The organism is Cobetia sp. MC34, assembly GCF_018340035.1.
Classification (GTDB): domain Bacteria; phylum Pseudomonadota; class Gammaproteobacteria; order Pseudomonadales; family Halomonadaceae; genus Cobetia; species Cobetia amphilecti.
Genome location: NZ_JADPPY010000010.1, coordinates 1 through 56,489, shown reverse-complemented (window position 1 = coordinate 56,489; position 56,489 = coordinate 1). Strand labels below are relative to the sequence as shown.

The window sequence follows — 56,489 nt, the reverse complement described above, 5'->3', positions numbered from 1 at the left end:
GCGCCAGCCTGGCCTCCATCATCGTTCACGCCGCAAGCGCCAGAGGCACCAGTCGCTACAGGGTGGGCAGACGGCGGGCACGCACCACGGCAATCAGCACGGGCGCGCCCATCAGGGTCGTCAGCACCCCCAGCGGCAGCTCCGAGGGCGGCACGACCAGCCGCGACACCACATCGGCGCTCAGCAGCATGGTCACGCCCAGCGGCAGGCACAGCCACAGCGTGCGCCGCACATCGGCGCCGCACAGCGCTCGCGCCACATAGGGCACGGCGAGGCCGACGAAGGCCACCGGTCCTGCCAGGGCCGTCGCGGCACCGACCAGCAGCGCCACCACCAGGATCGCGACCTTGCGTACGCGCTTGGGGTGATGGCCCAGGCCACTGGCGACCTGCTCACCCAGCACCATCGCGGAGAGCGGCCGCGCCAGCCACAGCGTCAACAGCACCGCGAGCAGGATACTGGGCAGGCTGCTGTAAAGCGCCTCCAGCGAGCGCCCGGCCAGACTGCCGATCACCCAGAAGCGGATCTCGTCGGCCGCGCGCTGGTCGATAAGCAAGGCCAGAGACGTCAGCGCCACCAGCAGGCTCGACAGCGCCGCGCCGGCCAGCACCAGGCGCACCGGGTCCTGACGTGCGCCGCTCATCCGCACGGTGCTCATCACGAACAGGCAGCCCAGCAGCGCACCGCTCTGCGCTACCATCACGTGCATGCCGGTCGCTTCCATCCCCAGCAACAAGGCCACGGCCACGGCAAAGGAGGCCCCGGCACTCACGCCCAGCAAGCCCGGCTCCGCCAGCGGGTTACGTGCCACCACCTGCATCAGGGCGCCGCCACAGGCGAGCATCATGCCGACCACCATGCCGATCAGGGTACGCGGCGCGCGCAGCTCAAGCACCACGAAGCGCGCCTGATCACTGCCCTGTCCGGCCAGTACCTGCAGCGCCTGCCAGGGACCGACATCGCCAGCCCCCCACAGCAGGCTGGCCAGACAGGTCAGCAGGGCACTCAGGCAGGCCAGCGGCATCACCTGACGCAACGCAAGACGCCCGGAGACCTTGTGGGTCATCCGGGCGGCATGTGCGCGTGGCCTGCGGACCTGTGGAGAGGTCTCTTCAGCCTGCATACCACCTCCCGCGTCGCGATTGCGGGAGGTCCCCTGCCTGCGCAGGGGTCAAACGTCGTGCACCGACATGACTGCGACTAGCCATCATCGCGCGCCCGGTCGATATCCTTCAGCAGGGCTTCCGCGGCCAACGGTCCGCTGGCGCTGGTCCACAGCTGGCCATTCACGCCGACCAGGCTGTCGCGGTCCGCTGTCTCGAGACGCTGGAAGGCCGGTTCTGCCGCCAGGGCGTCAACCGCCGCATCAGAGGAATCGTCCATGGTGGCGAGGAAGATGGTCTGCGCATCGATGCGTGCCATGTTCTCGTCGCTGAGCGGATCGGAATGCGGGCGACCCGGCTTGACCAGATCACCGCCGACCAGCTCATAGCCGCTGGCTGCCATCAGGCCGGTCGCGAACAGCTGGTCGGACATCGCCATCAGGCCGCCCGGCATGCGACGCACCAGGCTGGCGGTTTCCGGGGTGGTCATCTCGGCCTTCAGACGCGCGGCGTGAGCGTCGATGGCGGCCAGACGTGTCTCGAGTTCCGCTTCGGCCGTCTCGCCCAGCGCCTCGGCATAGACACGACTCTGCTCCTTCCAGCCCTGCTGGCTCAGCGCCGAAGCGCTCGGCACGACGGTCGGCGCCAGACGCGACATCAGCTGGTACTGGGTCTTGTCGAGGCCCGGCGGCGCGAGGATCAGGTCCGGCTTGAGCGCGACGATCGCCTCGAGATTGAACTCACGCGGCGTGCCGATGATCTTGATGTCCGGCACCTGCGACTGGATATAGCTCGCCACGCCATCACCGCCACGCGTGGTCACGGTGCCCAGCGGCGTCACCTGACTGGCGACGGCCACATCCAGCGCGCCTTCGTACAGGGTGACGACACGCTGCGGCGAGCCCTCGATGTCCAGCTCACCGTAGGCCGTCTCGACACTGCGTGCCTCGGCAGACAGGGAAGCCCCCATCAGCGCTACCGCCAAGGTCGCCATCAGGCCCTGTTTGAACCATGCAGGCCGGGTCATGCCACGAGCAGTAAAAGCAGTCGACGAGACGGTCATGCAGTACTCCGAAATGAAGGAAATGATCTCGCACTCAAGCGAAGGCAGGCGTGATCCTGCGCAGGACGATACCGCAAGGCGGCCCCTGTGCGCATGACTATCACACCTGAACAACGAATAATAATCAATCGCAACAATACCGACTCATCCTGTGACTCACCACACCAGTTCATGCAACGCGACATTGCAACATCCTGCGTGGCAGCAGGTCTCGCCTCTCCTCCGAGCAGCGCCTGAAGACCTTGAAGGTTGGCGGCGCCTGCCGCAGGCTGTGCGCAAGAATGTCTCTGGCGGAGTCCCTGCAGGGGTTGGGATAGCACCAAGTGCCCCGATAACTGAGGGATGGACTCTCGCTCGGCGTGCGCGCAGGACGCGCGTGACGCCCCTTCAACATCTACCTGACAGATCCTCGCGTTATTGATGGGACGCTTGCGAGCCTCTGATGCACCTGCGGAGCCTGCTCTCACTCTCTACCCCGACGCCTCACACACTCACCGACATGGAGAAGCCATCTGTGGCGATTCCGACACCCCCGCACTCCCCTCCCGCCCTTGCTGCCTCGCGCCAACCGGACTCATGGCGACCTGCCTGGCTGATGTCCGCCCTGATGATGCTGTTGATGGTGTTGAGCCTCGGGTTCAGCAGCCTGTCCCATGCCGCCCCGGCCGAGGACGGCAGCGGCGATGGCGCGACATCCTCCTATGAGAGCCTGGCCACGCTGCTGGAAGACCCCAGTCAGCGCGAGGCCCTGATCGAAGGCCTGCGACAGCTGGACAGCAAGGCGAGTGAACAAGCTGTCGAGGTGGCGGGGGAAGACGTCACCCTGAGCGAGGACTCGCCGTCACTGTCGCGTCAGCTGGCGGCCATCAGCCAGGACCTGGTCGCGGATCTCTCCGCCACGCTGGACCGCATGCTGGGCACCCTTGATGGCCTGGCCAACGAGGACGCCGACGAGATCGACTGGAGTCGCTTCACCAGCGAGGCCGTAAGCCTCGGGCTGGTCGTCATCTCGACCATCGCGCTGTTCCTCGTGCTGCGCAGACTCGCTAAGCCGCTGTTCTCGCGCGTCAGCCAGTGGTCACTGGATGGCCAGCACCGCAGCCCGCTGCTGCGCACCCTGCTGGCGGTACTGGTCGCGGCGGTGGTGGACATCGCGGTCATCGGTCTCGCCTTCCTCGGCGGCTATCTGCTCGCCATCTTCGCCTATGGCGAACAGGGCGTGATCGGTCAGCGCGAGTCGATGTTCCTGAACGCCTATCTGGTCATCGAGCTGTTCAAGGCCTTGATGCGCATGCTGTTCTCCTCCGGTTACAAGGGGCTGCGTCTGCTGCCGATGCCGGATGACGTGGCGCGTTACTGGAACCGCTCCCTGGCCATGCTGGCCGGCTTCATCGGCTACGGCATCCTGGTCGTGGTGCCGATGATCAACAACAACCTGGCGCCGGCCGTAGGCAGCTTCGTCAATCTGCTGATCATGGCCATCACCCTCGTCTGGGCCATCGTGGTGATCTCGCGCAATCGCATCATTCTGCGTGACCGCCTGCTCACTCAAGCCCGCGAGGCGAACAACGCGATCATCGCCGTGTGTCTGCGCATTCTGGCGCGCACCTGGCATCTGATCGCGCTGGCCTACTTCGCCACCCTGTTCATCATCTCGCAGACGACGCCTGAAGAGGCGCTGCCGTTCATGATGGGGGCGACGCTCAAGACGCTGCTCGCCATCGGCGGCGGGGCTCTGCTGTCACGCGTGGTGACGCAGCTGATCGGCAAGCGCATCCAGATCTCCGACAAGCTGCGCGGTCAGCTGCCGCTGCTCGAGAAGCGCCTCAACTCCTACATTCCCACCGCGCTGCGCATCATGCGCGCCATCATCCTGATCGTGGTGGTCGGCATGGTGCTGAATGCCTGGCACATCGTGGCGCTCGGCGAGTGGCTGGCAACCGATGCCGGTGCCCTGCTGCTGTCGCGCATCTTCCATGTGCTGTTCATTCTCGCCTTCGCCATCGCGGTCTGGGTCGGCATCGCCAGCCTGATCGAGCACAAGCTCAATCCGGACACCGGCAAGGGCAAGCCGTCCTCGCGGGTAGAAACCCTGCTGGCGCTGTTCCGCAATGCCATCGCCATCGCGATGATCGTCTTCACCGCGATGATCGTGCTGTCCGAGATCGGCATCGACATCGCGCCGCTGCTGGCCGGTGCCGGGGTACTGGGTCTGGCGATCGGCTTCGGCGCCCAGAAGATGGTGCAGGACATCATCACCGGGGTGTTCATCCAGCTGGAGAACGCCATCAACACCGGCGATGTGGTCTCTGCCGGTGGCGTGACCGGTACCGCAGAACGCCTGACCATCCGCTCGGTGGGCATCCGCGACCTGTCCGGCACCTTCCATATCGTGCCGTTCTCGTCGGTGGACACCGTCTCCAACTACATGCGTGACTTTGCCTACCATGTCGGCGAATACGGCATCTCCTATCGCGAGAATGTCGACCACGCCATCGTGCACCTGCGTGCGGCCTTCGATGAGCTCGAGGCAGGCAGCTATGGTCCGGAGATTCTCGAGCCGGTCACCATCGCCGGCGTCTCGGCCCTGGCCGACAGCTCGGTCAATATCCGCGTGATGATCAAGACCAGCCCGGGCAACCAGTGGGCCATCGGCCGCGAGTACAACAAGCTCGTGAAGCAGCACTTCGACGCCGCTGGCATCGAGATCCCGTTCCCGCACATGACCATGTACTTCGGTCAGGACAAGGACGGTGGCGCGCCGCCGGCCAACGTGCGCACCATGCAGGCGCCGTTCGTGATCGATGGCTCGGCCGCCGGTCAGCCGAAGACTCCCGAGCAGCGCGAGGCAGCCGCCAAGGTCGCCAAGCGTCGCGAGGAGAATCCGCTGACGCGTCATGCCACCGAAGACGGCGAAGTCGTGGATGCCGAGGAACAGCGCATCCGTCAGACCACCCAACCGGATGCCGACGGCGACTGATCAAGCGCCTGCACTATCCCGACACGGCTGCCTGCGCAGGCAGCCGTCCTGAAACGAAAACGCCCCCGAGCCACTGGCTCGGGGGCGTTTTCATGTGCGGGCTTAAAACGCTGCCTCACATCTCATGCACGAGGCTGGCTCAGGAGCCGGTGCCCCACATGCTGGACAGCGAGCTCAGCAGCGTCGAGCTGACGCCTTCGCCACCCATGTAGCTGAGCAGCACCGGCGCGAACTGGGAGACCATGCTGCTGTCCATGCCCAGCGCGGAGAAGGCGCTGTCCAGAGACGCGCTGTCATCGACATTGCCGACGGTGCTGGCCAATGCCGTGGCATTGTCGTTGCCGCTCAGGCTCGCCAGGCTGGAGAGCGTGGACAGCGAGCTGCTGCTGGTCAGGCTGGACAGCTGCGGCACGTCAGTGGACAGCTCGGAGGTCGCGCTGGTGCCAAGCTGGGACTGGGCCAGGGCCAGCATGGCAGCAGAGCCACCCAGCGCCTGAGTGGAGGACACACCCAGCTGGGAGGTCAGGCTGGACATCAGGTCGGCCGCCGGCAGGGACTGGCCTGTCTGGCTGCTCAGCATGCTGCTGGCGAGGCTCATCATGGAGCTGGACGAGCTGGAGGAGCTGGCGGCGTTGCTGGAAGAGCTGTTACCGGTAGCGGCACAACCGGCCAGTGACACGGCCAGTACAGAGGCGCCCATCAGGGCCAGGGACTTATGCAACATGCAGACTCCATCATCGCTTGGGGAAACGGACCGGACTCGGCCCGTAGATGCACCACGTGCATGGGCGCATCCGACACGCAGAATCATCGCACGGAGGAATCGCTTCCAGCCAGCGCCACACACTCACGCTCTGGCCGTGCAGGCCCGGACGCATCGTTGCCGGATCAGCAACGAGAAATCCGGCACCGGCCATGCCCACGCCAGCATGCACCCACCGACATCTCACGGCGGCGTGCTGACAGGGCGAAAGCCTGGGCGAGAATGCCCACAGCGCCCGCCATACGGGCAAAAAGAAGGGCATCCCGCCACACAGCGTGTGAACGTGGATACCCCGGAGAGAAACCTGCATCACCGGCCGACAGCGCGACCGGTGCAATTGGGCAATACCTTTCATCAAACAAGGAAACATCGTGCAAGCCGCCGAGTGTCTTGTCCGCCAGCCCTCATGACGCCTGCCATGCCCTGGTTGGCACCAGGCGGCTGGCACTCGACGGTTGACTGACACTCGGCGGCCGCTCCTCAGGCGTTGTCCTTGCTCGGCTGCGGCAGGGCCGGCAGTGAGCGATCCAGCAGCTCGACGCTCTGACGGTAGTAGAGCTGACTCTTGTTGTGCTCGCCCAGGTTGGCGAACAGACGCGCGAGTTCAGCACACACCGTACCGCTCGGACGCTGGCGCTGGCTAGCCTCGAAGTACTCCTGAGCCTTGCCCCAGCTGGCGTTGCGCAGTGCCAGACGCCCCAGCGACAGCAGCAGGTCCGGATCATTCGGACGCTCCTGCAGCCACTTCTCGGCATACACCAGCTGACGCGGTGCATCCACGTCCAGCAGGCCGTAACGCAGCACCAGACGCGAATCCCAGCACTCCTTGAGGGAGTGACGCAGCAGACGCTCGGCCAGACCTTCCTGACCACCGGCGATCAGCGCCTCGGCGTAGAGCGCGACCAGATTCACGTCGGTACGCAGGTGGTCCGGCATGTCGGCCCACAGGTTGCGCACACGCTCGATGTCTTCCGGATTGCGCGCGGCCTGCTGGATCAGCGCCACATAGGCACGCTGTTCCAGCTCCTTCTTCTCCTCGGGGGAGATGAGGTCCTGCTTGTCGAGACGCGGCATCAGACGACGCAGACCATCCCAGTCATTGACCGCCAGATAGGCCTGCTTGAGCAGCTTGAGCACCTGCGGGTGCTCGCCCAGCTGCTTGTCGAGACGCGTCAGGGTCGCCAGCGCCTGTTCATGCTGCTGGCGGTCCAGCATCAGCTGTGCCTGCACCAGACCCACGGCACTCTCGGAGCCCTGGGTGGACTCGTGCGCCCGCTTGAGCAGCGTATCCGCCTGCTCGAAACGTCCCTGATAGTGCGCGGCCAGGGCGGCGGACAGGTAGTTGACCAGCGGCGTGCTGGAATCTTCCGCCGAGTGGGTCAGCGACTTCTCGGCCCGCTTCCAGCGGCCTTCGGCCAGCGCCACCAGACCCCGTACGGTCTTGCGCGTGGCATTGCGGTGACGGGTACGGCTGTTCCACACCTTGAGGCGGGAGAACGGATGCGCGAAGCGCGACAGCAGGCGCAGGCCGAAGTGCAGCACCACGAAGCCCGCGAACAGCAGGATCAAGCCGAACCAGAAGGAGGTCTGGACCGAGGTATCGCCGACGCGAATCAGCCAGTAGCCCGGGAAGGCCTGCATCAGTTGCCCGAACAGGGCACCGATGGCCAGCCCGATGATGATCAGCAGTATCAGGACTCTCATGCGTTGCCACCCCCTTGCTGGGCGCGACGCTCGATCAGCTCACGCAGCTTGCTCAGAGAGGCGGAGATGTCAGGCAGCTCAGGACGGATGGTCTTGCTCTTGAGCTCTTCCAGCTTGGCGACAGCATTCTGCACGCCATCGGTCTTGGTGTCGTAGTAGCCATTGACCAGCGTGATGGCCTTGTCGATGGCGGCCTGGTAGAGCTTCGGCTCTTCCTTGAGCAGCGCCAGCTGCGCCTGCTCCAGCACCAGACGCACGTTCTGACGCAGGTAGGATTCCTGCTCCGGCGTGATCAGGGCTTCCAGTGCCTCGTCATGACGACGCACGGTGACCAGGTCCTTCAGCTCGTTGCCGAAGCGGGCCAGCTGCTGCTGCCAACCGCCTGTCGGCGCTGCGTCGTTCTCGACCTTGGCGGCGATCTCGGCCACGTCCTGCTTGAGCGGCAGACGCGCCAGCTGTTCCTGCTCGGCGAGCAGCGCCAGATAGATACCGCTGCGATCGACGCGCGGCACGCTGTCCAGGCTGGCCAGTTCGGACTGGATGGCCTTGCGCACCGGCAGCAGCGCCGGGTTGTTGGCAGCCGCGATACGCGCATCCGCGTTCTCGAGCAGCGCATCGGCACCGTTCACGTCGCGCTCCAGCTGCAGACGCTGGTTGGCGAGGCGCAGCAGGTACTCGGCTTCCGCATAGTGCCAGTCACGCGCGTCGGTCTGCTGGGACTTGCTGAGCTCCTCGAGCACCTTGTTGAGGGCCTGCTCGGTGTCCTGGCTCTCGCTGGACAGACGCTTGTCGAGCTCGCTGACGCGGGATTCGTTCTTCTCCAGCGTGCTCGACAGGCCATCGATCTTGCTGGAGACCTGGCCGACCTGCTGGGTCACGCTCTCGCTGACCTGCTTGTCGAGGCCCTGCGCATCCGGCAGCGCATTCAGACGCTGCCAGCCGAACCACGCCAGCACCGCGACCACGATGGCCAGCAAGATGACGAGAATCAGCGCGATGCTGCCGGCCTTGCTCTTCTTACCCTGCGGCTCGCCGGGCGGCGGCGTGCCGGGTGCCGTCGTGCCACCCAGGCCTGCACCACCCGCGCTGGCCGTCTTGCCAGCCGGCGTGGAGGGCTTGCCGGGAGTCGCCTTGCTGGAAGAGGCCTTGCCAGCACTCGGCTTGGCGGCAGACGCCTCCTTGGCGGGTTCGCTACGCTCCGGAAGCGGCGATTTTGCGCCGGAAGGCGTCGATGCGTTGTCGTCTGAAGTCTGGCTCACGGGCGTGGACTCACTGGCAGTGGAGGATGAGGTTGAAGAGGAGGAGCTGCCCTGCCCCTTGCCACGCCCACGACGATTGCGCCCACCTCGCGAGCGGCGCTCGCGCGGGGCATCAGCCGTGTCGGATGACGAGGAAGAGGACGAACGGGAGGCCTCGGCGCCAGGGCGGCCAGAGGCAGTGTCATCGGCGGAAACGCCGGAAGCGGAAGAAGCATCTGATGCGCGAGCGGCAGCATCCTTGTCGCCCGACTTGCCGGGCGTCATGCCGGCAGAGCCGTTATCTTCCTGATCGTGTTCTCGGTTGCTCATCTACGCTTGCCCTTTTCCGGATTCTTGGGAATCGATGGCCTCACGCGGACCAGGCGCAGTGGCGCCGGTCACTGCATGGCGAGTCTTGCTGATGGGGGCGCAGGCGCGAAGTACTGCCTGCGTCAGGGCCCCGGGTGAAGCGTCCTCGGCGACCGTCACGCGCTCGAAACCATGAGCGTGTGCCAGTGTAGCCAAACGGTGGCTCGACACGATTAGCGGTTGGTGCAAGGCCTGCGGCGTCACCGATGCCATCACCGTCTCGAGCAGTTCATTGCTGGTCACCACCATTGCATCATACGCGCCCGCCGCCAGACGGCCAGCCTGTTGCGGCGACAAAGCCAACGGAAGGCGTCGATAAAGTGCCAGACGCGTGACCTGAGCACCCCGTGCCACCAGCGTCTCTTCCAGCAGCGGACGCCCGCCTTCACCAGCCACCAGCAACCAGCGCTGACCCGCAAGCGCCCTGAGCGATGGCAGCGACAGCAAGGCTTCGCTGGTGGTGCCGACCGGCGCATCGCGCTCGGCATGCTCACCGCGCGTGGCGCGCGGCGGGACACGCACCGGCACCCCCAGCCGCGAATGCAGCACTTCGGCCGTGGCCGCGCCGACAGCATAGAAGCTGACGCCTTCGGGCAGCTGTGGCCACCACTCCTCCAGCCAATCGGCCAGATAGCCGGCGGCCTGGGGCGAGATCACGATCACGCCGCGATACAGATCGACATCGATGATCGCCTGGCGTGCAGCGGGTTCCAGCGGCAAGGCCTCGAGCGCCATCAGCTTGAGGCATTCCACCTCGCAGCCCGCCTCGCTCAGCATCGCATCGAGAACCGCTCCGCGCGAGCCCGGCCGCGTCGTCAACACCTCAAGACGCGACGCCTTTGCCATCGCTGACACCTCAGCCACGAGCGTCGCCGTAGACCGCCGCCAGAATCTCGCCGGCACCCTGGGAGAGCAGGTCTTCGGCGACGGCGACGCCCAGCGCTTCCGGCGCATCGGACGGACCACGCGCTTCGGCGCGCAGGATGACCGTCCCGTCGGGATTGCCGACCAGCGCGCGCAGCCACAGCTGGCTGCCGCCTTCCTCGAGCACGGCATAGCCGCCGATCGGCACCTGACAGCCACCTTCCAGGTGCGTGTTCATGGCGCGCTCGGCCAGCACGCAACGGCTGGAGTCTTCATGGGCCAGCGGCTCGAGCAGCGCAAGAATCTCCTCGTCCTGCAGGTTGCACTCGATGCCGAGCGCGCCCTGACCACAGGCTGGCAGGCAGGTCTCGGCATCCATCTCGGCGGTGATGCGCGCATCCAGCTCGAGGCGCTGCAGACCGGAGGTGGCCAGGATGATGGCGTCGAACTCGCCGGCATCCAGCTTGCCGAGACGCGTCTGGACATTGCCGCGCAGACTCAGCACTTCCAGGTCCGGGCGTGCCGCCTTGGCCTGCAGACCACGACGCAGGCTGGAGGTGCCCAGGCGCGCGCCCTGCGGCAGGGCATCGAAGTTGGCACAGGTGTTGGACACGAAGGCGTCGGTCGGGGCGTGACGCTCGAGAATCACCGCCAGTCCCAACGACTCCGGGAAGTGCATCGGCACGTCCTTCATGGAGTGCACGGCGATATCGGCGCGACCGTCGAGCATCGCCTCTTCCAGCTCCTTCACGAACAGCCCCTTGCCGCCGATCTTGGCCAGCGGGGTATCGAGAATCTTGTCACCACGCGTCGACATCGGCACCAGCTCGACGCTCAAGCCAGGATGCAGGGCCTCGAGTCGTACCTTGACGTGTTCGGCCTGCCACAGGGCGAGCAGGCTCTTGCGGGTCGCGATACGCAGAATCTCACGGCGGGGCACGGCATTCTCCTTGCTGGCGCGCAATGCACGCCATCTGATTCGAAGTTGTTGAGCAAACCTGACTGACGAACAGCGCTGCCCTCTGATGACACTTATCATAAAGCCAGTCACCTCAGGGGGAAAATCCGTGGCACGCTTTCCTGCGATCCGCCGGACTGGCCGCGGCCCCTCGCCCACGCGCAGGAGTCTGGTACACTCCAAGGTCAACGATACCGGCTGCGCGACCGTGCACCGGACGCCGAACTCTGGACACGTCACCACAATTCGAGATCCCGATGAGCGAATCTACCAATCAGTCCTGGGGCGGCCGCTTCAGCGAGCCGACCGATGCCTTCGTGGCACGTTTCACCGCCTCCGTCGATTTTGATCAGCGCATGGCGCAGCACGACATCCAGGGCTCCATCGCCCACGCCACCATGCTGGCCGGTGTCGGCGTGCTGAGCGAAGAAGAACGCGACGTCATCATCGCGGGACTGAAGGAAATCAGTGAAGAGATCGCGCGGGGCGAATTCGAGTGGTCCGTGGCACTGGAAGACGTGCACATGAACATCGAGGCACGCCTGACCGCCAAGATCGGCATCACCGGCAAGAAGCTGCACACCGGCCGTTCACGCAACGACCAGGTCGCCACCGACATCCGCCTCTATCTGCGTGACGAGATCGACGCCATCGACGCTGAACTGACTCGTCTGCGCGAAGGCATGCTGGGGCTGGCCGAGCAGGAAGCCGACACCATCATGCCGGGCTTCACTCACCTGCAGAGCGCCCAGCCGGTCACCTTCGGCCACCACCTGCTGGCCTGGCAGGAAATGGTCGCCCGCGACCAGGACCGCCTGCGTGACTGCCGCGTGCGCATGAACGTGCTGCCGCTGGGCGCCGCGGCGCTGGCCGGCACCACCTTCCCCATCGACCGCCACGTCACCAGCGAGCTGCTCGGCTTCGACCGTCCGACCGAGAACAGCCTCGATTCGGTCAGCGACCGTGACTTCGCCATCGAATTCACCAGCTTCGCCAGCCTGCTGATGATGCACCTGTCACGCATGAGCGAAGAGCTGGTGCTGTGGACCAGCGCCCAGTTCGACTTCATCGACCTGCCTGACCGCTTCTGCACCGGCTCCTCCATCATGCCGCAGAAGAAGAATCCGGACGTGCCGGAGCTGGTGCGCGGCAAGACCGGCCGTGTCTATGGCCACCTGATGAGCCTGCTGACACTGATGAAGTCCCAGCCGCTGGCGTACAACAAGGACAACCAGGAAGACAAGGAGCCGCTGTTCGATACCATCGATACCGTGCGCGGCAGCCTGCGTGCCTTCGCCGACATGATTCCGGCGATCCGCGCCAAGTCCGACAACATGTACGCCTCGGCCAGCAAGGGCTTCGCCACCGCGACCGACCTGGCGGATTACCTGGTGCGCAAGGGTGTCGCCTTCCGTGATGCCCACGAGATCGTCGGCAAGTCCGTCGCCTTCGGCATCGAGCAGCAGCGCGACCTGTCCGAAATGACCCTGGCAGAGCTCCAGCAGTTCTCCGACACCATCGAACAGGACGTCTTCGACGTGCTGACGCTGGAAGGCTCCGTCGCGGCGCGCAATCACATCGGTGGCACCGCGCCGAACCAGGTCCGCGCTGCCGTGCAGCGTGCGCGTGACGCCCTGGCCTCGCGCGCCTGATCATCCTCTTTCGGGCCTGGTCGCCACCCATGGCAACCGGGCCCGCATCGCTCTATCGCTTGCTGCCAGGAGGCCGCCCGATGCGTCATCTGATGAGCCAGTCCGCCCGTCATACCCTTCGCACCCTCGCGGCGCTGCTGCTGGGTGCTGGCCTGCTGGCCGGCTGCGGCCAGAAAGGCCCGCTCTATCTGCCGGCGGACGCCGATGCCGGTGGTCAGCGTGCCGAAGCTCCCGCGCCGGCAGCTGACGCCTCCGAGACAGAGAGCACCGCCGCTGCCGAGACTTCCGGCAGCGACGCCTGAGCCCCCTTATTCATCTCCGGCGGGTGATGCCCGCCGGCGCGACATCTTGCAGGCCGGATCATGGATCACTTCGTTTATCAGGATGGCGTGCTGCACGCCGAAGACGTCTCGCTCGCCACGCTGGCCGAGCAGTTCGGCACGCCGTGCTACGTCTACAGCCGTGCCACGCTCGAGCGCCACTTCAAGGCCTATCAGGATGCGCTGGGCGACCACCCGCATCTCATCTGCTATGCCGTGAAGGCCAATTCCAACCTGGCGGTGCTCAATGTGCTGGCACGTCTGGGCGCCGGCTTCGACATCGTCTCCGCCGGTGAGCTGGAGCGCGTCATCAAGGCCGGCGGCGACCCCGCCAAGGTGGTGTTCTCCGGCGTCGCCAAGCAGGCAGGCGAGATGGAGCGTGCACTGGAGCTGGGCATCAAGTGCTTCAACGTCGAGTCGCTGCCGGAGCTTGAACGCCTCAACGCCGTCGCGGGCCGTCTCGGACGCGTCGCACCGGTGTCGCTGCGCATCAATCCCGACGTCGATGCCGGCACTCACCCGTACATCTCCACTGGCCTCAAGGCCAACAAGTTCGGCATTCCGGTCGAACAGGCGCTGGAGGTCTACGAGATCGCCAACGCCATGGAGCACGTGCAGGTGGTCGGTGCCGACTGCCATATCGGCTCCCAGCTGACCGAGCTGGCGCCCTTCCTCGATTCCCTCGAACGCCTGCTGGTCCTGCTGGGTCGCCTGCGGGAACGCGGCATCGTCATCGAGCACCTCGATCTCGGCGGCGGCCTCGGTGTGCCCTACCAGAACGAGACTCCGCCGGAGCCCTTCGCCTACGCCAGCGCCCTGCTGGAGCGTCTGGCCCGCTATGAGCACGGCAGCGAGATGACATTGCTGTTCGAACCGGGCCGCTCCATCGCCGCCAACGCCGGCGTACTGCTGACCCGTGTCGAGTACCTCAAGCCCGGTGAAGAGAAGAACTTCGCCATCATCGATGCCGGCATGAATGACCTGATCCGTCCGTCGCTGTACCAGGCGTGGCAGAACATCGTCACCGTCGACACGCGCGAGACGCGCAAGTCCGCCAGCTACGATGTGGTCGGCCCGGTCTGCGAGACCGGTGACTTCCTCGGCAAGGACCGCGAACTGGCCATCGCGCCGGGCGACCTGCTCGCCGTGCGCTCTTCCGGTGCCTACGGCTTCGTGATGGCCTCGAGCTACAACAGCCGCTGCCGTCCTGCCGAGGTGATGGTCGATGGTCCCGAGATGCACCTGGTGCGTCGTCGCGAGCGCCTCGAAGAACTGTGGACCGGTGAGCAACTGCTGCCGGAAGGTGATGCCTGATGCTGGTGAACTTCACCAAGATGCACGGACTGGGCAATGACTTCATGGTCATTGACCTGATCTCGCAGCGCAGTCGCCTGCGCGATGCCGATATCCGCCGTCTGGCGGACCGCAACTTCGGCATCGGCTTCGACCAGCTGCTGGTGGTCGAGCCGCCCCGCGACCCGGACATGGACTTCCGCTATCGCATCTACAATGCCGATGGCAGTGAAGTCGAGAACTGCGGCAACGGGGCGCGCTGCTTCGCGCGCTTCGTGCGTGAACAGCGCCTGACCACCAAGCGCGAGATTCGCGTCGAGACGGCCGGCGGCCCGCTGACCCTGGTCGTGGCCGAGGATGGCCGTGTGAGCGTCGACATGGGCGCGCCGCGCTTCGCCCCCGCCGCGCTGCCCTTCGAGGCCGAGGCCGACCTGCCGGTGCACACCCTGGATGTCGACGGCGAGACGCTGGAAATCGGCGTCGTCTCGATGGGCAACCCCCACGCAGTGCTGCTGGTCGACAGTGTCGCACAGGCCCCGGTGCTGACGCTGGGCCCGCGGATCGAGGCGCATCCGCGCTTCGCCAAGCGCGTCAATGCCGGCTTCCTCGAGGTCGTCTCGCCGCATGAAGCGCGCCTGCGTGTCTTCGAGCGCGGTGTCGGCGAGACGCTGGCCTGTGGCACCGGCGCCTGTGCGGCGGTCGCGTCCGGCATTCGCCGTGGCCTGCTGGCAAGCCCGGTCAATGTCACGCTGCCCGGCGGTACCCTGAGCATCGAATGGGGTGGCGACGGCCAGCCGGTATTCATGACCGGCCCCGCCGAGACCGTCTTCGAAGGCCGCATCATCCTGTAGAGCGCCAGCCCCAGCCGAGGGATGCTGCCGGAAACATGGCCGACGGCGTCCCGCTGCCAACCGTCCGCAAGGAGTCCCACATGGCCGAGTCACCCGTGTCACGTCGCCCGCGCACGCTGGACCCGGATCGGGTCGCCGAATGGCTGGCCACGCATCCCGATTTCTTCGAGGGGCGTGAAGGGTTGCTGCAACGCATGCGGGTGCCACACCCGGAAGCGCGCGGCGGCAGCATCTCGTTGCTGGAGCGGCTGGTACATGACCTGCGCGGGCGGACCGATCAGGCAGAAGAGCGCCTCGAGGAGCTGTTGACCGCCGCACGCGACAACGAGAGTCGCTATCAGCGCCTGCGTCAGCTGGTGCTGGATCTGCTCGATGCCGAGTCCGATGATGCGCTGGCCGAAACGCTGGCCACGCGTCTCAGCGAGCTGTTCGACATCGCGGCCGTCTGTCTGTGGCAGCGCGACGCCGGTGCCTCGGCACAGCCACCGCGCCAGGCGCTCGACGATGCGCGCGGCGAGCAGTTCGAGCGTCTGCTCGAGGGTCGCGCCAGTCGCTGCCTGGCCATGCCGCGCACGCGCTGGGAAGCCCTGCTGCCCGACCATCAGTGGCCACTCGGCGCCGACTGCGCAGACCTCGTCGATGCCAGCCAGGCCGATGCCACGCGCGGCTCCGCCGTCATCGTGCGCCTGACCCGTGGCGAGTGCCTGGGCTATCTGGTGGTGGCGAGTGCCGATGCCGAGCAGTTCCGGGCCGGTCTCGACACCCTGTTTCCCGAATACCTCGGTGACGTGCTGGCCCGCTGCCTGGGCCGCGATGTCCCGGGCCAGGCACCACTGCGCTCCTCGAGCCGTGACGACCAGGCCAGTCGATGAGTCGCCTCGAGCCGGCCCACGGCGCCTCGGTCATCGACACATCCACCGATGGCACCTCAGCGAGCAACGCCGAGCGTGTTGCCGCCGAGCAGGCGCTGTCCGCGACCTGTCGGGAATTTCTCGCCGAGCTTGCCCTCGACAGCAGCCACGCGACCGTCAGCGCCTACGCGCGCGATCTGCAGGCGTTGACCGCCTTCATGCTGCGCCCCGCGGCGGACAGCAGCGCCGCTGGTGCAAAGGACGCGCCGCCCCTGCCGCAGGATTGGCAGGCGCTGGACGTACCGACGCTCAGGCGATTTCTGGGCGCCGAGCGCAGTCGTGGCCTCGCGCCACGCTCATTGGCAAGGCGGCGCGCGGCGATCAGCCGTTTCTGTGGCTGGTTGGTCGAGCAGGATGTGCTGCCACACAACCCGGCGGGGCTGGTGCAGACACCACGCCTGCCGGACCACCTGCCACGCCCGGTGGATATCGACAGTCTGGCGCGCTTCCTCGACTGCCCGCATGACGGCTCCCCGCTGGCGATCCGCGATCAGGCGATGCTGGAACTGCTCTACGGCGCGGGCTTGCGTCTCTCGGAGCTGGTCAGCCTCGACCTCGACATGCTGGAAATCCGCCGCCTGCGCGTACGCGGCAAGGGCGACAAGCCCCGCCAGCTGCCGATCGGCTCACGCGCCCGCCAGGCGCTGGATGCCTGGCTGGTGGTGCGTGGTCAGCTCGCCGCCCGGGACGAGCCGGCATTGTTCGTCGGCCAGCAGGGGCGTCGCCTCGGTCAGCGTGGGGTTCAGCTCAGGCTGGTGACGCAGGCGAAAGAACGTGGCCTGCCCGAGCATCTTCACCCGCACCGCCTGCGCCACTCCTTCGCCAGTCATCTGCTCGAATCCAGCGGCGACCTGCGCGCCGTGCAGGAACTGCTGGGGCACGCTCACCTCTCGACCACCCAGATCTACACGCGCCTCGACTGGCAGCAACTGGCCAGCGCCTATGATCAGGCCCACCCTCGCGCCCGCCGCCAGCGCGGGTCAGCGACGGCAACGTCAGACACCGACGCCACCTCCCCTATTGATGCTCCACTCAAGGATGACACCCTGTGACGCCTGCCAATGCGCCTCGCCTGACGGCCTTGACCTTCGATCTCGATGACACCCTGTGGGCCAATCGCGCGGTGATGGAGCGCGCCGAGGCCGAGCATTACGCCTGGCTGGATGGCGAGATCGGGCATGCCAATGATTTCCCCCTCGAGGAATACACCCGTCGCCGCATGGCGCTGGGGCTGGAGCACCCGCTGCGCCGCGGTGACTTCACCTGGCTGCGGCGCGAGGCCATGCACGCCATGCTGCGCGATGCCGGGCATGATGATGAGCAGGCGGGCCACTGGTCGCGCGCCGCCATCGAGCGCTTCCTGGCGCTGCGCCACGAATTGACGCCCTTCCCGGAAGCCAGCGAGCTGCTCGACTCCCTCGCCCGCGATTACCGTCTTGGTGCCATCACCAATGGCAATGTCGACCTGGCTCGCCTCGCGCTGGATCATCATTTCGAGTTCAGCATCGCCGCCGGCGAATGGCTGGCACCCAAGCCGGATGCGCGCCCCTTCCTCGCCGCCATGGCACGCCTGGGCAGCCGCCCCTCCACCACCTTGCATGTCGGTGACTCATGGAAGGAAGATGCCTTGCCTGCCGCGCGCCTGGGCATGCAGGCCGCCTGGATCGACGTCAAGGGCCAGGGCGCGCCGGGCCCCGTCCCGGCAGGCGTACATGTCATCTCGCATGTCCGCGAACTGCCGGCGCTGATTGCACGCCTGAATGACTGAGTGACGGAATGACTGAGTGACGGTGCAAGTGGTGGAATGATTGAGTGTGAGAATGACTGAGCGACCGACGGCTGAGGCTCAAGGTGTGGCGCGCCTGATGCGCCTGGTGTGCCCAATGGCTGAGTGAATTAAAACTTGTACAAAAATGACGCCTCAACCATATTTCATGTACAAGTTTCTCAGCGTCGTCGATATTGAACCCTGCCTGGGGTTCCTGAATCTGCGCTGGGAGATGCCTGCCACCTCGACCTCAACAGGAGAGGCCAGCATGAGCACCCACTCACTCCCGCGCTACCGTGTGTCATCTTCCTCTCCCCAGAGGCCGCCCCTGCATGGTGAAGGCGAGCAGCGCGCGCCGATCATGACGCCCTCGCGTCAGACCAGCCGCGCCCTGCTGAAAGGCGTGGCCATCGTGCTGGCATCCGCGTTGCTGGTCATCGTGGCGGTCTACAGTGGACGTGCCAGCCTCGCGACGCTGCAATCCGGCGTGCAGGAGGCCCCGGCGGCCTCACCACAGGATGCCATGCGCAGCCTGCTCGTCCCCAGCGAGGCCGTGACGATGCCGGAAGTCGTCGAGCCCGCGGCAAAGGTGCCGCATATTCTCTCGGCACCCAGGGAGACGAGCTCTTTGACCCGCCTTGACCCCATCAGCAGCGCGCCGCGCAGCCTGTTCATGTGATTGGCCCTTGGGGAAGCGCAAAAGCGCAGATGTGAGTGACAGCGTGCCTGTCGTAACGCAAACGGCCACCCCGAGGGGTGGCCGTTTCGTCATGCAAGGTGGCGTAGTTCGAGGATCCGCCCCTAATCGCCTTACACCTTCAGTCAGTCGTCGAAGGGGTCCTGCGGCGCCTCATCGCCCGCCATCTCTTCCACGCCATCCATCACCGACGGGTCCGCCAGCCACTCGTCGAGCTTGGCATGCACCTGCTCGACACCAGAGTACTTCAGCGACGAGAACAGCTGCACGGTGACCAGGTCTTCCCACTCCTTGAGCGCGTGACGCACTTTCTGCAGGCTTGCCGCAGCAGGCCCGCGCTTCAGCTTGTCCGCCTTGGTCAGCAGGATATGCACCGGCATCTTGGCCTCATCGGCCCAGCCCAGCATCATCTGGTCGAATTCGGACAGCGGATGGCGCACATCCATCAGCAGCACCAGGCCCCGCAGCGACTGGCGGTTGCGCAGGTAGTTGGACAGGTGTGACTGCCACTCGCGCTTCACCTTGTCCGGCACCTTGGCATAGCCATAGCCGGGCAGATCGACCAGATGGCGGCCCGTTTCACCGATGGTGAAATAGTTGATCAGCTGGGTGCGGCCGGGGGTCTTGGAGGTACGGGCCAACGCCTTCTGCGAAGTCAGCGCATTGATGGCGCTGGACTTGCCGGCATTGGAGCGACCCGCGAAGGCCACTTCGGCACCCACGTCCGTCGGGCACTGGGCCAGAGTCGCGGCACTGATCAGGAAGCGCGCCTGACGATAATGGAGCTTGGGGGTCGAAGGAGCTGATTCGGCCATGGGAGTTCTGAATACCTGTTGAAGGCGGACGTCTCGCCCGCGCGACATCACGAGAGAGCAGAAGAAACGACCGGTGTAACGAAAAGAGTGCCGCATGCCCTGTCATCGGCGCTGCAACTTGCCGACGACAGCGGGAAGATGCACTGGATTACTGCGATGACACGACTGGCGACAGGCACGCTCACGCGCCCTGAGGGGATTCGCTATACTGCCTGCAAGGTCAGCATGGCGATCATGAGGCCTAGTGTACCACCCTGCTCTCACGGGCTGCGAGAGTGGGGTGCACTTCTCACCGCGCGCAGCACGGCGCGGGCACCGGGGAAATGACAGAGGCCACCATCCACGCCGGATGATACAAGCCCCGAACGGGCCTCTTCGTGAAACAGGGACCAGTGAAATGGATGAGCTGATGAGACCAAGGCAGACCCCCGAGCGCCCTTTGCGCCTGCTGCTGGCAGTTGCTGCCACTATGTTGGCCGCCACCTTGCCGACGGGGGCCGCCGCCGAGTCGCTGGTCGGCGATGCCGCGGCAGGCAAGGCCAAGGCTGCCGTCTGTGCTGCCTGTCATGGCGCCCAGGGCATCTCGCCGACGCCGGCCTTCCCCCATCTTGCTGGCCAGCAGGCCCACTACCTGCGCAAGCAGACGGCCGACATCCGGGATGGTCGCCGCTCGGTGCCGCAGATGGCCGGTATCGCCGACAACCTGAGCGATCAGGACATCGCCGATATCGCGGCCCATTACGCCGCGCAGCCCGCCAATCGTGGTCAGGCCGAGCCAGAGGCGGCCCGTGCAGGCGAGGTGCTGTATCGGGCCGGCTCGCTCGAGCGCGGCATCGCGGCCTGCACAGCCTGTCATGGTCCGCGTGGTGAAGGCATCGACTCGGCAGGTTATCCGGCGCTGGCCGGGCAATTCCCCGCCTATACCGTGACGGCACTCAAGGCCTTCCTCGACGGCAGCCGCGACAACGACCCGAACGCCATCATGAGCAGCATCGCCGCGCGCATGAGTGACAGCGACATGCAGCAGGTGGCCGAATATCTCCACGGCCTGCGCTGAGGCATCCGTTCAGCCGGGTATCGCGTATGACTGACTTGATTACGACCGGCACCAGCACGCCGTTCACGGGGCGTGTTCGAGCGACGCCTTGTATGGCGCGTGATCGAACGGCGTTCATCCAACGGTCAACCTTGTCACGCTAGGCTGGCCCGACAGTGATCCGCCGTGTCCCGCCCGGCAGTCTCGACAGCAGTGGTGGCTGACACGCATACTCGATGCATCACTAATGTTGCCGGGTATCATGCCCGGGCATGCCTCAATCCGATGGAGATGTTCCATGAAATGGAAACCCCTACTGACTCTGGTGGCGGGCCTTGGCCTGTCAGCAAGCGTGTTCGCCGCTGAAGCTGGCAAGGACTATCAGGTACTCGACGAGCCGGTGAAGACCGACGCGCCGGCGGGCAACGTCGAAGTGGTCGAAGCGTTCTGGTATGGCTGCCCGCACTGCTACAAGCTGGAATCCAGCCTCGAGCCGTGGATCGACGAGCTGCCGAGTGACGTGACCTTCAACCGTCTGCCGGCCACCATGGGGCAGGACTGGGTCAAGCACGCCTATGCCTTCTATGCCGCCAAGGACCTGGGCATCCTCGACGAGACCCACAAGGCCTTCTTCGATGCCATCCATCAGGACCACCAGCGCCTGACCGACCCGGATGATATCGCCAAGTTCTACAGCGACTACGGCGTCAGCGAAGAAGACGCCAAGAAGTCTCTGACCTCCTTCGGCGTGAAGAGCCAGGTCAATCAGGCCCACGCCCAGATGCGCGCCTACAAGATCATGGGCGTACCGGCACTGATCGTGGATGGCCGCTATGTCATCTCGCCGAGCACGGCAGGCTCACTGCAGAACATGCTCAAGATCACCGACGAGCTGGTCGAGCAGGTGCGTGAAGAGAAAGCCGGCAGCAAGGACACCGCTTGATGACAGTGGCTGCTGACCCAGTGGCCGCCAGCGCCGCGGGAGGTGCCGGACTCGACGAGACGGCACCTCCCCTGCGTCTGCTGACCTTCAACATGCAGGTCGGTATCCATACCGCGGCGTGGCATCACTACGTCACCCGCGGTTGGCAGCATGTGCTGCCACACCCGATGCGCCGCAAGCGTCTGGAGCTGATCGCCGCCGCCATCACGCCCTACGATATCGTCGGGCTGCAGGAAGTCGACGGTGGCAGTTTCCGCTCCGGCAACGTCAATCAGATCGATTCACTGGCCGAGACGGCCGAATTCCCGCATCGCTATCAGCAGCTCAACCGCAACCTGGGCCGCCTGGCTCAGCACAGCAACGGCCTGCTGTCGCGCCTGCCGATCAGCCATCTCGAAGAGCACAGCCTGCCCGGCACGCTGCCGGGACGCGGGGCCATCCATGCCCGCTTCGGCGAGGGCGAACACGCCCTGCATGTCTTCGTGACCCACCTGGCACTCGGCGCCCGTATCCAGCATCGTCAGCTGCAGTACCTTGGCGAGCTGATCGCGCCCCTCAAGCATGTCATCGTGATGGGCGACCTCAATTGCACACTGGCCCAGCTTCGTCAGCACAAGACGTTCAGCGAGGCACTCGACTCCCGCCCCAGCAAGGCCATCAACAGCTACCCGGCCTGGCAGCCACGCCGTGGACTCGACCATATCCTGGTCTCCTCGACGCTGCGCTTGAGCCACCCGACCACGCTGTCGCACCTGTTCTCCGACCATCTGCCGCTTGCGGTAGAAGTCCATCTGCCAGCCGCATGCCGCAAGGCGATCGGGCTCGCCTGACGCCTGTCTCTCTTGCATAGGCATCTCTGACGCCAGCCCCTCGGATATCGATCCCCCGGATATCGCCCCTTCTACTGCCTGGCTCTCCCGCCGGGCTTTCCCGCCTGGCTTTCCCGCTTGGCTTTCCCGCCTGACTTTCCCGCCTGACTTTCCCGCTTGGCTTTCCCGCCTGACTTTCCCGACCCAGGCTTCCCTCAGCTACGGCCTGCCGGCAGCTGTCTGCGCCATGATGCTCACCCCTGCCGCCGCGTCTGCGGCGCATCGCTTGCGGACTGTTGGATGCGCATAACGCGATCTGCAGCGCCCTTACTTGCCCGTTTCCTTGCCTGCCTGCCGGTATTTCTTCGCCTATCTCACTGTAACCAAAGACAAAAACCGCCTGTCAGACCAATGATCCATTTGTTGTTGCGGCGCCGCTCGCTACTCTTTGTCTGCCAATGACGTGGATTAATCGTTGACTTAGCGATGACTGATGGCATGCCGCATCCGAGCGACGTCACTTACAGGGATGAAGCGTGGAATAGCGTTGTTCAAAGCGATGCCATCACGGCTTGCTGGACACCGCGACTGACCACAACATGAGCAACATCTGAATTGGCGACCTTGCCAGCAATCGCTTGCAACACAAGCGCTTGGCAAAGACACAGCAGACGCTGTCGGCAAAGCAACAACAACACCAACAATCATCACCTGCTACCCGCAGGCCAAGGGGACTCCATGTCTGCCAATGCCTCTACCCCCGGCTGGCTCACAGGGCTCGACCGCATGACCGAGGGGCTGGGACGCTGCGTGTCCTGGCTGGTCGTCATCATGATGCTGGTCGAATTCACCATCGTGATGCTGCGCTACGCCTTCAACATCAACAGCATCCCCATGCAGGAATCCGTGATGTACATGCACGCGGCCGTCTTCCTGCTCGCCGCCAGCTACACGCTCAAGCACGACGGCCATGTGCGGGTGGATATCTTCTATCAGCGCATGTCGCACCGCGGGAAGTCGTGGGTCGATCTCGGCGGCACCCTGTTCCTGCTGTTCCCGGTGATGACCTTCATCCTGCTCTCCAGCCTCGGTTACGTGGGCGATTCCTGGGGCATCAAGGAAGCCTCACCCGAATCCGGCGGCCTGCCGGGCGTCTACCTGCTCAAGACCCTGATCCCGGCCATCGCCATCCTGATGATGCTGCAAGGCGTGGCGGAAGCCGGCCGCCATCTGCTGTTCCTGATGGGCCGCCTGCCCTCTCCGCATGCGAGCGATGACACCCCTGACCACGATGAGGAGCTGGTGTAATGCTCGAGATCATGCCACTGCTGCTGTTCGTGTGTATCTGTATCGTCTTGATGCTGGGCTATCCGGTGGCGCTGTCACTGGCCGGTACCGCGCTTGCCTTCGCCGGACTCGGCATGGGGCTGGATGCGCTGGGCATTACCCAGGGCGTATTCGATGCCAGCTTCCTGTCCGCGATGCCCAACCGCCTCTACGGCACCATGACCAACCAGACCCTGCTGGCCGTGCCATTGTTCGTGTTGATGGGCGTGCTGCTGGAGAAGTCCAAGGTTGCCGAGACGCTGCTCGACGCCATGGCGTTGATGTTCGGCTCGCTGCGTGGCGGGCTGGGGATTTCCGTGACCATCGTCGGCATGCTGCTGGCCGCCTCCACCGGTATCGTCGGCGCGACCGTCGTCACCATGGGCCTGCTGTCACTGCCGACCATGCTCAAGCGCGGTTATGACCCGTCACTGGCCACCGGTGCCATCTGTGCCACCGGCACCCTGGGGCAGATCATCCCGCCGTCCATCGCGCTGGTCCTGCTGGGCGACGTGCTGTCTTCCGCCTATCAGCAGGCGCAACTGTCGATGGGCATCTGGAGCCCGAAGACCGTCTCGGTGGGAGACCTGTTCATCGGCGCGCTGATTCCGGGCCTGATTCTGGTGCTCGCCTATATCGTCTACATCGCCATGGTCGCCTGGCTGAAGCCGGAGAAGGCGCCGGCCGTCGATCGTGATGCACTGATGGAAGAGCTGGGACATACCGGCAGCATCTTCTGGCTGCTGATGAAGGGGCTGGTGCCGCCGATCGTGTTGATCGTCTGTGTGCTCGGCTCGATTCTCGGCGGTCTGGCGACCCCGACCGAAGCCTCTGCCGTGGGCGCCTTCGGTGCGCTGATGCTGGCCCTCGCCAACCGCAAGCTGAGCCTGAAGACCCTGACGGAAGTGGTGCGCTCCACCACCAATGTCACCTCGATGGTGTTCCTGATCCTGATCGGTGCCGCGCTGTTCTCGCTGGTGTTCCGCGGCTTCGGCGGCGAAGAGGTCGTCACCGAGATCTTCGAGAACATGCCCGGCGGCGTCATCGGTGCCACCCTGGTGGTGATGCTGGTGATCTTCCTGCTCGGCTTCATCCTCGACTTCATCGAGATCACCTTCGTGGTGGTGCCGATCGTCGGCCCGGTGCTGCTGGCCATGGGCCTCGACCCGATCTGGCTGGGCATCATGATCGCCATCAACCTGCAGACCTCCTTCCTGACGCCGCCCTTCGGGTTCGCGCTGTTCTATCTGCGCGGCGTGGCGCCCAAGGAAGTCAGCACCAGCCAGATCTACAAGGGTGTCGTGCCGTTCATCCTGATCCAGCTGTGCATGCTGGGCGCCCTGGCCGCCTTCCCGGGCCTGGCGACCTGGCTGCCGGCCCAGTTCTAGGCCACGACTGACGAGACAGCACAAGGACAGAGCACGGACAGAACACGGACAGAACAACTACAGAGCAGCAACTGAATTGGCGGGGCCTGCCCCGCCAGCTGATGGGAGAGCCGCCAGTCGGCTCATGCAGATGCATCATATCCGGGGGTCGTTCGCGGCCCACCTCTTGCCCAGCGCCAGTTCATGACCGGTGCACAACAACAATCGGGCACTTCAAGGAGCATGCCATGCAACTCAACAAACTCGCCTTCGGCATTGCCGTCGGCACCATGACCGCCATGGGCACCCTGCCGGCCGTCGCCAATGCCGCCGATACCTTCACCTGGAAGATGGTCACCTCGTGGCCGAAGAACTTCCCGGGGGTGGGCCAAGGGCCGGAACGCCTCGCACGTCTGGTCGATGAGATGTCCGACGGCCGTCTCAAGATCAAGGTCTATGGCGCAGGCCAGCTGGTCCCGGGCTTCGAGGTCCTCGACTCCGTATCTTCCGGTACCGCGCAGATCGGTCACTCGGCTTCCTACTACTGGAAGGGCAAGGCGCCGGAAGCCCAGTTCTTCGCCGCCGTGCCCTTCGGCATGACCGCGCAGGAAATGAACGCCTGGCTGCATTACGGCGGCGGTCTGGAGCTGTGGAACGAGGTCTACGACAAGTTCGGCGTCGAAGTCATGGCGGGCGGCGCCTCGGGCGTGCAGATGGGCGGCTGGTTCAACAAGGAGATCAACTCGGTCGCCGACCTCGATGGTCTGAAGATGCGTATGCCGGGTCTGGGTGGCGATGTCATGCAGCAGATGGGCGTGGCGACGGTCAGCATGCCCGGCGGCGAGATCTTCACCTCGCTGCAGTCCGGGGCCATCGATGCCACCGAGTGGATCGGCCCGTACAACGACCTGGCCTTCGGCCTCTATCAGGCCGCCAAGTATTACTACTATCCGGGCTGGCACGAGCCGACCGTCACCTTCGAGGCCATCGTCAATGACGACGCCATGGCCGAGCTGCCCAAGGACCTGCAGGCCATCCTGCGTTCCGCGGTACGTGACGTGAACCAGGACATGCTCGACGAGTACACCGCGCGCAACAACGACGCCCTCGAGACACTGCTCAACGAGCACAAGGTCGAGCTGCGCCGCTACCCACAGGACGTGCTCGACAAGGCGCGTGAGCTGTCTGGCGAAGTGGTCAAGAAACTCGGCGACTCCAACGATCTGGCCGGCCGCATCTACGAGTCCTACACCACCTTCGAAGGCAAGGTCGAGAAGTGGCATGAGGTCTCTGAACAGGCCTACCTGAACGCACGCAACCCGGAAGGCGTGCAGTAACCGCGCTCCCGCGAGACGGCGCAGTCTTGTCATCCAATGCTTGCAGCCGCCCCCTCGGGGGCGGCTTTTTTGGGTCTGCGCGATCAGCTCTCGAGCAGGAAGGTCACCGGCCCGTCATTGAGCAGCGAGACCTGCATGTTGGCACCGAAGCGTCCGGTCTCGATTCCCACCCCGAGTTCTCGCCCGCGCTCACGCGCCTTGTCGACCAGATAGGTGAACAGCCGCTCGCCCTCCGCCGGTGGCGCCGCCGAGGAGAAGCTGGGGCGCATGCCGCTGCCGGTGTCCGCCGCCAGCGTGAACTGCGAGACCAGCAGCAGACTGCCGCCCGCCTGCTGGACGTTGAGGTTCATCTTGTCGTTCTCGTCAGCGAAGACGCGGTAATGCAGCAGCTTGTGCAGCAGCTTGTCGGCACGCGCCTCATCATCGCCCTTCTCGACGCCCACCAGCACCAGCAGACCGCCCTCGATGGCGCCGACGCTCTCGTCCTCGACCACGACTTCTGCCCGTGTGACGCGCTGGATCAATGCTCGCATGCCGCTTGCTCCTTCAAGAGATGAATGATGTTCATGACATTTCGTGGTCGGGAGCATACCAGACGCGAACGCCCCGCAGACTGGGCCTGCGGGGCGCGACAGGTGCTACTTGAGTGGGCGAGCTGCCAGTTGGCGAGCTTCTAGTTGACGAGCTGCTAGTTGGCGAGGCTCGGCAGGAACAGCGCGATCTGCGGGAACAGCATCAGCAGCACCGTCGCCAGCAACAGCAGGGCAATGAAGGGCGGCGTCCCCCGGATGACCTCCATGTACGGTTTTCGGAATACCGCCACCGCCGTGAAGATGTCGCAGCCGAAGGGCGGAGTCGCCGAACCTATCGCCGCCTGCAGGGTGACCAGGGTGCCGACCAGCACCGGGTCCAGCCCGGCGGCATCGACTGCCGGCGCAAACACCGGCGCCAGAATCAGGATCACCACGATGGGGTCCACGAACATGCAGCCGACGAAGTAGGCCGCCGCGATCACCGCCAACAGCGCCAGCGCATGCTCCGACAGGTAGGGGATGTAGCCGCCGAGGATGGCATCCGGAATCTTGGCGAAGGAGATCATCCACGAGAAGCCCGCGCCCGCCGCCACCAGGATGAACACCACCGCGGTGATCAGCCCCGTGGAGAAGGCCACACTGGGCAGGTCCTTCAGGGTCACGCCGCGATAGATCAGCATCTCGAGAATCAGCGCGTAGATCACCGAGACCGTGGCGGCCTCCGTCGGCGAGAACATGCCCGAGTAGATGCCGCCGATGATGATCACCGGGAAGCCCGCCGGCAGGCTGGCGCGCTTCAAGGCCTTGAGGCGTGCGGGCCAGTCCGCCTTGGGCTGCGGGGCGATGCCCAGCTTCCACGACTTCCACATGCAGTAGAGCGAGAACAGCACCAGGATCATCAGCCCCGGGCCGATACCGGCGATGAACAGGTCACCCACCGAGGTACCGGTCGCCACGCCATAGATGATCATGCCGATGGAGGGCGGAATCAGCAGCGCGATATCGGAGGCATTGATGATCAACGCGATGGTGAACTTGTCACTGTAACCGGCTTCCAGCAGCCGCGGGCGCAGCGGGCGCCCCATCGCCACCACCGTGGCCTGGGTGGAGCCGGACACCGCGCCGAACAGGGTGCAGCCCAGCGCGGTGGTCACCGGCAGGCCACCGCGCCAGTGGCCGACGAAGCGCTCGACCAGATCCAGCAGGCGCTGGGCAGTGGAGCCCTTGAGCATGATATCGGCCGCCAGAATGAACATCGGCACCGCCGTCAGCACCACCGGCTGCAGGCCACCGATCATCTGCTGGATCACCAGCTCCGGCTTGAGGAAGGGAAAATCGCTGAACAACAAGAAAAAGGTGCCGACGCTCAATGGCACCATCATGGGTACCCCAAGCAACAGCAGCCCAACCATCACGAGCAGAATCCACATCGCAGCTTCCGTCCCTGGGTCAATGAAGTGTGATCAATCGTCTATCGAGGCATCGAGAAGACATTCCAGACGCAGTGGCTAGAGCGCGCCGCTGCCGTCGACTTCCTCGTTCTCGTCCATCTCCGCCGTACGCCATGACAACCAGGCGCCCTGCGCCAGCAGGTTGCGCAGGATCGCCATCAGGTACTGGAGAGCCCCGAGCGCCAGTCCCAGCGGGACCACGGCATAGAGCGCCGCCAGCGACCAGCGCAGCGACGGAGTGACACGCCCGGACTTGGCCAGGCTCTGCAGATAATCCACCGCCAGCCAGGCGAGGTAGGCCAGCAAGGCACAGGTGATGACCTGTCCGGCGATCAGCAGCACCTTGCGCAACCACGGCGGCATGAAGTCCAGCAGCGCCGTCACGCGGATATGGCGCCCGGCGCGCGCGCCGTAACTGATGCCGAGGAAGGTCAGCCACAGCTGCAGGATCTGCATCAGCTCTTCGGTGAACGGCAGGCTGTAGTTGAAGACGTTGCGCCCGATGACGTTGGCGATGCTGGCCGTCGCCATGCCCAGCACGCACAGGGCGATCAACCAGCGCTCGACATGCGCCAGGCCCTGGTCACCACGTTCAAACCAGGCGGCCAGACGGCGCAGCGGCGCAGGCAGATGTGCGAGGGGGTCCTGACCGCCTTTCGTCTCGGCCGGGGCGGGGTGGGTCTCGTCAGCGGAGGGAGACTTGGAGGGGGGCGAGTTCATGAAGCGGCTTCCTGTTGATGTGGCATCCTGCCAGATAGGCTTTCTACCAGACGTCATGAGCGCAGTGGTTTGCGCTAGACAGCCTGCATTTGCCAGTACGATCCATTGAAATTTTCCGCGGCGCCGCCGTGATTTTCACTTTGGCTACTCTTGTTCTAGCTTTATTAGCGGCGCTTGAAATCAGTATGCGGCCGACGCGCGGCATGTCTGTCTGGCGAGCGACGGACAGAGCCTCAAGCACCAGTGCTCGAGTACCAGAGCTCGAGTACCAGAGCCTCATGCGCACAGGCTCAGCTTATTCATAATAAATTCTAATCATACTATCCAATTTGGTAATTTTTTTATTATATTAAGAATGGCAATATTATCTAAATGATGCAAGTTGCACGCCGGGTATGCCCAGAGCCGCCCGACGCTGATGGAAATCACACAAGGAGAACAAGATGACGATGCAATGGAACCCGTCACCCGAGCAGAATCGCGAGACGTCCAGGACTCCTGTTCCCCTTTCTCGTCTCGCCGCGTTCATCAAGGGAGGCGCCCTCGCGTCCGGCCTGGGCATGGCGGCGCTGGCCTCCGCGGGCGTGCAGGCGGACACCTGGCGTTTCGCGCTGGAGGAAGTCTCCGGCAGCGTGCAGGATGCCTACGCCCAGGAATTCAAGAAGCGTATCGAAGAGGCTTCCGGTGGTGACATCGATGTCGAGATCTACCCCTACGGTGCACTGGGTACCTCCTCACAGCTCACCGAACTGGTGCAGAGCGATGCCATCCAGCTGACCTTTGCCTCACCGGGTCACCTGGCCTCGGTGATTCCGGAGTCGGGCGTCTTCACGCTGCACTTCCTGTTCTCCGACGACAATGCCGTCAATGAAGAGGTGCTTGGCAACTCCAAGGCCATCGACATGCTGTCCGAGGCCTACACCGAGCAGAACCTCCAGCTGCTGGGCGTGATTCCGGAAGGCTGGATGGTGTGGACCGGCAACCGTGACATCAAGACACCCGAGGACATGGAAGGCTTCAAGATCCGCACCATGACCTCGCCGATTCTGGTCGAGAGCTATCGCGGCTACGGTGCCAACCCGACGCCGATGCCCTATTCCGAGGTCTACTCCGGCCTGCAGCTGGGCCAGATCGACGGCCAGGTGAACCCGGTGTTCGCCATCCAGGAAATGAGCTTCTACGAAGTTCAGGACTACATGATCCAGGCCAAGCAGGCGCAGTTCATCACCACGCTGGTGGCCTCCAGTGACTTCTATTCCGGTCTGGATGACGAGCAGCAGCAGATGCTCGACAAGGTCACCAACGAGATGCGTCCGTACATCTTCGAGAAGCAGGAGGAGTACAACGCCGACCGTCTGGAGAAGATCAAGGAAGACAGCGACATCGAGATCATCACGCTGACCGATGAGCAGCGCGAAGCCTTCCGCCCGGTCGGCGAGAAGGGCTGGGAAGTCTATCGTGAGCAATCCGGTGAGCGTGGCAGCAAGATCCTCGACACCCTGCAGGCCGACATCAAGGCTGCCGAAGGCAAGTAAGCCCAGGCAAGCGCGTCAGCTCCGCCAGGTAGATAGCAAGGATCGAAAGAGTGATGGAAAGATAGAAAGTTAGAATGTTAGAAAGAGAGAAAGACGAGCATGAAAAACGCCCCTGCCGGGACTCCCGGCAGGGGCGTTTTTCGTGGTGTCTCGATAGAGGCGAAAGGCGCAAGACGATAGCGATGCCGCGACAGATGGGCCAGATAGGCTAAAGAGGGGCTAGAGAGGGGCTAGAGGGGCCAGATGGAGAACGCGCGCTACTGCCCCAGCAGCTGGGTACGGAAATCCTGCTGGGCCGGTTCATCGCCAAGCCAGATCGCGAACAGGCCATTGGCCAGCGCCAGTGAATCGCTTTCGAAGATGACCTGCCCGTTCAGCACCAGCGACAGCGTGCCTCTGCCGCCACCGGCGGACAGCCATTGCAGCGCATAGCGATCCCCCGGCACGACGTCCTGATAGGCGCGATTGAAGCGCGTCAATTCAGGCTCGATCGCCGCGAAATCCGCCGCTGACAGGTTCTTGCGCACGCCCTTGGTGGTCGCCTTGGCGAAGTCCTCGGCATCGATGGCATGGAAGTACTCCAGCACCAGGCGGCGCGAGACATCCTTGAGCGGCGCCGGGCGCGGGCGACGCGCATCCTGATAATAGGCGCCGACATAGGCGTCCCACAGCAGGTAGGTGAAGAGCCCACTGCCGATCAGCGTCAGCGGCTGGCCGGACTGCGTGGTCACCTGATCCGCGAAGGTCACCCCCTTGATCTCGACGGCGAGCGCCGCCGGGCTGGTGGCAAGCAGCGCCCCCATCACGCCCGCGGCCAGCCAGCGCGGCGCACTCGCCACCGGCAGGCTGACGGCATGACAGGCAGCGTTCAGGCTGCAAACGGCGCCACGGACAGCTGACACGGACAAGCGATACAGCGGCGATATAGGCATGGCATCTACTCGTTGGCTGGCAGTGATCAAGGGGAGCTCGCGGGGTTCATCACTCCTGCAGACCGGGTTTCACAGGCTGGCTCTGGCTGGCTTACCACAGGGCGTGGAAATGATGCACCGGCCCACGGCCCTTGCCGACGTTGAGCTGGTCGGAGGCGCGCAGCGCGCCCAGCAGCCATTCGCGTGCCTCGACCACCGCCTGCGGCAACGGCAGGCCGTTCGCCAGGCGCGCCGTGATGGCGGAAGACATCGAGCAGCCGGTGCCGTGCAGGTTGTCGGTCTCGATGCGCGGCGCGCACAGCCATTGCTCGCCGGCATCGCTGACCAGCAGGTCATCGCAGGCCTGCCCCTCAAGCGCCCCGCCCTTGATCAACACCGCCTTCGCGCCTCGGGCACGCAGCTCGCGGGCGACCTCGGGCATGTCGGAGCGCCCGATCAGGCGCCGCTCACCCAGCAGCACCGCGGCTTCATGCAGGTTGGGCGTGATGATGTCGGCCAGCGGCACCAGGTGCTCGGCCACCGACTGGATGGCAGCATCATTGACCAGCGCATCGCCACTCTTGGCGACCAGCACCGGGTCGAGCACGACCCAGCGCGGGCGACGCTGCTGAAGGCGGTCGGCGAGCATTTCCACCACCAGCGGATCGGCCACCATGCCGATCTTGGCGGCGCGGATATCGAGATCATCCAGCACGGCGTCCAGCTGTGCGGCGATGAATTCCCGCGAGACCGCCTCCACGCTGCGCACACCGCAGGTATTCTGCGCCGTCAGCGCCGTGATCACGCTGGCCCCGTAGGCGCCCAGCGCAGAGAATGTCTTGAGGTCCGCCTGAATGCCGGCTCCCCCGGAGGGGTCTGAGCCCGCTATCGTCAGGACGCACGGAATATGCATGCAGGAAGCTCCCGAAATATGGCTTTGACGTGCCAACAGCATACCCGAGCTGAGGAGGGAAGAAAGCCACCCCCAGCGCCCTGCCACCGTGAAAAACAGAAGAAAGTGATATGAATGAAGTGGCCCTACTGTCATTGCCGGCATTGACCTCGCTCGCCGTGATCTCGCTGGCCAGCGCCACCCTGCTGCCCGGCGGATCGGAGGCGGCCTTCGCGGGGCTGTGGTGCCAGGGGCATGCGCCCTGGGCGCTATGGATCGCGGCGACGCTGGGCAACACGCTCGGCAGCCTGATCAACGTCGCCCTGGGGCGTGGCGCCCGTCGTCTGCGCACACGGCGCTGGTTTCCGGTCTCGCGGCGCGCATTGGCGCGCGGCACCCTGTGGTATCGCCGCTTTGGCGCCTGGAGCCTGCTGCTGAGCTGGGCCCCGCTGATCGGCGACCCGCTGACGGTGCTGGCGGGCGTCTTCCGGCTGGCATGGTGGAAAAGCATCGTCCTGATCGTGATCGCCAAGGGCGGACGCTATGCATTGCTGCTGCTGGCAGCCGACCTGTGGCTGACGCCCTGGTGCCAATGACCGCCGCACGGCCGCTGCTCCTGTCCTCACCCTCACCTTTACCACTGCCCTTGCAGCCTCAGTCAGTCGCTTGAATGAGATCGCAGACACGCAAGGCGAGGATGCGTGCTATGCTGACAAGCGCTATGCTGCACTGCACAATAAAAGCACTTCGATTGCTTTTCACCAGTGTCTCATTGCCTTGATCAGGTGCTTTGCTGCCCTTGATATGCACCTCGTCACCCTTTTGCCGCCTCCACGAGTCCACGCCTCCCCCATCACATGGCGTCTCGCTCGCGACGGTCCCCCTGACCTCGGGCATTCCCCGGCGGAGTGCTGCACTGCTAGAGAGGAGAAGGTTTCATGCGTGATACATCCTGCGACTTCTGCGCCGATGCGCTCAATATTCTGGTGCTGCAAGGCGGTGGCGCGCTCGGCGCCTACCAGATCGGCATCTTCGAGGCGCTGGCCGAAGCCGGCATCCAGCCCGACTGGGTGGTCGGCACCTCGGTCGGCGCCATCAATGGTGCCCTGATCGCCGGCAATCCGGAGGGCGAGCGCCTCAAGGCCCTCGAGTCATTCTGGTATGGCATCGCCCAACCGGCTGCCAGCATGGGCCCCGCCTTTCATCCGTGGGAGCGCAGTGTCGCGCGTACCTCCGCCATGCTTTGGGGCATTCCGGGCTTCTTCCGCCCGCGCCCGCTGTGGACGGTACCGATCTGGCAGAGCTTCTTCGGCGAGCCGCCCAGCCTCTACGACACCGAGCCGCTTGGCGACACGCTCAACCGGCTGGTGGACTTCGAGCGCCTCGATGCCCGCCACCCGGAGAACGTTCGCCTGTCGGTCGGGGCGGTGAATATCGGCAGCGGCGCGCTGCGCTACTTCGACTCCTCGCATGAAGCGCTGGACCACCGCCATATTCTGGCCAGCGGCGCCCTGCCACCGGCCTTCCCGCCGGTGTGGGTCGATGGCGAAGCCTATTGGGATGGCGGCCTCTACTCCAATACGCCCGTCAGCTGGGTGCTGTCGGAGCGTCCGCATGGCGAGACGGTGGTCAACTGCTACGTGATCGACCTGTGGAGTGCCGATGGCAAGGTGCCGGAGACCCTGCAGGAAGCGCAGCTGCGCGAGAAGGATATCCAGTATTCCAGCCGTGCCGGCGAGCACCTCAATCTGCTGGAGGAGAATCAGGCGCTGCGCATGGGGATCGAGAATCTCGCCGACCATCTGCCGGAGGAGCTGCGCCAGTCGCCGAAGATCCAGCGCATCCTCGCCATGACCCAGCAGCCCTCGATCAACGTGGTGCGCCTGCTGGCCTCGGCGCGCCCGGGCGAGACCTCTCTGAAGGATATCGACTTCTCGCGCGCGACCATCGACTCGCGTCGCGACAGTGGCTATCAGGACATGCAGGAAGTGCTGAGCCGCTGCAGCCAGTTTGCGCCGCTGCCGGAGGATATCGGGGTCATCGTGCGCAACTTCACGCGCAATGCCGAGGGCGAGCTGGTCAGCCTGTCGACGCCGGAGGCAAGCTCCAGCGACGATGACGAGGCGAGCATCACGGCAGAGGATTTGCCCAGCCAAGCGACCGGCAGCTGAGCAACGCTGACGACGATTCAGCATGATCTATCCACACCCCATCGCAGCCGTCACGCACTGGCGGCGCGCCAGGCGGGTGTGGATAACCCGGTGTCGGCAAGACGCCACCCGCCGGGTGGCCTCACCCGCGAGGCTGCGCGGCCCCCAGCCGTGAACACTCCTCGCGGGTAAGCTCGCGCCACTCCCCAAGCGCCAGCCCCTCGAGACTCAAGCCCGCCACCGACTCACGGTGCAGCCACACCACGCGATTGCCCAGGCTGCGCCACAGTCGCTTGACGTGATGATGGCGCCCCTCGTGCAGCGTCAGGCGTGCCTGGTCTGCGGTGAGAAACGCAAGCTGGGCCGGCAGTGTCGGGCGCGGATCATGTTCGAGCAGCACCCCCTGGCGAACCTGTGCGATGGCGCTTTCCTGTTCGGCCTCCGCCAGGGGCCGCTCCAGCCCCATGCGATAGCGCTTGGCGGGCCCCTCGAGCCCGGCATCGCTGATGCGCGCCGAGACTTCGCCGTCGTTGGTCAGCAGCAGGGCACCGGTCGTCGCACGGTCGAGACGCCCGACATGGTGGATCTCGGCCAGCCAGCCGCTGTCCTCGCCGCGTGCATTCAGCGTGTCACGCAGCACATCGATCACGGTGGGGTGTTCGGGGTCATGACAGGCTGTCACGACCCCGGCGGGCTTGTTGAGCAGGATATGACGCGGACACCGCGCGACCTGCAGGCAGACGGTCGCGTCAGGCGCTGACAGGTGGATGTCATCGAAGGGGCCGACCTCGTGCAGCGGGTCGCTGATCGTCGCACCGTTGACCCGCACGCGCCCCGCCGCCAGCGCCGAGAGCGCATGACGACGGTTGAGCTGTGGCTGACGTGTCAGCCAGCGGTCCAGCCGCATGACCTAGTCCGCCGCCTTGAGCTGGGCTTCCATCTCTTCCAGCGCTTCCTGAGCCTCGAACCATTCGGCTTCGGCCTCATCGAGGCGACTCTTGATCTCGCCCTGGCTGGCCAACAATTTGGTCAGCTCCGCCTTGCGGTCCGCCTCGTAGAGCGTGGCGTCGCCCAACGCTTCCTCGATCTTGTCCAGCTCGCCCTGCGCCTTGCTCATCTTCTGCTCGGCCTTGTCGCTGACCTTCTTGAGCGGACGCAGCTTCTCGCGCAGTTCAGCCGCCTGACGGCGCGCTTCCTTGCGGTCCGGCGTGCGCGTGCTGTCTGTCCCCGCATCGGCATCCTTCTGGGCGCGCGCTTCCCGCCGCTCGCCCTCGACCCGCGCCTTGAGCCAGGCACGGTAGTCATCCAGGTCACCATCGAAGGGCGTCACGCGGCCATCGGCGATGCACCAGAATTCATCGACGCAGGCACGCAGCAGGTGGCGGTCGTGGGAGACCAGAATCACGGTGCCCTCGAAGGTCGCCAGCGCATCGGTGAGCGCCTCGCGCATGTCGAGGTCCAGGTGGTTGGTCGGCTCATCCAGCAGCAGCAGATTGGGCTTCTGCCACGCGATCAGCGACAGCGCCAGACGCGCCTTCTCGCCACCGGAGAACGACTCCACCGTGGCGTAGACCTCATCGCCGTGGAAGCCGAAGCTGCCGAGGAAGGTGCGGATCTCCAGCTCACCCGCCGACGGTGACAGGCGCAGCACATGATTGAAGGGCGTCGAGGACAGGTCGAGCCCGTCCACCTGATGCTGGGCGAAGTAGCCGATGGCCAGATGCTCGCCGGCGGTCCGCTGGCCCTCGACCAGCGCAAGCTCGCCGGTGAGCGCCTTGATCAGCGTCGACTTGCCGGCGCCATTGGGGCCGAGCAGACCGATGCGCTGCCCCGGCAGCAGCGAGAAGCGCACCCCGGAGAGCTGCGGCGGCTGACCGGGATAGCCGATCACCGCGCGGTCCAGCCCCAGCAGCGGATGCGAGATCTTGTCGGAGCACGGGATGGTGAAGTGGAACGGGGAATCGGCCTTGACCGCCGCCGTCTCTTCCATGCGCTCCAGCATCTTCATGCGGCTCTGGGCCTGACGCGCCTTGGTGGCCTTGGCCTTGAAGCGGCGCACGAAATCCTCGATCTCGGCACGCCGCGCCATGGTCTTCTCGTGCTCGACCTGCTCGCGCACCAGACGCTCGGAACGCGTGCGTTCGAAGCGGCTGTAGTTGCCCTTGTAGACCACCAGCTTGCGGCGATCGAAGTGGATGATGTGATCACACACCGCATCGAGGAAGTCGCGGTCGTGGGAGATCAGCAACAACGCGCCGGAATAACGCGCCAGCCATTGCTCCAGCCACAGCAGCGCATCGAGATCCAGGTGGTTGGTCGGCTCATCCAGCAGCAGCAGGTCAGACGGCGTGAACAGGGTACGCGCCAGATTGGCACGCATGCGCCAGCCCCCCGAGAAGGCCGCCAGCGGCTGACTGAGCTGCGCCTGGCTGAAGCCGAGGCCGACCAGCAGCTGCTCGGCACGTGCCCGTGCGGTGTAGCCATCGAGGGTGTCGAAATGGGCGTGCAGCTCGGCCTGACGCTGGTGCTCGCCGCTCTCTTCGGCGGCCGCCAGGGCACGCTCGGCCTCGCGCAGCGCGTGGTCCCCGTCCATGACGTAGTCGACGATCGGGCGCTCCAGCGCATCGATTTCCTGCGCCATGTGCGCGACACGCACGCCACCGGCCAGCGATACCGTGCCGCTATCGGGCGTCAACTCGCCGAGGATCAGGCCGAACAGGCTCGACTTGCCGGCGCCGTTGGGGCCGACGATACCGGCCTTGTGACCGGCATGCAGCGTCAGGTCCGCTTCGTCGATCAGCGGTGCTCCGCCGCGTTGCAGGGCGAGCTGGCGCAGTGCAATCATGACAACCTCGATCAGAAAATACGGGGGACGTCGGGCTCCCGTTCACCGCCACCGACACGAGCGCTACGACTCAGCAAGCTGCTGGACGCGACTCGTGAAGAGACATCATCGGTGGCACATGAAGAGACATCATCCGTGACACACGAAGAGGCCGACTTGATGGGCGCATATTCTATCGGATTGTGGGACTACGCGCTGTCTCTGTATGCCCTGCCCGGCGAGGTCGGCTCTGCGGGCAACCCTCAGCCGACGCCGGACATGATGAGTACCTGCCTGCTGCTGCAGGACGAGGCGGGCCTCGATGTCTGCGAGCTGCTGTGGATTCACTGGCTGTCCGCCCACGGCATCGCCCTGGCCGCCTCGCCCACTCGCCTGCTGGAAGACGTGCGCGACTGGCAGGGCTGGATGACCGGCATGCTGCGCGAGCGCCGCCGCCAGCTGAAGCAGGAACTGATGACGCTGCCCGCTACCCAGGACCCGGCCGCAGTGCAACGCCTGGAACGCCTCTATCAGCAGCTCAAGGCCTGCGAGCTTTCCGCCGAGCAGGAGACCCTCGCCCAGCTGGAAGAGCTGAGCCCTGCGCCGTCGTCAGCCGAAGGCGCGACCGGCCTGCGGGCGCCCTTCGCGCATGTCGCGGACCCGCTGCAGGCCTTTCAGCAATCGCTGGCCCTGCTGAGCGGCAAGACGACGCTCACCGTGGGGGACCACCCATCGGCACGTGCCCTGCGCCGCCTGGCACTGGCCCGCGTGCCCGCCGGCGCCTGACAACGCCAGCGAGATGCGGAACTTGTACGCGGCTGGTAGAGTCGGAGTAACACTAGTGCCCGAGGCAGGCCATGCCGCCTCGGTGCCAATTGCGTGTTTCGGGCCCGTCTCAGGCCCATTCCATCCTGAAGGAGTTTTCATGAAACAGCTGGTCAGTGCCGTCGCGCTCGGCGCCCTCCTGGTCACCCCGTTCAGCTTTGCCGCCGATGACAGCCTCGCAGACGAGCAGGCACAGCTCAGCTATGGCATCGGTGCAACTCTGGGCAAGAGCCTTTCCCAGGACATCACCGATCTGGATCTCGACGCCTTCACTCAAGCCGTGCGTGATGTCTACGCCAAGGGCGACATGAAGATGAGCGACCAGGAAATCGCGGATTCGCTTTCCCGCTTCCAGCAGAAGAAGATGGAAGAGCAGAAGAAGATGGTCGAGCAGGAAGCGACCGACAACAAGGCAGAGGGTGACAAGTTCCTCGCCGACAACGCCAAGAAGGACGGCGTGAAGACACTGGATTCCGGCCTGCAGTACAAGGTGCTGGAATCCGGTGACGGCGCGACCCCGTCCGCTGAAGATACCGTCAAGGTGAACTACGAAGGCAAGCTGCTGGACGGCACCGTCTTCGACAGCTCCTACCAGCGTGGCGAGCCGGTCAGCTTCAAGGTCAACCAGGTCATCAAGGGCTGGCAGGAAGCACTGCAGGAAATGAGCGTCGGCGACACCTGGATGCTCTACGTCCCGGCCGAGCTTGCCTACGGCAAGGCTGGCACCGGCGGCCCGATCGGCCCGAACGAGACGCTGACCTTCAAGGTCGAGCTGCTCGACGTGACCAAGGCCGACGCCAAGCAGTAATGGCGGCGTGAGCCTCCCCTGCAGGTAACCGGCAAGCACTGCTGCCGGTAGCAATGAAAGAGCCGCCCATCGGGCGGCTCTTTGCGTTTCTGGCAAGGCTGGATGAGGGTCAGCGGCAAGCCCATCCAAGCGCATGCTGCGCACAGGACTACGGGGCATGCCACTACTACGGCAATGGCTGATGTCCGCTGATTCTCCCCTCCAGAAGGCTCGGTGCGGACGCCGCCAGCCTGTGGATAAATCTGTGGGGAAGCTATTGACCACAGGTTGACAACCGGCCCTTCTGGTGCCTGTCGCGGCAGTGATGCTGGTTGAACGCAAAGCAACCACTGACTTGATATTTTTAGTCGATATCTCGTAACAGTTTGTTTTTACTAGCCTTTATAAATCAGCACTTGACGGCACTGCGTTGCGTGTTCGAGGCGTCATGATTATCCACAAAATTTTCCTCGAGCGCTTGCCAACTTGTGGACAATGTGTATTTCACCTCTGAGAAAGGCCTCAAGATGCGGCGCGATCAGCAGGTGCCACGCATGGCTCAATCAGCGGTCGCGCTCAGGACACGCGTCACGCCAGCGCGAACACCGGCCGGCCCCGGCGTGAATGGAATGCGATCGTAGATGCGCCCCTGGGCAGAGACGAGATAGAGCGCGGCACCATGATCGATGGTGTAACCCAGCGCGGAGTCCTGCGCCTCGACACGCCGATAGCTGACGCCATAGCGCCGCGCCACATCGGCGAGTGCCGCCTGACTGCCGGTGATACCCTGAAAGCGCGGCCCGAAGTGCCCGGTGTATTCGGCCAGCCGGGCAGGGGTGTCGCGCTCGGGGTCCAGCGAGACCATCACCGGCACCACGCGCGCCGCCGCCTGGGGTGGCAGTTCAGACATCACCTGACGCAGCGCCGCCAGCGTCATCGGACAGACATCCGGGCACTGGGTATAACCGAAGTAGAGCGCGACGACCGGCGTGGCCTGCGCGTCTGCGGCCTCGCCTATCGTGACCTCCGCGAGCGTGAAGTCACCCTGCTGTGATTCGAGCTGGATGGGGCCGCCCAGACTGGCCCAGGCCTGCATTCCCGCGACCGGCGCCAGATCCTGCTGCGCCTGCTGCCAGGCGACACCGGCACCGATCACGGCCGCCAGGCCGACGGCGCCCAGCAGCCACCAGCGTCTGGCGACGCCCTTGTCCAGCTGATGGCTCTCTTGTTGGCGGGCGCCTGCTTGCCCGTCCTGTGACTTTCGCTCTGCGCCCATCCCTGCCTCCCGGTGCCTTCATGCCTGAAACGACGTCCCTGCCGGCCGGGCTCAGCGCCAGCGGCTAGCTGCCCTGATGCGTCGGGCGGGTATCACTGCGAAACAATTGATCGACCGAGCTTTCGAGCTGCTCCGCCGTGGTGGCCTGCGGGTGGCTATCGAAATCGAACCAGCTGCCCAGTCGGCCACGCTCGGTGGTCACGATCACCTGCGCGCGCCACGCCATGGTCGCGCTGCTGCAGAACCCCAGCTGCCCTTCCCCCTGCCAATGCTGGCGCTCGAGGCTCTGGGCATCGGTGGTGTTCAGCACGCTGCGCTTCACGCCCATGTCCATGTGGCGGCCGATGAAGTCCACCTCGACCCCCTCCGGTGAGACGCCTTCCGTCATCACGCGAATGCCCAGCGGCGTCAGCGGACTGATATCGCCCTCCAGCGCCAGGGTGATACGCCCGAAGCGGCCCAGCTCGGCAGTACAGGGGGCATGATTGAGCTCGCAGGACTGATTGGGCGCAAACCAGGTCACCTTGCCGTTGCTGCCGTCGCGTACCAGGTAATAGTCGATCAGGTAATACAGCGAGACCACGATGGTGATCAACGTGACGATGATCAGCAGATTGAGCAGCCGCGGGCGGGCATTGTCTTCTTCTACGCGATACATGGCAGTTCCGGCAACGGTCCGGCAGCGCATCGACAGGCAAGGCGCCCCGAATGGGAAAGAAAGTGACGTGATGGGAATGGTCTGCGCTCAGCCACGACATGACGCCAGCGCGTGACCGGCGAACAAGACCTGAGTCCAAGTGCAGCGCTGAGCGAGTCATGACAAGCTTACCAGCCCGCCTCACCGCGGCAGCAGGCGAGACATCATGTCACGCGCACGCCACATCGCTCTCAAGGCATTCGCACTCAGCCCCGACAAGGAGTCAGCATGGCAAGTGTACAGCAGGCGCTCGGCCCCCTCTTCCTGTTGATCCTCGCGGGGGCGCTACTCGGGTGGAAGCGCTTCCCCGGCGAAGGCTTCTGGAGCGAACTGGAACGCCTGATCTATTACGTGCTCTTCCCCGCCATGTTGGTGTCCACGCTGGCACGTGCCGACATGGCCAGCGTGCCGGTCGTGGCGCTGGCCAGCGTGATGCTGGGCGCGATGCTGCTGTTCGCCGCCGCGCTATGGCTGAGCTGGCGTCACGCGCCGGACTGGCTGAGCCGTCATATGGGCGACGCCGCCTCCTTTACCTCGCTCTTCCAGGGCAGCATCCGCTTCAACAGTTACGTCGGTGTGGCCGGGGCAGCAGCGCTGCATGGCAGTGCCGGGGCAACCGTCGCGGCCGTGGCGCTGGCGCTGATGGTGCCGGCCGCCAACCTGCTGTGCGTGATGGCCTTCATCGGGGCTGGCACCCTGGGCGAAGGTGGCCTGCTGCGCTCGCTCAAGGCGCTGACCCGCAATCCGCTGGTGCTGGCGTGTCTGGCCGGCACGGCGCTCAACCTGAGCGGCATCGGCTTGCCGGGCTGGAGTGGCGACGCCATCAGCCTGCTGGGGCGCGCCGCCTTGCCGCTCGGCCTGGTCGCGGTGGGTGTGGCGCTGCGCCCGCGTGTACTGGTGAGCAGTGGCAGCGTGGCGTGGCTGGCGAGCCTGCTGAAGCTGCTGGCGATGCCGGCACTGGTGGTCGTGCTCTGCCGGTGGTTCGGCCTCGAGGGAGTGGCGCGCGATGTGGCGATTCTGTTCGCGGCGCTGCCCACCGCGACCTCCGCCTATATTCTGGCCCGCCAGCTAGGCGGCAATGCCGAGCTGATGGCGGCCTTGATCACCGCCCAGACGCTACTGGCGATGCTGACCCTGCCCCTGTGGCTGGCGACCTGATCTCTTGTCGACCTGAGCTCCTGTCGAGCTGTCGAGCTGACGACCGCATATCCGAACGCGACGTGAGAGCTCGCAGCGTGCGTAGCGCACAACAAAAAGGGCATCCCCAGATGAGGATGCCCAAGACCGTGACTAGCTTGATGAGGAGAAACACCGTAGCGGGGGCCTGACTCCGCCGCTACGGCTGGGCTTGCGCCCTGCGATGTCTGCCCGGACACCCCACAGACAAGATAATCATTCTCATTTGCTTTTGCAAGGCAAATGCGAAGAATTTCTATTTAAGCTTTATCTTGTGCATCCTCGAGCGAGAACACCCTCAACTCCGCATGCAGCTCGACCTCCAACGCCGTCATGGCTTCCGCACGCGCCAGGCCATCACGCTCGGCGCGATACAGATGCGGGGTCATGGTCAGCAGGTCCCGAATCTGCTCATTGCTGGTCAATGACAGCCCCGCATGCAGATGCTCGACCTCGCCGCTGATGGTGAAGCCAGCAGACTCGGCAGCGCTCAGTCCGGCCTCGCCACGCGCGGGCTTCAGCTCGCGGTAGAGAATCTTGCGCAACGCCAGCAGATGCTCGGCCCCCGCTTCCAGCAGCACGACGTGGCCACCGGGCTTGAGGACACGCGCGAATTCCTGCCAGACAGGGAAGCCGAAGGCGCAGATGACGACATCCACACACGCATCCTCCAGCGGCAGAGCGGCGTTGGTGCCCACCAGCCAGGCGGCATCACGTGACTGCTTCGCCGCGGCCAGCACCGCGTGCTTGGAGATATCCAGCCCCGCCGCCGTCAGCGAGAGATTCTGCTCACCGGCAGCGCACGCCAGCTGACGCAGATAGAAGCCTTCGCCGCAGCCGGCATCCAGCACGGCCAGCGGCGCCTGAGTCGACTGGGCCGCTGCCAATGCCAGCACACGACTGGCCAAGGCTGATGCAAGAGGCTGATAGCCGCCCAACGCGAACAGACGCTGGCGGCCACTGACCATCGCCTTGCTGTCGCCGGGGTCCAGGCTGCGCTTGCGCTGCACCGGCAGCAGATTGACATGCCCCTGGCGTGCGATATCGAAGCGATGCCCGTCGGCACAGCACCAGCTCTGGCCGTCACGTACCAGCGGCTGGGCATCCAGCGGACAGGTCAGGGCCGTCAGCGGGGTCATGGTCGGGCGATCAGCCGAATCGGCGGTAAGCGTCGTCATGGTCAGCAACTCTCGGGACGAGGAAAGAAAGGGACAGCAAACACAGCAAGCGGCACAGACCGCCACGCAGGCAAATGGCCTTGGCACGCAGAACCGCGCCATGGCGATGGGCCTCACACGCAAGCGGCCACCCGAAGGCGGCCGCGATGCAGCGTCATGAAGACGCCGCCACTGCGCACGAGGCGCTGATCAGTCCTGCTTGACGAAGATCAAGTCCCACACGCCATGGCCGAGACGCTCGCCGCGCTGTTCGAACTTGGTCAGCGGACGGAAGTCCGGACGCGGCACGTAGGGTGCGGTTTCCGCCGGAGCGGTGTTGGCAAAGCCCGGTGCTTCGGCCATCTCTTCCGCCATCGCTTCGGCGTAGTTGGCCCAGTCGGTGGCCATGTGGAAGTGGCCGCCCGGCTTGAGCACACGACGCACCAGCTCGACGAAGGCCGGCTGAACGATACGACGCTTGTGGTGCTTCTTCTTCGGCCACGGGTCCGGGAAGAACAGCTGGAAGGTGTCGGCGCAACCGGCCGGCACGCAATCCGCCAGCACTTCCAGCGCGTCGTGACGATAGACACGCAGGTTGGTCAGGCCCAGCTTGTCGACATCATCCAGCAGCTTGCCGACGCCCGGCGCGTGCACTTCGATGCCGATGAAGTCGGTGTCCGGGTTGGCCTGTGCCTGTTCACACAGTGACTTGCCCATGCCGAAGCCGACTTCGATCACCAGCGGCGCCCGACGCCCGAACAGCGCTTCGAGATCCAGCTCGCCCTGCTCGTGACGCAGGCCAAGGCGCGGGAAGACCTCTTCGAGCCCGCGGGTCTGGGCCTGGGTCATGCGGCCACCACGAATCACGTAGCTCTTGATGCCACGCTTGCGGGCGACGGCTTCATCGGCAACGGAAGGGGTCGCTGGCGCGCTTTCGGTCTGCACGCTCTCGGGCTGCGCGCTCTCGTTCTGCACACTCTCTTGCTGCGCATCGTCAGCGGGAGCAGAAGTGGACGTGTCGTCCTGCGGCTTGGAAGTCTCGTCAGTCATGGGGTCGTCTTGGTCTTTGCATGAACGATGCGCGTGCATCGGATTCGAATGTTTCAGGGCTCAGCCGGTGATCAGGCCAGCGCCCGGTGAGGAAGCACGTGCCGTCAGGCGAGTCGGCATGCGGCCGGCCAGGAAGGCGCCACGGCCGGAAATCACGGCCTGACGCATGGCATCTGCCATCAACAGCGGCTGGCGCGCGTGGGCGATGGCACTGTTCATCAGCACGCCATCACAGCCCAGCTCCATGGCGAAGGCGGCTTCTGACGCCGTACCCAGACCAGCATCGACCAGCACCGGCACATTGGCGCGCTCGATGATCAGCGATAGGGTGTGCGGGTTGAGAATGCCGAGGCCGGAGCCGATCAGCGAGCCCAGCGGCATGATGGCGCAGCAGCCGATTTCCTCGAGCTGGCGCGCGACGATGGGGTCGTCGGAGGTATACACCATCACGTCGAAGCCATCGGCGACCAGCTCTTCAGCGGCCTTGAGCGTCTCGACGATATTGGGATACAGCGTGTCCTGATCGCCCAGCACTTCCAGCTTGACCAGGTTGTGGCCATCCAGCAGTTCACGGGCCAGCTTGCAGGTACGTACCGCGTCACGCGCGTTGTAGCAGCCGGCGGTGTTGGGCAGGAAGGTATAGCGATCCGGTGACAGCACGTCGAGCAGGTTCGGCTCGTCAGCGTTCTGGCCCAGATTGGTACGGCGGACCGCAAAGGTGACCACTTCCGCGCCGGACGTCTCGATGGCGGAGCGTGTCTCGTCCATGTCCTTGTACTTGCCGGTACCGACCAGCAGGCGCGAGGAGAACTCGCGACCGGCGACGATCAACGGGCTGTCGCCGGCGACCTGGGTGACGGGGTGGTTCAATGTCGGGGCAGAACTGTCTGTCATGATGACCTCATCGAGCTGGACGTGGACGCGCTGAGCGCGAGCGAGTAGTGAAAAGTGTCAATCCTGGAAACAGGACGGATCAGCCACCACCGATGGCATGGACGATCTCGATGCGGTCACCGGCATGCAGACGGGTGTCGGCGTGCGCGCTACGTGGCACGATGTCTTCATTGCGTTCCACTGCCAGTCGGCGGCCCTGGAGACCGAGACTCTCGACCAGGGCGGCAATCGTCGTGTCGTCCGTCACCACGTGGTCTTCACCGTTGAGCTGTATCTGCATGCTGTCCTCCCGCGAAAAGAGGCCGCTATTGTAGCGGCTTTACGTGGACAGGCGTAGGCACATCGTGCCGCGCCACCTGCCCTCAAGGAATTATTGTCTATGCGTCACAACGACTCCCACTCCCGCCACTGGTGGCTGGCCATGGGACTGGCCGGCATGTCCACCGTCGCGCTGGGTGCCTTCGCCAGCCATGGCCTGCGCGGCACCCTGAGCGCGGACATGCTGCGCGTGTTCGAGACCGGCGTACGCTATCAGATGTGGCACGTGCTGGCGGCGGTCGGGGTACTCGCCTGGCGCTCGGTGCAGCCGCTGCGCGGCCAGATGCTGACGCTGGGGCTGTGGGCGGCCGGCATCCTGATGTTCTCGGGGTCGCTGTATGCTCTGGCGACCACGGCGCGCACCCAGCTGGGCATCATCACACCCATCGGCGGCCTGCTGCTGATCGCCGGCTGGCTGAGCCTGGCCGTCACCGGCTGGCGTCAGCGCGGCAGCGAAGAGAAGGATATCAACAAGCTGTAGCGGACTGGCCCAAGACGTTGCCCATGACCGTCCCGGGGTCAGTCATCGCTGTCCGGCAAGGTATAGGTCGCGGTCACGATGGCGACCGGGTCGGTGTCACCGTGGCTGAAAAGCTCTATCTCGCCGACGGCCAGCCGCCGACCCAGCTTGCGGATACGCGCGGTGGCCATCAGATCGCGGTCGCCGCGCGCGCGACGCAGGAAGTGAATGCTGAGGTCACTGGTGACGGCCATCGGCTCCGGGCCGATCTCGCCGAGAATCGCGACATACAGGCAGACATCCGCCAGCGCCATCATCGTCGGCCCGGACACACAGCTGCCGGGACGCAGGTGCTCGTCCTCGATGGCCAGCCCCATGGTCGCCCAGCGATCGCCGACGGCCTCGATGGTACCCAGACGCTGGGGGAAGACTTCATCGAGGAAATCCTCGATGGCGGCGGCGCTCATCACGGGCATGACATTCTCCTCGACACACTGGATCCGATCGCGCGGTTACGCGGTTTCTGAGGCAAGGCTAGCGGCAAATGCGGCCTCGGGAAACATGCGCCTGGCAAAATAGTGGCCGGGCAATTCCTGCTCGGCGACAGACAACAACGGCGACCCAGGGTCGCCGTTGTTGTGTTCAGTGTTTCCTGCCGTCAGCCGCCCTGCGATCAGCGCGCCTGCTGCTTTTTCTCGAGGCGACGGCGATGCAGGACCGGCTCGGTGTAGCCGCTCGGCTGCACGCGCCCCTGGAAGACCAGCTCGCAGGCGGCCTGGAAGGCGATGGAGCCCTCGAGGTCATCCGTCATCGCCTGATAGCTGGGGTCCGCGGCATTCTGGCGGTCCACCACGCCGGCCATGCGCTCCAGCGTGTCCTGTACCTGGGCACTGTCGACGATGCCGTGATGCAGCCAGTTGGCGATGTGCTGGCTGGAGATGCGCAGCGTGGCGCGGTCTTCCATCAGGCCGACATCATGGATGTCCGGCACCTTGGAGCAACCGGTGCCGTGATCGATCCAGCGCACCACATAGCCGAGAATCCCCTGGGCATTGTTGTCCAGCTCGGCCTGGATCTCCTCGGCACTCCACTGGGGGTCGAGCTCCAGCGGGATGGTCAGCAGGTCATCGAGGCTGGCACGCGGACGGCTGAGCAGATCATGCTGCACGTCCTTCACCGAGACCTGGTGATAGTGCAGCGCATGCAGCACGGCGGCGGTCGGTGACGGCACCCAGGCGGTGTTGGCACCAGCGCGCGGGTGGCCGATCTTCTGCTCGAGCATCGCGGCCATCAGGTCGGGCATGGCCCACATGCCCTTGCCGATCTGGGCGCGGCCCCGCAGGCCACATTCCAGGCCGACATCCACGTTCCATTTCTCGTAGGCCTGGATCCAGGCGGCGCCCTTCATGTCGCCCTTGCGCAGCATCGGGCCGGCTTCCATCGAGGTGTGCATCTCGTCACCGGTGCGGTCCAGGAAGCCGGTGTTGATGAAGGCCACGCGGGAGCTGGCGGCCGCGATGCAGGCCTTGAGGTTGACGGTGGTGCGGCGCTCCTCATCCATGATGCCCATCTTGAGCGTGGAGTCCGGCAGCCCCAGCAGCTGCTCGACCCGCGCGAACAGCTCATCGGCGAAGGCGACTTCCTCGGGGCCATGCATCTTGGGCTTGACGATGTAGACGGAGCCGGTGCGCGAGTTGCAGATGCCGCCGCGGTCCTGCTTGTCGCCCTTGAGGTCGTGCAGCGCGATCAGGCTGGTGAAGATGGCATCCATGATGCCTTCCGGCGCTTCACTGCCGTCCTCGAGCAGGATGGCCGGGTTGGTCATCAGATGGCCGACGTTGCGAATCAGCATCAGCGAGCGACCATGCAGCACGCGCGTGGTGCCATCGGCGCCGGTGTATTCGCGGTCCGCATTCAGCTTGCGCGTCATGCTGCGGCCATTCTTCTCCAGCGTCTCGGTCAGGTCGCCCTTCATCAGGCCCAGCCAGTTGCGATAGACCGTCACCTTGTCTTCGGCATCGACGGCGGCCACCGAGTCCTCGCAGTCCATGATGGTGGAGAGCGCGGCCTCCATGATCAGGTCACTGACGTTGGCGGGATCGGTCTTGCCGATGGGGTGCTCGGCATCGATCACAAGCTCGGCGTGCAGGCCGTTGTGGGCGAAGATGATCGCGCTCGGCGCGCTTTCATCGCCGCGATAACCGAGGAAGCGTTCCGGCGACTTGAGGCTGAGGTCACGCCCTCCGGCACGCACCAGCAGATGACCATCACGAATCGTGTAGCCTTCGCTGTCGTGGTGACTGCCGCCGGCCAGCGGCGCGATGGTATCCAGCACCTGGCGCGCATAGGCGACGACCTTGGCCCCGCGCGCCGGGTTGTAGTCCTTGCCACGCTCGGCGCCATCTTCCTCGCTGATCGCGTCGGTGCCGTAGAGCGCATCATAGAGGGAGCCCCAGCGCGCATTGGCGGCATTCAGGGCGTAGCGGGCATTCATCACCGGCACCACCAGCTGCGGGCCAGCCTGCTGACAGATCTCGCTATCCACGAAGGCGGTGCTGGCTTCGACGGTATTCGGCTCCGGCAGCAGATAGCTGATCTTGTGCAGAAACGCCTTGTAGGCCTCGAGGTCTACCTTGCCCGGATGCTCGCGGTGCCAGGCGTCGATCTCGCTCTGCAGCTGCTCGCGGGTCGCCAGCAGTTCGCGGTTGCGCGGTGCCAGCTCGTGCAGCAGTGAATCGACACCCGCCCAGAAGGTCTCCGGCGCGATCCCTGTGCCCGGCAGCGCTTCCTGCTCGATGAAGCGGTGCAGGCTGGCGTCGATGGCCAGGCGCTGAAGTTGAATACGGTCGGTCATGCGTTTGCTCTCCCTGAAAACGAATCGCTGGAAACCCTCAACGGCTGACAACACTGCAAGCAGTGGTGTTCAAAAGGATTTTCGCCAGACGGCACTCACTGGCGCGGCGTTTGACGCGACTGCTGACGCGCGACTGCCCGACAAGCGTGAGCCATCGAGACGCCGGGCAGGAAGACGCTGTCACCTGCCGGGCGGGGACGAATCCCATCACCATACCCGATGGCGAGGCCGGCGAAAGGACTGCTATGACCAATGAACAAGCTCATGGAGCCCGATTACCCGCCCAGCGTTGATTCCGCGTCGCTGTTGTTGCTCGGCGACAGGCGGGGAAAACAGTGAAGAAACACTGTTCTTTGTGTAGCTCGCAGCCGCGCCAGCCGCTAGCATGGCAGCATTATGGAGATGACCATGCCCGATTTCAGTGAACTGCTCGACCACGGCCCCTTTATCCGCCTGCCTGACATGCTGCCGGGCCAGACGTCCAGTCCACTGGAGCGTTACCTGGGCCATTATGGCCTCGATGCGCTGCGCAGCGAGGACATCGCCGTGCATGCCGGCCACCTGGAGGCCGGAGGCTTTCGCCTGTGGGCCCAGCTGTGGACACCGCGCAAGCCGCGCGGCACCGTCTTCGTGGTCCACGGCTACTTCGATCACCTCGCTCTCTATCGCCATCTGCTGGCGCACCTGCTGCGCAACGGCTGGCAGGTCGCCTTGTGGGACCTGCCGGGGCATGGCCTGTCATCCGGCGAGCCCGCCTCCATCGATGACTTCGGCGACTATGTCGGCTGTCTGCAGGCCTTCCAGGATTACCTGGAAGACCACAGCCTGGCGCCGCACCCGTGGTTCGGCATCGGCCAGAGCACCGGCGGCTCGGTGCTGGCTACCGACGCCCTGATGCGTGGCGATGAATCGCGCTGGCAGGGTATCGCCCTGCTCGCACCGCTGGTGCGGCCGTGGGGCTGGTCGCAGTCACGCTGGCTGCACAGCATGGCGCGCCCCTTTATCGATTCCATTCCGCGCAAGTACCGCGCGAATACCAACGACGTGGCCTTCTACGAGTTTCTCAGCACCAATGATCCGCTGCAGGCCGATCGCCTCGCGGTGAAGTGGGTAACGGCGATGCGGGAGTGGATTCCCCGTCTCCGCGCCCTGCCCCCTTGCTCACTGCCGACCCTGATCCTGCAGGGCGAGCAGGACACCACCGTCGATTGGCAATGGAATCTCGGCGTGTTGGCCAGCAAGTTCCCCAATGCGCGCATCTACCGCCATCCCGAGGCCCAGCACCATCTGGTCAATGAAGCCGAGCCGATTCGTCAGGAGCTGTTTGCCGAGCTGGACGCCTTTCTCGATGCCCTGTCGCAGCGCCCGTCAGACCTGCCGCTGCAGGGGCGCACGGCATGATGGCCATGCATCGCCTGCGCATGCTGGCCGCGACCCTGCTACTCTCCACGCTGGCGGGCTGCATGAGCCTGGACCAGGTGCCGCGTGCCGAACGCGACCCCATCTATGGTCTCGGCCAGAGCGCGGCGCGCCTGATCGCCGAGCAGTCCTGGACACCCCCGCTCGAGCAACAGGTATTGCTGCTCGCGCCGCCCGAGGTAGATGCCACGCTGCAGGCCAACCCGGGCGCGCTGAACGAGGCGCTGACCCGCGCACTGCTGGCGCTCAAGAACGGGCCTCAGGTGCTCAACTGGAGCACTGACCGCCCTGCCGTCGATAGCCGCCAGTGGCGTCTCGAGACCACTCTCGAGGCCAGTGGCGCCGCACTGACCCTGTCAGACCGCACGCTGCAGCCGTATCAGCTGCAGCTGACGCTGGTCCGCAGCGCCAGTGCCGAGCGCAATGAGACGCGCACCTTCACCCTGAGCGGTGCCTTCGACCAGGCGGCCCTCGAGTCGCTGGCGCGCAATCACCCCGCGCCCTGAGCCCTGAGCCCTGAGTCCTGAGTCTTGCGCCCAGCTGCGCCGAGGTCCCCGCCACCTCTGATACACCCTTTACCGTTTTCTGCTTTTCCGGAGCCAACATGACCACCGCCAGTCCCCGTCGCTTTCTTGCCCACCTCTATCAGGATGGGCCGCATAACCCGTTCCCCGGCATCAAGGCGCTGGAACGCAGACTGGGACACGCGCTGCCGTATCAGTATGGCTCCAACGAAGGGCTCGACATGCCCCACCACACGCTGGGCGGCGCGCTGGGCACTGCCCTGGCCGACCTGAGCCGCAGCTATGCCGACGCCGATGCCTGGCAACTGCGCCAGCAACTGGCTGAGCGTCTGGGAGTCGCCTACGAGAACCTGCTGGTCGATGCCGGTGCCGACAGCCTGCTGGCACTGGTGATGCGCGCCACCGTCTGTGCGGGCGAGCGCGTGATCACCAGCGCCGGCACCTATCCGACCCTGGCGTACTTCGCCCGCGGGCTGGGTGCCGAGGTCATCGAGGTGCCCTACAGCGAGAGCTTCGCCACGGCCGATGACGCCTCATCGTCGCGACTGGCACCGGACCTCGCGGCGCTGCTCGCCGCGGCAAGGCAGCATGATGCCCGCGTCGTCTATCTCGCCAACCCCGATAACCCCAGCGGCCACCTGCATTCTGACGCCGATGTGCGCGCCCTGCGCGACGCCCTGCCGGAGAACTGCAGCCTGCTGCTGGACGAGGCCTATCACGACTTCCGCCCGGACGCCGCCCACGCTGACCATGCGCCGATGGCACGCACCTTCCGCCTGCGTACCTTCTCCAAGGCCTATGGGCTGGCGGGCCTGCGTCTCGGCTTCATGATCGCCGAGCCTGACGATGTCGCCATGCTGACCAAGGTGCGAATTCACTTCGCGGTCAGCGCCCCGGCTATGGCGGCAGGTGAGCTGCTGCTGGCGCACCCTGAAGAGGCGGCAGCGCACGTCGCCGGTGTCATCGACTGTCGCGATCGTCTTGCCGAGCACCTGCGCTCGCTGGGCGCGGAAGTGCTGCCCAGCGCGACCAACTTCCTCTGCGTGCGCCTCAAGAGCGCCGAACTGGCAGCGCAGGTGCAGCAGCAATTGATGGCTCAAGGCGTGCTGATCACTCGCTCTCCGCATCCTTCGCTTGGCCATATCCTGCGCATCTCGACACTCGAGGACAGTCTGGTGCCGGGCCGTCTCGCGCGTCTCGAGCAGGCCATCGCCGAAGAGCGCCGTTCATGAACGATTTATCGTGAGGGCCTCGCGATGACGCTGGTCAGCCTCGCGGCCCGTGCCTTGAGCAGCCTCGCCGTGGTGGGCGCGAGCCTCTGGCTGGTGCCCGCACTGTGGTTCCGCCTGCCGGGGCCGGAAGGGCTGCGCACCACCGTGGCTGCCCTCGCAGCAGTGCTGGGGCTCGTGTGCGTGATTGTCCTGTGGTGGCCGCAGGCCAGCGCGATTCGCTGGCGGCTGATGGGCAGCTACCTGATGCTGCTGGTCGCAAGCCTTGCCTGGTGGGCCAGCATCACGCCACGGGCGGACCGCGACTGGGCGCCGGAGGTGGCGCATCTGGTCGAGGGGCAGGTGGTCACGCCAGCACGGGACGAGGCATCGCCGGCAAGCGCCAGGACCGAGGCTGCCACGCAGGGTGAAGTGCTGCATCTCGAGCAGGTACGCAACTTCGTGTGGCACAGCGCCGAGGATTACACGCCGCGCTGGGAAAGCCGCGACTATCCGCTGGAGGAGCTGACCTCGGTGGACCTGCTGACCAGTCACTGGATGGGGCCGCAGATCGCCCACACACTGGTCAGCTTCGGCTTTGCCGATGGCCGCTATCTGGCCTTCTCGGTGGAGATCCGCAAGGAGCGCACCGAGCAGTTCTCGACCCTCGGCGGCATGTTCAAGCAGTACGAACTGGCGGTGATCGCCGCCGACGAACGCGACATCATCCGCGTGCGCAGCAACGTGCGCGGCGAGCAGGTGCACCTCTATCGGGTGCAGATGCCGCGCGAGATGATCCGCGAGCTGTTGCTGGCCTACGTCGACGAAGCCGAGACATTGCGCACTCAGCCACGCTTCTACAACACCGCCACCAGCAACTGCACCACCCTCGTCTACGCGATGATGACGCGCCTGACCGACGGCCTGCCGCTGGACTACCGCCTGCTGCTCTCCGGCTATCTGCCGGAATATGTCGCGGACCAGAACGCCCTGAGTGACGCTGCGCCCTTCGCGGAACTCAAGGCCAGCAGCCTGATCAATCCCGCCGCCATCGCCGCCGATGAGCATCCGGACGGCGACTTCTCACGCCTGATTCGTGCAGGCATTCCCGGCGCGGACAGACCTTCCTACTGAGCCCGAGCAGGGCTGACATCCTGACCCGCCGGCATCAGGCGCTGCGCTGCTGGGCACCGGCACCCGGGCGAGCCGGGTCCCTGCCCATCATGCGGTCCAGCTGGCGATAGCCGATGGCCTCCATCAGCTGCGGCCGCTGCACACCGTCCTGGTCGATCAGATCACTGAGTGTCAGCGCGACACGCAGCACCCGGTGATAGGCGCGCGCCGAGAGATTGAGGCGTGACAGCACACCGGCCAGCCACTGGCGCTCGCCGTCTTCCAGCTGACAGGCGGCTTCCAGCGCGTGGGTATCCAGATGGGCATTCAGGCCGCCGCGTGCCAATTGGCGCGCGCGAGCAGCCAGCACTCGTTCGCGCACGCCGGCCGAGGCCTCACCGGGGGTCGCGGATGTCAGCTCCTCGGCGGGCAGGCCCGGCACCTCGACCTGCAGGTCGATGCGGTCCAGCAACGGGCCGGACAGACGCGCCTGATAGCGCTGGATCTGCGCCGGCGTGCAGCTGCAATTGCGGCGACTGTCGCCGAGATAGCCGCAGGGGCAAGGGTTCATCGCCGCGACCAGCTGGAAGCGCGCCGGGAAACGGCGTTGATGGCTGGCGCGCGAGATCAGGATACGGCCACTCTCCAGCGGCTCGCGCATCACTTCCAGCACGCCACGGTCGAACTCCGCCAGCTCATCCAGAAACAGCACGCCATGATGCGCCAGCGACACCTCGCCCGGGCGCGGCTTGGAGCCACTGTCATTTTCAGCAATTGATGCGACCCTCAGGGCGTAATATCGGGCTATTATGGTAGTCTGTACAGGATTGAGTGCGACAGAATTAATAGCAATTGATGCGACAGGCCTTGTTTTATTCAACATTTGGTGCGACTACCCATGCCACTGCCTACATCCGTTCGTAAAATCGGCCCTACCCGACGAAGTGTGTCTGGCTACTATGCCTTTCGCGGGGAGGAGTCTATTGCGTTCGAGTCGACGCTCGAACGTGATTTCCTCATCAAGGCTGACTTTGATGTGAGCGTCCTTGGTGTGATTTCCCAGCCGTGCGAGATCCCGTTTCATCATCCCGTGACCGGTAGGCGCTACACCTACACACCTGACTATTTGGTTTATTACCGTCTCGGTAACCGTCATTACAGGGATTACCCAAAACCTCTCCTGGTGGAGGTCAAACCACGGGAAAAGTGGCAAGCACATTGGCGTGAATGGTCGCCTAAATGGAAGGCGGCGATACGGCATGCCAACAATGAGGGCTGGGCGTTTCGCATTCATGATGAAAGCCGCATTCGTGATAAGACCTTGGACAACATTACCTTCCTAGCGCGCTACAAGCGGATGGTGTTTCCCTCTGTCGAAAGCCAGGCAGTCCTCAACACGGTGAGGGAAATGGGGGTGGCGACCTTGGATTACCTGCTTTCTCGGCACTTTATGGGCGATATTTACCGGGCAGAGGGGATTGCGCATTTATGGCATCTACTGGCGACTCGGCAGTTAGATTGCGATATGGCCCAATCCTTCAGTCCTCTATCGGAGGTATGGGTACCCGATCATGAATAATCATCGTGGCAGCGCAACTGAACCCAATAACGGCGTCGCCCAAACACGCCAACACTTGCAGATTATGGTGGGTGAGCAGGTTCAGAAAGATGGCACCGTTTACCGAATTTCCCAGGTGCTCGATTTTGAGACGGTCATTGGCATTGCCGTTGAGTCCGGGCGTAGTTGCCCGCTTCGCATCAAAGAACTAGCGCCTCTCAATAGCGGGTCCGTATCCCCTGAGCAGGATATGTCCGAGATTGGGGATGCCGATTGGCGGGAGGCCGAGCATCGCTTTTCCATCATTAAGCCCTTGGTGGATCGCCATACGGTGGGGCGGGATGCAGCGGAGGAGCGTGCTAAACAAACGGGGGTTGATACGGCTACGATCTACCGTTGGTTGAAGCGGTATAAAGCGACGGGCTCGGTGCTTGCATTAATTCCTCAAAAGCCAGGGTGGAAGAAAGGAAAGTCGCGTATCCCCGCGCATGCCGAGGCGGTGATTCAGGAAGTCATCAAAGAGGTGTATTTGACGCTGCAGCGTCCGTCCGCACAAAAAGCGGTACAGGAAGTCATGCGGCGCTGCCATGAGCGGCGCATCGACCCGCCGAGCCCTGGTACCGTTCGTTCTCGTCTGCGCGACATCCCAGAGCGCGACCGATTGCGTGGGCATGGCTTTAGAGAAAAAGCGATTAATAAGTTTCAGCCGGCGGCCGGAAAATTTCCCAATGCGGACTATCCGTTAGCCGTCATGCAGATTGACCACACGCCTGCCGATATTATTTTGGTCGATGACGTATATCGCAAACCGATTGGCCGTCCATGGATTACGCTGGCCATGGACGTGTGTACTCGCATGGTCACGGGGTATTACTTATCGTTTGACCCGCCCTCTGAAACATCTGTCGGCATGTGTGTGGCGCACTCCATGCTTCCTAAAGATGAGTGGTTGCTACTGCATAATGTGGAGGCTGAGTGGCCGGTATGGGGCACACCCGCCACGATTCATGTCGATAACGGCCCAGATTTTCGCTCTGAGACGTTTAGGCGCTCATGCCTAGCCTATGGGATCAACCTTGAGTTTCGGCCTGTTAAGCAGCCTCGTTACGGTGGCCACATTGAGCGGGTGCTGGGGTCTCTTCTCAAAGAAATTCATAACCTGCCTGGGACGACTTTCTCCTCCATTAAAGAGAAAGAGGGGTACGATCCAGAGAAACACGCGGCCATGACGAAAAGCGAGTTTGAAGAGTGGCTGGTGACGTTGATCTGCAAGGTTTACCACCAGCGCCTTCATTCTGGGATTGGTATGTCGCCGATGAAGAAGTGGGAAATTGGTGTGTTTGGCAATGCGGATGTGCAGGGAGTGGGATTAGCGCCGAGGCCTGCTGACAGGCTCTCTGTATTGCTCGATTTTTTGCCCAGCTTTCAGCGTACGATCCAGACCTTTGGTGTGACCATCGATGGCATAAACTATTACGATGAAGCGCTAAGACCTTGGATCAATGCCAAAGATCCAGACATGCCAGACAAGAAACGCACCTTTGTTTTCCGGCGCGACCCTCGCGACATTAGTGTCATTTGGTTCAAAGACCCGGAGCTCGGGCACTATTTTCGCGTGCCCTTTGCCAATCTTGCCCTCCCCTCGATGAGTGTTTGGGAGTATGCCCAAGCTAAAGCGCGCCTTCGGCAGGAAGGAAGAAACTCGGTCAATGAGACTGAAATTCTACGCGCTATTAGTGAGCTGCGAACCCATGTGGAGGAGTCGCAAGCACGTACTAAGCGAAGTCGCCGTCAGGCACAACGACGTAAAGAGCATGAGAAGAAGGTGACGCCTGCAGATCCCCTTTTACATGCGCCCTCAACCGGAATCTGTCAACATAGTTGGCACATGAAGTGGTTCTGGCTTTTTAAAATCCTACTGCCTGCGGTGCCGGATCCCGCTCCGGATTCAGATGCACTATCTCCGGCAGATCGAGTTTCCGGATGTCGC

General features: G+C 64.5%; 50 protein-coding genes and 2 pseudogenes. 28 read left to right on the top strand and 24 right to left on the bottom strand.

Going from position 1 to position 56,489, the window contains the following annotated elements; all coding sequences use genetic code 11:
* Nucleotides 1-55: 55 nt before the first annotated feature.
* Both IZU87_RS07535 and IZU87_RS07530 read right to left on the bottom strand, forming a co-directional pair.
* Nucleotides 56-1,024 (bottom strand): FecCD family ABC transporter permease, encoded by a 969-nt coding sequence (locus IZU87_RS07535; protein WP_043333495.1) that lies wholly within the window; start codon nt 1,022-1,024, stop codon nt 56-58.
* Between the two features lie 176 nt (nt 1,025-1,200).
* Nucleotides 1,201-2,166, bottom strand: a complete 966-nt coding sequence (locus tag IZU87_RS07530) for an ABC transporter substrate-binding protein (RefSeq protein ID WP_249330487.1) — start codon at nt 2,164-2,166, stop codon at nt 1,201-1,203.
* 595 nt (nt 2,167-2,761) lie between these two features.
* Between IZU87_RS07530 and IZU87_RS07525 the strand changes: the two genes are divergently transcribed.
* Nucleotides 2,762-5,146: a mechanosensitive ion channel domain-containing protein gene (locus IZU87_RS07525; RefSeq protein ID WP_064503271.1), complete on the top strand. Its 2,385-nt coding sequence runs from the start codon at nt 2,762-2,764 to the stop codon at nt 5,144-5,146.
* 139 nt (nt 5,147-5,285) lie between these two features.
* Here IZU87_RS07525 and IZU87_RS07520 read toward each other — a convergent pair whose 3' ends face one another.
* The 5 genes from IZU87_RS07520 to hemC all read right to left on the bottom strand — a co-directional run bounded on the left by IZU87_RS07520 (nt 5,286) and on the right by hemC (nt 11,024).
* Entirely contained in the window at nt 5,286-5,870 is a 585-nt protein-coding gene (locus IZU87_RS07520) for a DUF2780 domain-containing protein (RefSeq protein WP_159055812.1), read from the bottom strand.
* Between the two features lie 519 nt (nt 5,871-6,389).
* Nucleotides 6,390-7,613, bottom strand: coding sequence for a heme biosynthesis HemY N-terminal domain-containing protein (locus IZU87_RS07515; RefSeq protein WP_043333341.1), 1,224 nt, complete (start codon nt 7,611-7,613; stop codon nt 6,390-6,392).
* Nucleotides 7,610-9,181 carry a uroporphyrinogen-III C-methyltransferase gene (locus IZU87_RS07510; protein WP_249330486.1) on the bottom strand — a complete coding sequence of 524 codons (1,572 nt, stop codon included), beginning with the start codon at nt 9,179-9,181 and terminating at the stop codon, nt 7,610-7,612. Before IZU87_RS07510 ends, IZU87_RS07515 begins: the two co-directional genes overlap by 4 nt.
* Nucleotides 9,182-10,066 (bottom strand): uroporphyrinogen-III synthase, encoded by an 885-nt coding sequence (locus IZU87_RS07505; RefSeq protein WP_213114169.1) that lies wholly within the window; start codon nt 10,064-10,066, stop codon nt 9,182-9,184.
* 10 nt (nt 10,067-10,076) lie between these two features.
* On the bottom strand, nt 10,077-11,024 hold the full coding sequence (hemC, locus tag IZU87_RS07500; RefSeq protein WP_349305169.1) for a hydroxymethylbilane synthase: 948 nt from the start codon (nt 11,022-11,024) through the stop codon (nt 10,077-10,079).
* Nucleotides 11,025-11,299: 275 nt separating this feature from the next.
* On the opposite strand from hemC, the gene argH reads away from it, so the two are divergent.
* The 8 genes and pseudogenes from argH to IZU87_RS07460 all read left to right on the top strand — a co-directional run bounded on the left by argH (nt 11,300) and on the right by IZU87_RS07460 (nt 18,516).
* Nucleotides 11,300-12,694 (top strand): argininosuccinate lyase, encoded by a 1,395-nt coding sequence (gene argH, locus IZU87_RS07495; protein ID WP_043333338.1) that lies wholly within the window; start codon nt 11,300-11,302, stop codon nt 12,692-12,694.
* Between the two features lie 92 nt (nt 12,695-12,786).
* Nucleotides 12,787-12,921, top strand: a pseudogene (lptM, locus tag IZU87_RS18135) (LPS translocon maturation chaperone LptM); the annotation flags it as partial.
* 135 nt (nt 12,922-13,056) lie between these two features.
* Complete coding sequence (gene lysA, locus IZU87_RS07485) at nt 13,057-14,328, top strand: diaminopimelate decarboxylase (protein WP_213114167.1); 1,272 nt, start codon at nt 13,057-13,059, stop codon at nt 14,326-14,328.
* On the top strand, nt 14,328-15,158 hold the full coding sequence (gene dapF, locus IZU87_RS07480; protein WP_213114166.1) for a diaminopimelate epimerase: 831 nt from the start codon (nt 14,328-14,330) through the stop codon (nt 15,156-15,158). The genes lysA and dapF overlap by 1 nt, the downstream gene beginning before the upstream one ends.
* An 80-nt stretch (nt 15,159-15,238) precedes the next feature.
* Nucleotides 15,239-16,030: a DUF484 family protein gene (locus IZU87_RS07475; protein ID WP_131431130.1), complete on the top strand. Its 792-nt coding sequence runs from the start codon at nt 15,239-15,241 to the stop codon at nt 16,028-16,030.
* A complete protein-coding gene (locus IZU87_RS07470) occupies nt 16,027-17,121 on the top strand; it encodes a tyrosine recombinase XerC (protein WP_213114165.1) in 1,095 nt (364 codons plus the stop codon). The genes IZU87_RS07475 and IZU87_RS07470 overlap by 4 nt, the downstream gene beginning before the upstream one ends.
* Nucleotides 17,118-17,837 (top strand): HAD family hydrolase, encoded by a 720-nt coding sequence (locus IZU87_RS07465; RefSeq protein ID WP_192839074.1) that lies wholly within the window; start codon nt 17,118-17,120, stop codon nt 17,835-17,837. Before IZU87_RS07470 ends, IZU87_RS07465 begins: the two co-directional genes overlap by 4 nt.
* A 268-nt stretch (nt 17,838-18,105) precedes the next feature.
* Nucleotides 18,106-18,516, top strand: coding sequence for a hypothetical protein (locus IZU87_RS07460; RefSeq protein WP_213114164.1), 411 nt, complete (start codon nt 18,106-18,108; stop codon nt 18,514-18,516).
* Between the two features lie 143 nt (nt 18,517-18,659).
* Here the strand turns inward: IZU87_RS07460 and yihA are convergent, their stop codons facing one another.
* Nucleotides 18,660-19,349 carry a ribosome biogenesis GTP-binding protein YihA/YsxC gene (gene yihA / locus IZU87_RS07455; RefSeq protein WP_054556430.1) on the bottom strand — a complete coding sequence of 230 codons (690 nt, stop codon included), beginning with the start codon at nt 19,347-19,349 and terminating at the stop codon, nt 18,660-18,662.
* A 409-nt stretch (nt 19,350-19,758) separates the two neighbouring features.
* Between yihA and IZU87_RS07450 the strand changes: the two genes are divergently transcribed.
* From IZU87_RS07450 to IZU87_RS07425, 6 genes are all read left to right on the top strand, one after another.
* Nucleotides 19,759-20,406, top strand: a complete 648-nt coding sequence (locus IZU87_RS07450) for a c-type cytochrome (protein WP_339926753.1) — start codon at nt 19,759-19,761, stop codon at nt 20,404-20,406.
* A gap of 277 nt (nt 20,407-20,683) precedes the next feature.
* Nucleotides 20,684-21,328, top strand: coding sequence for a thiol:disulfide interchange protein DsbA/DsbL (locus tag IZU87_RS07445; protein ID WP_213114163.1), 645 nt, complete (start codon nt 20,684-20,686; stop codon nt 21,326-21,328).
* Nucleotides 21,328-22,158, top strand: coding sequence for an endonuclease/exonuclease/phosphatase family protein (locus IZU87_RS07440; RefSeq protein WP_213114162.1), 831 nt, complete (start codon nt 21,328-21,330; stop codon nt 22,156-22,158). Before IZU87_RS07445 ends, IZU87_RS07440 begins: the two co-directional genes overlap by 1 nt.
* 717 nt (nt 22,159-22,875) lie before the next feature.
* Nucleotides 22,876-23,445, top strand: a complete 570-nt coding sequence (locus IZU87_RS07435) for a TRAP transporter small permease subunit (protein WP_043333327.1) — start codon at nt 22,876-22,878, stop codon at nt 23,443-23,445.
* On the top strand, nt 23,445-24,851 hold the full coding sequence (locus tag IZU87_RS07430; RefSeq protein WP_054556429.1) for a TRAP transporter large permease: 1,407 nt from the start codon (nt 23,445-23,447) through the stop codon (nt 24,849-24,851). The genes IZU87_RS07435 and IZU87_RS07430 overlap by 1 nt, the downstream gene beginning before the upstream one ends.
* 269 nt (nt 24,852-25,120) lie before the next feature.
* On the top strand, nt 25,121-26,167 hold the full coding sequence (locus tag IZU87_RS07425; RefSeq protein WP_225348088.1) for a TRAP transporter substrate-binding protein: 1,047 nt from the start codon (nt 25,121-25,123) through the stop codon (nt 26,165-26,167).
* Between the two features lie 83 nt (nt 26,168-26,250).
* Here IZU87_RS07425 and dtd read toward each other — a convergent pair whose 3' ends face one another.
* The 3 genes from dtd to IZU87_RS07410 form a co-directional block, all read right to left on the bottom strand.
* Nucleotides 26,251-26,700, bottom strand: a complete 450-nt coding sequence (gene dtd / locus IZU87_RS07420) for a D-aminoacyl-tRNA deacylase (RefSeq protein ID WP_131431125.1) — start codon at nt 26,698-26,700, stop codon at nt 26,251-26,253.
* A 155-nt stretch (nt 26,701-26,855) separates the two neighbouring features.
* The gene (locus tag IZU87_RS07415) at nt 26,856-28,130 is read right to left on the bottom strand and encodes a TRAP transporter large permease (protein ID WP_054556427.1); all 1,275 of its coding nucleotides are present in this window, start codon (nt 28,128-28,130) and stop codon (nt 26,856-26,858) included.
* 78 nt (nt 28,131-28,208) lie between these two features.
* Entirely contained in the window at nt 28,209-28,871 is a 663-nt protein-coding gene (locus tag IZU87_RS07410) for a TRAP transporter small permease (protein ID WP_213114161.1), read from the bottom strand.
* 443 nt (nt 28,872-29,314) lie between these two features.
* On the opposite strand from IZU87_RS07410, the gene IZU87_RS07405 reads away from it, so the two are divergent.
* Nucleotides 29,315-30,406: a TRAP transporter substrate-binding protein gene (locus IZU87_RS07405; protein ID WP_234368071.1), complete on the top strand. Its 1,092-nt coding sequence runs from the start codon at nt 29,315-29,317 to the stop codon at nt 30,404-30,406.
* 257 nt (nt 30,407-30,663) lie between these two features.
* Here IZU87_RS07405 and IZU87_RS07400 read toward each other — a convergent pair whose 3' ends face one another.
* Nucleotides 30,664-31,338, bottom strand: a complete 675-nt coding sequence (locus IZU87_RS07400; protein WP_213114160.1) for a chalcone isomerase family protein — start codon at nt 31,336-31,338, stop codon at nt 30,664-30,666.
* 91 nt (nt 31,339-31,429) lie between these two features.
* Nucleotides 31,430-32,230 carry a bifunctional hydroxymethylpyrimidine kinase/phosphomethylpyrimidine kinase gene (thiD, locus tag IZU87_RS07395; protein ID WP_043333319.1) on the bottom strand — a complete coding sequence of 267 codons (801 nt, stop codon included), beginning with the start codon at nt 32,228-32,230 and terminating at the stop codon, nt 31,430-31,432.
* 110 nt (nt 32,231-32,340) lie between these two features.
* Between thiD and IZU87_RS07390 the strand changes: the two genes are divergently transcribed.
* The gene (locus tag IZU87_RS07390) at nt 32,341-32,805 is read left to right on the top strand and encodes a YqaA family protein (protein ID WP_438265439.1); all 465 of its coding nucleotides are present in this window, start codon (nt 32,341-32,343) and stop codon (nt 32,803-32,805) included.
* A 342-nt stretch (nt 32,806-33,147) separates the two neighbouring features.
* Nucleotides 33,148-34,380 (top strand): patatin-like phospholipase family protein, encoded by a 1,233-nt coding sequence (locus IZU87_RS07385; protein ID WP_192839066.1) that lies wholly within the window; start codon nt 33,148-33,150, stop codon nt 34,378-34,380.
* Between the two features lie 121 nt (nt 34,381-34,501).
* Here IZU87_RS07385 and IZU87_RS07380 read toward each other — a convergent pair whose 3' ends face one another.
* Entirely contained in the window at nt 34,502-35,266 is a 765-nt protein-coding gene (locus IZU87_RS07380) for a pseudouridine synthase (protein WP_213114159.1), read from the bottom strand.
* Between the two features lie 3 nt (nt 35,267-35,269).
* Nucleotides 35,270-37,204, bottom strand: a complete 1,935-nt coding sequence (locus tag IZU87_RS07375; RefSeq protein WP_213114158.1) for an ATP-binding cassette domain-containing protein — start codon at nt 37,202-37,204, stop codon at nt 35,270-35,272.
* Between the two features lie 159 nt (nt 37,205-37,363).
* Between IZU87_RS07375 and IZU87_RS07370 the strand changes: the two genes are divergently transcribed.
* On the top strand, nt 37,364-37,969 hold the full coding sequence (locus IZU87_RS07370; protein WP_213114157.1) for a TIGR02444 family protein: 606 nt from the start codon (nt 37,364-37,366) through the stop codon (nt 37,967-37,969).
* A 139-nt stretch (nt 37,970-38,108) separates the two neighbouring features.
* Nucleotides 38,109-38,816: a BamJ family beta-barrel-assembly machinery protein gene (gene bamJ / locus IZU87_RS07365; RefSeq protein WP_043333314.1), complete on the top strand. Its 708-nt coding sequence runs from the start codon at nt 38,109-38,111 to the stop codon at nt 38,814-38,816.
* Nucleotides 38,817-39,354: 538 nt separating this feature from the next.
* Here bamJ and IZU87_RS07360 read toward each other — a convergent pair.
* Nucleotides 39,355-40,071 (bottom strand): SCO family protein, encoded by a 717-nt coding sequence (locus tag IZU87_RS07360; RefSeq protein WP_213114156.1) that lies wholly within the window; start codon nt 40,069-40,071, stop codon nt 39,355-39,357.
* A gap of 64 nt (nt 40,072-40,135) precedes the next feature.
* On the bottom strand, nt 40,136-40,729 hold the full coding sequence (locus IZU87_RS07355) for a hypothetical protein (protein WP_052384509.1): 594 nt from the start codon (nt 40,727-40,729) through the stop codon (nt 40,136-40,138).
* Nucleotides 40,730-40,996: 267 nt separating this feature from the next.
* On the opposite strand from IZU87_RS07355, the gene IZU87_RS07350 reads away from it, so the two are divergent.
* Complete coding sequence (locus IZU87_RS07350; protein ID WP_131431117.1) at nt 40,997-41,926, top strand: AEC family transporter; 930 nt, start codon at nt 40,997-40,999, stop codon at nt 41,924-41,926.
* Nucleotides 41,927-42,204: 278 nt separating this feature from the next.
* Here the strand turns inward: IZU87_RS07350 and IZU87_RS07345 are convergent, their stop codons facing one another.
* The 4 genes from IZU87_RS07345 to thiS form a co-directional block, all read right to left on the bottom strand.
* Complete coding sequence (locus IZU87_RS07345; RefSeq protein WP_249330485.1) at nt 42,205-43,122, bottom strand: putative RNA methyltransferase; 918 nt, start codon at nt 43,120-43,122, stop codon at nt 42,205-42,207.
* 189 nt (nt 43,123-43,311) lie between these two features.
* Entirely contained in the window at nt 43,312-44,151 is an 840-nt protein-coding gene (gene trmB / locus IZU87_RS07340; protein ID WP_082388702.1) for a tRNA (guanosine(46)-N7)-methyltransferase TrmB, read from the bottom strand.
* 60 nt (nt 44,152-44,211) lie between these two features.
* A complete protein-coding gene (locus IZU87_RS07335; protein ID WP_107335722.1) occupies nt 44,212-45,045 on the bottom strand; it encodes a thiazole synthase in 834 nt (277 codons plus the stop codon).
* Nucleotides 45,046-45,124: 79 nt separating this feature from the next.
* Nucleotides 45,125-45,325, bottom strand: a complete 201-nt coding sequence (gene thiS / locus IZU87_RS07330) for a sulfur carrier protein ThiS (RefSeq protein WP_043336981.1) — start codon at nt 45,323-45,325, stop codon at nt 45,125-45,127.
* A gap of 99 nt (nt 45,326-45,424) precedes the next feature.
* Between thiS and IZU87_RS07325 the strand changes: the two genes are divergently transcribed.
* Nucleotides 45,425-45,844, top strand: a complete 420-nt coding sequence (locus IZU87_RS07325) for a DUF423 domain-containing protein (protein ID WP_043336980.1) — start codon at nt 45,425-45,427, stop codon at nt 45,842-45,844.
* A gap of 38 nt (nt 45,845-45,882) precedes the next feature.
* On the opposite strand, the gene IZU87_RS07320 is transcribed toward IZU87_RS07325, so the two are convergent.
* Both IZU87_RS07320 and IZU87_RS07315 read right to left on the bottom strand, forming a co-directional pair.
* Entirely contained in the window at nt 45,883-46,299 is a 417-nt protein-coding gene (locus tag IZU87_RS07320) for a PaaI family thioesterase (protein WP_043336979.1), read from the bottom strand.
* Between the two features lie 197 nt (nt 46,300-46,496).
* Entirely contained in the window at nt 46,497-48,677 is a 2,181-nt protein-coding gene (locus tag IZU87_RS07315) for a malate synthase G (RefSeq protein WP_213114155.1), read from the bottom strand.
* A 408-nt stretch (nt 48,678-49,085) separates the two neighbouring features.
* Here IZU87_RS07315 and IZU87_RS07310 point away from each other — a divergent pair, with 408 nt between their 5' ends.
* The 4 genes from IZU87_RS07310 (at nt 49,086) to IZU87_RS07295 (ending at nt 52,962) form a co-directional block, all read left to right on the top strand.
* The gene (locus IZU87_RS07310) at nt 49,086-50,078 is read left to right on the top strand and encodes an alpha/beta hydrolase (protein ID WP_107335724.1); all 993 of its coding nucleotides are present in this window, start codon (nt 49,086-49,088) and stop codon (nt 50,076-50,078) included.
* Nucleotides 50,075-50,602, top strand: coding sequence for a hypothetical protein (locus IZU87_RS07305; RefSeq protein WP_153635041.1), 528 nt, complete (start codon nt 50,075-50,077; stop codon nt 50,600-50,602). The genes IZU87_RS07310 and IZU87_RS07305 overlap by 4 nt, the downstream gene beginning before the upstream one ends.
* Nucleotides 50,603-50,700: 98 nt before the next feature.
* Nucleotides 50,701-51,852, top strand: coding sequence for a pyridoxal phosphate-dependent aminotransferase (locus IZU87_RS07300; RefSeq protein WP_213114154.1), 1,152 nt, complete (start codon nt 50,701-50,703; stop codon nt 51,850-51,852).
* A 24-nt stretch (nt 51,853-51,876) separates the two neighbouring features.
* A complete protein-coding gene (locus IZU87_RS07295) occupies nt 51,877-52,962 on the top strand; it encodes an Lnb N-terminal periplasmic domain-containing protein (RefSeq protein WP_213114153.1) in 1,086 nt (361 codons plus the stop codon).
* 34 nt (nt 52,963-52,996) lie between these two features.
* Here IZU87_RS07295 and IZU87_RS07290 read toward each other — a convergent pair.
* Nucleotides 52,997-53,698: pseudogene (locus IZU87_RS07290) on the bottom strand (ATP-binding protein); the annotation flags it as partial.
* Nucleotides 53,699-53,887: 189 nt separating this feature from the next.
* Here IZU87_RS07290 and IZU87_RS07285 point away from each other — a divergent pair.
* Both IZU87_RS07285 and IZU87_RS07280 read left to right on the top strand, forming a co-directional pair.
* Complete coding sequence (locus IZU87_RS07285; protein ID WP_349305168.1) at nt 53,888-54,520, top strand: TnsA endonuclease N-terminal domain-containing protein; 633 nt, start codon at nt 53,888-53,890, stop codon at nt 54,518-54,520.
* On the top strand, nt 54,513-56,489 hold a 1,977-nt coding region (locus IZU87_RS07280; protein ID WP_249330484.1), incomplete at its 3' end, for a TnsB C-terminal domain-containing protein. The genes IZU87_RS07285 and IZU87_RS07280, both read left to right, overlap by 8 nt.

Bases quoted from the DNA above. Each gene is read 5' to 3' on its own strand.
- IZU87_RS07535 (WP_043333495.1), bottom strand. From the start codon at position 1,024: ATGCCGCTGGCCTGCCTGAGTGCCCTGCTGACCTGTCTGGCCAGCCTG.
- IZU87_RS07530 (WP_249330487.1), bottom strand. From the start codon at position 2,166: ATGACCGTCTCGTCGACTGCTTTTACTGCTCGTGGCATGACCCGGCCT.
- IZU87_RS07525 (WP_064503271.1), top strand. From the start codon at position 2,762: ATGTCCGCCCTGATGATGCTGTTGATGGTGTTGAGCCTCGGGTTCAGC.
- IZU87_RS07520 (WP_159055812.1), bottom strand. From the start codon at position 5,870: ATGTTGCATAAGTCCCTGGCCCTGATGGGCGCCTCTGTACTGGCCGTG.
- IZU87_RS07515 (WP_043333341.1), bottom strand. From the start codon at position 7,613: ATGAGAGTCCTGATACTGCTGATCATCATCGGGCTGGCCATCGGTGCC.
- IZU87_RS07510 (WP_249330486.1), bottom strand. From the start codon at position 9,181: ATGAGCAACCGAGAACACGATCAGGAAGATAACGGCTCTGCCGGCATG.
- IZU87_RS07505 (WP_213114169.1), bottom strand. From the start codon at position 10,066: ATGGCAAAGGCGTCGCGTCTTGAGGTGTTGACGACGCGGCCGGGCTCG.
- argH (WP_043333338.1), top strand. From the start codon at position 11,300: ATGAGCGAATCTACCAATCAGTCCTGGGGCGGCCGCTTCAGCGAGCCG.
- lysA (WP_213114167.1), top strand. From the start codon at position 13,057: ATGGATCACTTCGTTTATCAGGATGGCGTGCTGCACGCCGAAGACGTC.
- dapF (WP_213114166.1), top strand. From the start codon at position 14,328: ATGCTGGTGAACTTCACCAAGATGCACGGACTGGGCAATGACTTCATG.
- IZU87_RS07475 (WP_131431130.1), top strand. From the start codon at position 15,239: ATGGCCGAGTCACCCGTGTCACGTCGCCCGCGCACGCTGGACCCGGAT.
- IZU87_RS07470 (WP_213114165.1), top strand. From the start codon at position 16,027: ATGAGTCGCCTCGAGCCGGCCCACGGCGCCTCGGTCATCGACACATCC.
- IZU87_RS07460 (WP_213114164.1), top strand. From the start codon at position 18,106: ATGAGCACCCACTCACTCCCGCGCTACCGTGTGTCATCTTCCTCTCCC.
- yihA (WP_054556430.1), bottom strand. From the start codon at position 19,349: ATGGCCGAATCAGCTCCTTCGACCCCCAAGCTCCATTATCGTCAGGCG.
- IZU87_RS07450 (WP_339926753.1), top strand. From the start codon at position 19,759: ATGAGACCAAGGCAGACCCCCGAGCGCCCTTTGCGCCTGCTGCTGGCA.
- IZU87_RS07445 (WP_213114163.1), top strand. From the start codon at position 20,684: ATGAAATGGAAACCCCTACTGACTCTGGTGGCGGGCCTTGGCCTGTCA.
- IZU87_RS07440 (WP_213114162.1), top strand. From the start codon at position 21,328: ATGACAGTGGCTGCTGACCCAGTGGCCGCCAGCGCCGCGGGAGGTGCC.
- IZU87_RS07435 (WP_043333327.1), top strand. From the start codon at position 22,876: ATGTCTGCCAATGCCTCTACCCCCGGCTGGCTCACAGGGCTCGACCGC.
- IZU87_RS07430 (WP_054556429.1), top strand. From the start codon at position 23,445: ATGCTCGAGATCATGCCACTGCTGCTGTTCGTGTGTATCTGTATCGTC.
- IZU87_RS07425 (WP_225348088.1), top strand. From the start codon at position 25,121: ATGACCGCCATGGGCACCCTGCCGGCCGTCGCCAATGCCGCCGATACC.
- dtd (WP_131431125.1), bottom strand. From the start codon at position 26,700: ATGCGAGCATTGATCCAGCGCGTCACACGGGCAGAAGTCGTGGTCGAG.
- IZU87_RS07415 (WP_054556427.1), bottom strand. From the start codon at position 28,130: ATGTGGATTCTGCTCGTGATGGTTGGGCTGCTGTTGCTTGGGGTACCC.
- IZU87_RS07410 (WP_213114161.1), bottom strand. From the start codon at position 28,871: ATGAACTCGCCCCCCTCCAAGTCTCCCTCCGCTGACGAGACCCACCCC.
- IZU87_RS07405 (WP_234368071.1), top strand. From the start codon at position 29,315: ATGACGATGCAATGGAACCCGTCACCCGAGCAGAATCGCGAGACGTCC.
- IZU87_RS07400 (WP_213114160.1), bottom strand. From the start codon at position 31,338: ATGCCTATATCGCCGCTGTATCGCTTGTCCGTGTCAGCTGTCCGTGGC.
- thiD (WP_043333319.1), bottom strand. From the start codon at position 32,230: ATGCATATTCCGTGCGTCCTGACGATAGCGGGCTCAGACCCCTCCGGG.
- IZU87_RS07390 (WP_438265439.1), top strand. From the start codon at position 32,341: ATGAATGAAGTGGCCCTACTGTCATTGCCGGCATTGACCTCGCTCGCC.
- IZU87_RS07385 (WP_192839066.1), top strand. From the start codon at position 33,148: ATGCGTGATACATCCTGCGACTTCTGCGCCGATGCGCTCAATATTCTG.
- IZU87_RS07380 (WP_213114159.1), bottom strand. From the start codon at position 35,266: ATGCGGCTGGACCGCTGGCTGACACGTCAGCCACAGCTCAACCGTCGT.
- IZU87_RS07375 (WP_213114158.1), bottom strand. From the start codon at position 37,204: ATGATTGCACTGCGCCAGCTCGCCCTGCAACGCGGCGGAGCACCGCTG.
- IZU87_RS07370 (WP_213114157.1), top strand. From the start codon at position 37,364: ATGGGCGCATATTCTATCGGATTGTGGGACTACGCGCTGTCTCTGTAT.
- bamJ (WP_043333314.1), top strand. From the start codon at position 38,109: ATGAAACAGCTGGTCAGTGCCGTCGCGCTCGGCGCCCTCCTGGTCACC.
- IZU87_RS07360 (WP_213114156.1), bottom strand. From the start codon at position 40,071: ATGGGCGCAGAGCGAAAGTCACAGGACGGGCAAGCAGGCGCCCGCCAA.
- IZU87_RS07355 (WP_052384509.1), bottom strand. From the start codon at position 40,729: ATGTATCGCGTAGAAGAAGACAATGCCCGCCCGCGGCTGCTCAATCTG.
- IZU87_RS07350 (WP_131431117.1), top strand. From the start codon at position 40,997: ATGGCAAGTGTACAGCAGGCGCTCGGCCCCCTCTTCCTGTTGATCCTC.
- IZU87_RS07345 (WP_249330485.1), bottom strand. From the start codon at position 43,122: ATGACGACGCTTACCGCCGATTCGGCTGATCGCCCGACCATGACCCCG.
- trmB (WP_082388702.1), bottom strand. From the start codon at position 44,151: ATGACTGACGAGACTTCCAAGCCGCAGGACGACACGTCCACTTCTGCT.
- IZU87_RS07335 (WP_107335722.1), bottom strand. From the start codon at position 45,045: ATGACAGACAGTTCTGCCCCGACATTGAACCACCCCGTCACCCAGGTC.
- thiS (WP_043336981.1), bottom strand. From the start codon at position 45,325: ATGCAGATACAGCTCAACGGTGAAGACCACGTGGTGACGGACGACACG.
- IZU87_RS07325 (WP_043336980.1), top strand. From the start codon at position 45,425: ATGCGTCACAACGACTCCCACTCCCGCCACTGGTGGCTGGCCATGGGA.
- IZU87_RS07320 (WP_043336979.1), bottom strand. From the start codon at position 46,299: ATGCCCGTGATGAGCGCCGCCGCCATCGAGGATTTCCTCGATGAAGTC.
- IZU87_RS07315 (WP_213114155.1), bottom strand. From the start codon at position 48,677: ATGACCGACCGTATTCAACTTCAGCGCCTGGCCATCGACGCCAGCCTG.
- IZU87_RS07310 (WP_107335724.1), top strand. From the start codon at position 49,086: ATGCCCGATTTCAGTGAACTGCTCGACCACGGCCCCTTTATCCGCCTG.
- IZU87_RS07305 (WP_153635041.1), top strand. From the start codon at position 50,075: ATGATGGCCATGCATCGCCTGCGCATGCTGGCCGCGACCCTGCTACTC.
- IZU87_RS07300 (WP_213114154.1), top strand. From the start codon at position 50,701: ATGACCACCGCCAGTCCCCGTCGCTTTCTTGCCCACCTCTATCAGGAT.
- IZU87_RS07295 (WP_213114153.1), top strand. From the start codon at position 51,877: ATGACGCTGGTCAGCCTCGCGGCCCGTGCCTTGAGCAGCCTCGCCGTG.